This is a genomic window from Micromonospora sp. NPDC126480 (assembly GCF_040302465.1).
In the GTDB taxonomy this organism is placed as follows: domain Bacteria; phylum Actinomycetota; class Actinomycetes; order Mycobacteriales; family Micromonosporaceae; genus Micromonospora.
On record NZ_JBEORU010000007.1, the window covers coordinates 1 to 55,568 of the forward strand.

Sequence of the window (55,568 nt, forward strand, 5' to 3'; positions counted from 1 at the left end):
TTCTTGCTCGACACAAGTTGATCTACCAGGAGTCCCGTTCCCACTATCCAGCAGGGGTTGACCCGCCGATCACAGCCCTAACGCAACGGCGTTGACGCACAAGTAGTGGCCTCCACGCGAGCCGGAAACCACTACTTCGGCGATCGAGCGCGATCATGGCCGGGCGACGCGGGCGACGCGGGCGACGCCGGGCGACGCGGGCGGCGCGGGGCGGTGCGTCAGCCGTGTCGGGGCGGTGTGGTGGGATGGGAGCGATGAGCGAGGAGACGAAGGACGAGCGGCCCAGCTACGAGCAGGCCCGCGCCGAGCTGGCGTCGGTGGTCGAGCGGCTGGAGGCGGGCGGCACCACGCTGGAGGAGTCGCTGGCGCTCTGGGAGCGCGGCGAGGAGCTGGCCGGGATCTGCCAGGCGTGGCTCGACGGCGCCCGCGCCCGCCTCGACGCCGCCCGTCGGGACTCCGCCGACTCCTGACGCCGCCGGCCCGCCCACGTAACCACCGGCCCGCTCGCGTGACCGCTGGGCCACCGGAGCTGGCGGGGCGGCCGGAGCCGCCCCGCCGCCACGCTCAGTCGAACAGGTTGTAGAACTCGGCGGGCGCTTCCACCACCTGCTCCGCCGACGGCTTCTGGGCCGGAGTGGCGTTGCCGTAGTCGGCGTACGTGATCCGGATCTCCTGGGCCGCCGACTGCCCGGCCGCCGGGATCTGGACCACCAGCTCACTCAGCCGGCCCTGCGGGTCCAGCTTCGCGGTGAACGGCACCGACCGGGCCTGCGGGCCCAGCGCGGTGATCACCGCGGGGTCGAGCGAGCCGGCATCCGCCGCCTTCGACACGTCGAGCGTGCCGGCGTACGTGCCGTCGCCGGTCCGGCGTGCCTCGGTGATGCCCTGGGTGAGGACGGCGCTGCCGGCCGGGTCGACCTGGTCGAAGTCGAAGGCCAGGTTCCGGTTCCCCTGGATGCGGGTCTGGTCGAGGTGCTGGTACTTGCCGAGGTTGAGATTCTGCCGGCCGGGCACGCTGTCGGCGGCACGGCCACCCAGGTCAAGCTTCACCCAGCTGTCCGGCTTGATGTGGATGAGGTCGAGCGTCATCGACAGGTCATCGGTCGGGCGGCCGAGCGACACCTTCATCTGAGCGCTCTGGCTCGGCTCGTGGACCTGTCCCTCGGCGGTGGAGCCGCCGCCGGACATGGTGAACCGGAAGTTGCCGTTGCTGATCTCGCGCGTCGAGTCCAGGAGCGCCTGCTTGGCGTCCCCGGCGTTTCCGGCGTTCCCGGTGGCCGGAGCGGACCCGGACGCGCTCGTGGACGGGGTGGCGGACGAGCCGGCCGGCGTGGTTCCGTCGGCGTTGCAGGCGGCGAGACCGGGTACGAACAACGCGGCGGCCACCAGGCCGGCGCTGAGGCGTCGAACAGTCATTCGTGTCTCCCAGGTGGGTCACCCGGCGCGCCCCGCGGCGGCCGGTACCGGGCGGCGCACGCCACCACCGGCCGCGCCGCGCGAGCCACGTCCGGCTGCGGGAGCCGGCCGGGCCGCACCCCTGTCTGTTCCCTGCCGCCGTCTCCCACAATCACCGGCCCGGTCCGGATCCCTCGGACGGTGGACCGACCGGGAGAACGCGGCGAGGGGCGGCCGGAGCCGAGATCACCCGCGCGGCGACGCAGGGGGACCGATCAGCGCAGTGCCCCGGCCAGCGCCCGCAACTCGTTGTCCCGCGCGTCGCCGACCACGATCACCGTCCGGTCCGGTTCGAGCAGCACCAGCGCCTGCTCGTTGCCCCGGGCGGTGTACCGCTGCCAGGCGCGTCCGCCGAGGTCGGTCTGGCCCTGCGGCTGCCCCTGGTCGGTCAACTCGGTGGGCAGCAGCCGCTCCGGCGGCACGCTGCTCTGCACCACCTGGGCTCCCCGGCCCTCGGGGGTCACGTAGCCCAGCCGCAGGGTCGCTCCGCCCTCGACCGTCCGGAAGTCGGCCCGCACCGTGCGCCACCCCTCGCCCAGACCGTCCGGCTGGCTCACCGGAAAGGCGCTCGCCGCCCGCGCGGCGTCCAGCGCGGGCGCCGGGTCGACGACCGACGGCTGGTCGCCGCCCAGGACGCCCCGGTAGAAGGCGAGCAGCAGGGCGATGGGGATCAGCAGCACGAGCAGCGAGATCGCCATGTCCTTCGGCGAGCGGTCCGACCGGGCCGCGTCCACCGCGGCGGGCGGCGCCGGAAGCTCCCCGGTCTCCGCCGCCCCGACCGGGCCGCCGGGCTCGACCAGGGCCGGCTCCCCGGACGGTACGGGTCGGCCCGGCTCCCCCGGGGGTGCGGGGTCGACCGGCGGCCGGCCCTCCGGCGGGGTGGTCTCGGCGGGTACGCGGTCGGCAGGCTGTGCGGGTTCCACCACGACATCTTCGCAGCCGCCCGACGAGACGTATTCAACCCATCGCCGCCCCGCCACCACGCACGGTCGGCGATCGTGTGAGGATCAGCGACAAAGCCGGCAGCGGCGACGCCGCGCCCTGCCGGGCCACCCCGCATCGTCGCGAGGAGGAGCCGTCATGACGAACACCAGGACGCGGACCCCACAGGACCTCGACCGCAACCTCGCCCTCGACCTGGTCCGGGTGACCGAGGCCGCAGCGATGGCCGCCGGCCGCTGGGTCGGCCGGGGCGACAAGGAGGGCGGCGACGGCGCCGCCGTCGACGCGATGCGCAAGCTGATCAACTCGATCCCCATGCGGGGCGTCGTGGTCATCGGCGAAGGCGAGAAGGACAACGCGCCGATGCTCTTCAACGGCGAGGAGGTCGGTGACGGCACCGGTCCCGAGGTCGACGTCGCGGTCGACCCGATCGACGGCACCACCCTGATGAGCAAGGGCATGCCGAACGCGCTGGCGGTGCTGGCCGTCGCCGAGCGCGGGGCGATGTTCGACCCGAGCGCCGTGTTCTACATGGAGAAGCTGGCGGTCGGCCCGGCGTACGCGGACGTCGTGGACATCAACGCGGGCGTGGCCGAGAACCTGCGGCGCATCGCGAAGGTGAAGGGCACCGACGTCTCCGAGGTCACGGTGTGCGTGCTGGACCGGTCCCGGCACGACGACCTGGTCGGGCAGATCCGGCGTACCGGGGCGGGCATCCGCTTCATCTCCGACGGCGACATCGCGGGCGCCATCGCCGCCGCCCGGGGCGAGTCCGACGTCGACGTGCTGATGGGCATCGGCGGCACGCCCGAGGGGATCACCGCCGCCTGCGCCCTCAAGTGCATGGGCGGCGTGATGCAGGCGAAGCTCTGGCCGCGTGACGACGAGGAGCGGGAGAAGGCCCTCGCCGCCGGCCACGACCTGGACCGGGTGCTCAGCACCGACGACCTGGTGACCGGGGACAACTGCTTCTTCGTCGCCACCGGGGTCACCTCCGGTGACCTGCTGCGGGGCGTGCGGTACAAGGCCGGCGGGGCGTACACCCAGTCGATCGTCATGCGCTCCAAGAGCGGCACCATCCGGGTGATCGACTCGTACCACCGGCTGGAGAAGCTGGCGCTCTACTCGGCGGTGGACTTCGACGGCCGCCCCCTCGCCGAGCAGGAGTGAGCTCCGCCGGGACGATGGCCCGGCCGACCCCGTCGGCGACCCACCGGCTCACCGGTGTGGTCCTCGCGACCGCCTCGGGCGTCGCCGTGGCCGTGCAGTCCCGGATCAACGGCGAGTTGGGCGTACGCCTGGCCGACGGGATCGCCGCCGCGGTGGTCTCGTTCGGCGGCGGTCTGCTGGTGCTGCTGGTGCTGGTCCCCGCCACCCCGCGCGGACGGCGGGGACTCGCCGCCCTGCGGCGCGCGCTCGCGGCCGGCACGCTGCGCCCCTGGCAGTGCCTCGGCGGGGTCTGCGGCGCCTTCCTCGTGGCGACCCAGGGCCTCACCATCGGCACCCTCGGCGTCGCCGTCTTCACGGTGGCCGTGGTCGCCGGCCAGTCGGGCAGCAGCCTCGCGGTCGACCGGGCCGGCATCGGACCGACCGGGCGCCAACCGCTTACCGCCCGGCGCCTGGCCGGTGCGGCCCTCACCGTGGTCGCCGTGGTGCTGGCGGTCGGCGACCGGCTCGGCGACCCGGAAGCGCTGGCGCTGGCCCTGCTCCCGCTGCTCGCCGGAGTGGCCATCGCCTGGCAACAGGCCGTCAACGGGCTGGTCGGGCGGGCGACCGGCAGCCCGCTGACCGCGACGCTCGTCAACTTCACGGTGGGCACGCTGGCCCTGCTTGTCGTGTTCGCGGTCGACCTCGCGGTACGCGGGTTGCCCGCCGGTTCGCCGCCGGCCGAGCCGTGGCTCTACCTGGGCGGGCTGATCGGAATCGTCTTCATCGCGGTCGCCGCCGCCATCGTGCGGTTCACCGGCGTCCTGCTGCTCGGCCTGGCCAGCATCGCCGGGCAGGTGGTCGGTGCCGTCCTGCTGGACCTGGTCCTGCCGACCGCCGCGTCCCACCCGGACGCGACCACGCTGCTCGGCGCGGCACTGACGCTGATCGCCGTCCTCGTCGCCGCCCGCCGGTAAGGAAGGGCCCCTTGTTAACGCCTGGGGTAGTAAAAGGGTCCCTTCCTAACACGTCACCGCTCGCCCGACGGCGACGGCGGACCGGACGGCACCGACGGGTACGGCGGGTCCGCGGGCGGGGTGAGCGCGGGATCCGCCAGCCGGGCCGCCCGGCGGGCCAGCCAGAGGCCCGGCAGGGTCGCCAGCACCGCCAACGTGACCGCCATCCACGTACGGGGCGGCACGGCGTAAAGCCAGCCGGTGAGCGGCAGGCCGGCGAGCACCACGGTGACCAGGACGGCGCGGAACATCTCACTCCACCAGCCGTCCCAGCCCCGCTGCCGGCCGTCCGGGCCCCGCTTGCGGATCCCGGCGACGAGGAGCATTCCGCTGACGATCAGCGCAGCGAGCGGCAGCACAAAGATCACCACCACCCCCGGCACGCTCAGATCGTCGGTCCGGTCCCACGCCAGGGCGAGCATGCCGGCCATCGCCGTCCCGGCCAGCGCCGCCGTCACCCCCCACACCCAGCTACCGCCGGAGCGGCGAACCGCGAGGTGCACGGCCACGACCAGCACCCCGCTGCCCAGGGTCAGTGCCAGGGCCAGGGCGAGCAGGACGTCGGTGCCGCGCTCGGTCGGGTCGCTCCCACCGAGCTCGGGCGGCGCGCCCCCGTGCCGTCCCGGGAACTCGTCGTGGGTTTCGAGGCCGAACCAGCCGGCGCGCTCCCACCGGCCGTCCGGATGCCGGATCGCGAAACCGTCCCGGCCGTTGGCGACGATCACGCTGTGCCCGCCGTCGGTGGCGAACACGACCGGATCGCGCGAGGAGAAGTGCCGGTCCGGGTCCCCGGGGTCGGGGTACCGGCGGGCGAGCGGCTCCCGCTGCGCATCCGAGATCTCCCACGCCGTCCGCCAGGACCGCCCTTTGTCGTCGCTCTCCTCCACCCGGAGGTGGCCGGCCACCACCCGGTAGCAGCGGTCACCCTCCGGGGTGCACCGGGGCGGCTCCGCGTCGTTCAGGCGCGCCGTCTCGCTCTTGTCGGCGAGACGCCAGGAGCCGGCTCCGGCATCGCCGACCCACCACCGCCCCGCGGCGGGCGTCTCCGGCCAGCTGTCGCAACATCCGGCGTCGATCGAGATGGCCGGCCGGCCGTCCAGCGCCGACGCTCCCAGCGCGTACGGGTAGTGGACGGCACTCGTGGCGGCGACCGCCAGCATCGCCGACGGGAGCAGGACGACGAGCCGGACGACCCGCACCGCCCGCACCCCTACCGGCCGACGGTGGGCCCGCGTCCAACTCCACCAGGCCAGCCCGAGCGCCGGCAGGGTGAGCAGGTCGGTCGGGTCCGCCCGGACCAGGGACGGGCCGGCGAGCGCGGTCCACGCCGCGGAGGCCACCTCGGCGGCGTACCCACTTGCTTTGACCAGCGCGAAGCCGGCACCCACCGACACCAGCCCGACCGCGGCGGCGGCCCGCACCGGCAGGCGCGGCGCCAGCAGCGTGAGCAGCACCGCGACCAGGGGCGGTGCGAGCACCAGGCCGGCGACGTCGCTGAGCTTGCCGGTCACCGGGCCGGGGATCGCCGGCTTCAGCAGGTGATCGTTGACGACGAGGACCACCAGCGCGAGCACCGTCGCCGGGTGGCCCAGCCAGGCCAGCGCCGCCGACGCCCCGTCGCGCGCACGAGCATCCATCGTCGTACGGTCGCAGCGCCGGATCTCGATGCGGCCACGACCCGGCGAAGATCAGGTCCCGTCGGAGGAGTGCCCCGGGAACAGGTGCGCCGTCGGGTCGATGGCCACGGCCGCGTTGTTGACGGCCGTGGCGGCCTCCCCGAAGCCGGTCGCGATCAACCGGACCTTGCCCGGGTACTCGGTGATGTCCCCGGCGGCGAAGACCCGCGGCAGGTTGGTCCCCATCGTGCTGTCGACGACGATGTGCCGGCGGTCCAGGCGCAGCCCCCACTCGGCCAGGGGGCCGAGGTCGGCGGTGAAGCCGAGCGCCGCGACGACCGTGTCGACCGGCAGCAGCTCGGCCGCGCCGCCCCGTACGGTGATCTCGGCGCCGGTCACCGTGGCGTCGCCGTGCAGCTTCGTCACCTCGGCGTTCACGATCACCCGCACGGGCAGGGCCAGGACACGGGCGACGGTGGCGGCGTGCGCCCGGAACTTCTCCCGCCGGTGCACCAGGGTCACCGAGCGGGCCAGCGGCTGGAGCGTGAGGGCCCAGTCGAAGGCGGAATCGCCGCCGCCGACGATGAGGACGTCCCGGCCGGCCAGCTCGGCCGGCTGCGGTACGAAGTAGACGATGCCCGCGCCGACGAAGTGGTCCGCGACCGGCAGCGGGCGGGGCGTGAAGCTGCCCAGCCCGCCGGTGATCAGCACGGCCCCGCAGGCCAGTTGCTCGCCCCCGGCGAGGCCGAGCAGCGGCCGGCCGTCGGCGTACGAGAGCTTCTCCGCCCGGGTGCCGAGCAGGTAGAGCGGGTCGAAGGGGGCGGCCTGGGCGACCAGGTTGGCGACCAGGTCCCGGCCTTTGATCGAGGGGAACCCGGCGACGTCGTGGATCAGCTTCTCCGGGTACATCGCCGTGATCTGGCCGCCGGGTTCGGGCAGCGCGTCCACCACCGCCACCGAGAGCCCTCGGAATCCGGCGTAGTACGCCGCGAAGAGGCCGGTGGGGCCGGCCCCGATCACCGCGACATCGACCTCGCGCATGGGCGTACCGTCGCTTTCCGCTCACGGATCAACGGGTGCTGATTCCCGACGGTAGAGGCGACGGCGCGGCCGGGCAAGGACGTCCCACGGATCACGGTCGTGGGGTCGGCCCAGGTCAGGGGAGGGAGAGCGTCGACTCCGAGTGGTACGGGCCGCCGACGTCGGGCCGGCGCCGGCGGAAGATGATCGCGGCGACGATCCCACCCAGCAGCCCGAAGAGGTGGCCCTGCCAGGAGATCTGCTCGTCGGTCGGGAGGATGCCGACGAGCTGCCAGCCGTAGAGCAGGCCGACGAGCAGGAAGACCGCGAAGTTCCACCAGCTCCGCTCGACGATCCCCCGGGTGAGCAGGATCCCCAGGTAGCCGAAGATGACGCCGCTCGCGCCGACCACCACCGAGTTGGGTGAGCCGGTGAAGAAGACGCCGAGACCGCTGACCAGCACGATGATCAGCGTGGACCAGAGGAAGCGGCGGGCACCCGCCGCGAGCACGAAGGTGCCGAGCAGGATCAGCGGGATGCTGTTGCTGTAGAGGTGGTCGAAGCCGTGGTGCAGGAACGGCGAGAAGAAGATCCCGTCGAGGCCCTCGATCCGTTTCGGGATGATGCCGGCGGTCGGGTCGAGCGCGAGCGCCAGACCCTGGTCGGCGGCCTCGATGAGGAACAGGAACGGCACCACCGCGCACATGGCGACGAAGGCCCGGCCGAGCGCCGCGTAGAACGCTTCGGTGCCGAACCGGTTGGGGTCGCCGCTTCCCGGCAGGAGGCTCACCTGTCAACAGCTATCAGGTGACGGCGAATGCCGCCACCCGGGCGGGGACCCGGGGGCCGACACGGCGGCGGCGGGGTGTGATCGAGCACACCCCGCCGCCGACCGTCGATCAGTACCAGCCCACGTCCTGGGAGTGCGCCCAGGCCTTGCACGGGGTGCCGTACCGGCCCTTGATGTAGCCGAGGCCCCACTTGATCTGGGTGGCCGGGTTGGTCTGCCAGTCGTCGGCGACCGAACCCATCTTGCTGCCGGGCAGGGCCTGCGGGATCCCGTACGCGCCCGACGAGGAGTTGCGGGCCTTGTGGTTCCAGCCGCTCTCCTTCGTCCAGAGCTTGTCCAGGCAGGGGAACTGGTCGATCTCGAAGCCCGCGTCGATCATCAACGCGCAGCCGGTCTCCCGGTTGCCGCTGTACTCCTCGCAGGACGACGGGATCGGTCCGTCGTACGGCTTGCTCTCCTTGGCGGCCGTCGCCTCGGCGGCCTTGGCGGCCGCCTCGCGGGCCTTCTTGCGCGACGCCGCGGCGGCCTCGGCCCGGCGCTTACGCTCGGCGGCGGCCTCGGCGGCCGCGGCGGCTCGCAGCTTCGCCTGGTACTCGGCCGCCCGCTCCTTCGCGGAGTGCACCGGCCGGACCTGCTGCCCGGCCTGCTCGACCGCGACGCCGACCTGCGCGTGCTGGCCCTGATCCCGGTCGTCGCCAAGGTAGAAGCCGCCGGCGACGCCCACGGAGAGCAGCGCGACAGCGGCCGTACGGGCACCCAACCGGCTCCACAGCCGACTCACGAAGTGTCCCTTCGTCGGGGGCAAGGACACGGCGCGGTGCGCACCCGGGGTGGGTGGTAGCCGCGCCGTGAGCGCCCCGACCACGGGGGTCGCCACCGGCGCACCCGGTGTCGCCGGCGCCGTCCTCCGAACTGGGACGAACGATCACCGGCGATCTTCTTGGTGCGCGAGCGCTCGTGGGACACGATCGCGCACAGTGAGGCTGATGGGAAATGGTGGAGGGCAATTGTGATCTGCACCACACCTAGAATATGTATCCATCGGGTGAAAACGGGCGTCAGATGGCATTGTCCTCAAGAAGATCCGTCACCATCGCGGCGATCGGCGACCGCTCCGACCGGGTGAGCGTCACGTGCGCGAAGAGCGGATGGCCCTTCAACGCCTCGATCACCGCCGTCACGCCGTCATGCCGCCCGACCCGGAGGTTGTCCCGCTGCGCCACGTCATGGGTGAGCACGACGCGCGAACCCTGACCGATCCGGGACAGCACGGTCAGCAGCACGCCACGCTCCAGCGACTGCGCCTCGTCGACGATGACGAAGGCGTCGTGCAGGCTGCGCCCCCGGATGTGGGTCAGCGGCAGCACCTCGAGCAGACCGCGGGAGGTGACCTCCTCGAGGACGTTCTCGTGGATCACCGCGCCGAGGGTGTCGAACACCGCCTGCGCCCAGGGCGACATCTTCTCCGACTCGGACCCGGGCAGGTAGCCCAGTTCCTGCCCACCGACGGCGTACAGGGGGCGGAACACGACGACCTTCCGGTGCCGGCGACGCTCCATCACCGCCTCCAGCCCGGCGCAGAGCGCCAGGGCGGACTTGCCGGTGCCCGCCCGGCCACCGAGCGAGACGATGCCCACGGTGTCGTCCAGCAGCAGGTCGAGGGCGATCCGCTGCTCGGCGGAGCGGCCGTGCACGCCGAACGCCTCACGGTCGCCCCGCACCAGCCGGACGGTCTTGTCGGGCAGGACGCGGCCGAGCGCCGAGCCCCGGGTCGAGTGCAGCACCAGACCGGTGTGGCAGGGCAGGCCGGCGGCGGCGTCCACGTCCAGCGTCTCACCGGCGTACAGCCGGCCGATCTGCTCCTCGCTCAGGTCGAGCTCGGACATGCCGGTCCAGGTCGGGTCGGTGGCCTGACCGTGCCGGTACTCGTCGGCCCGCAGGCCCACGGAGGCCGCCTTGACCCGCAGCGGCATGTCCTTGCTGACGAGCGTGACCTCCCGGCCCTCGGCGGCGAGGTTCAGGGCCACCGAGAGGATCCGGGCGTCGTTCGACTCGGTGCGGAAGCCGGGCGGCAGCACCCCGTCGTCGGTGTGGTTCAGCTCGACGCGCAGCGTGCCACCGTGGTCGTTGGCGGGCACCGGCCGGTCCAGCCGGCCGTGCCGCACCCGCAGCTCGTCCAGGAGCCGCAGCGACTGGCGCGCGAACCAGCCCAGCTCCGGATGGTGTCGCTTGCCTTCGAGCTCGGAGATGACCACCAGCGGGAGCACCACCTCGTGCTCGGCGAACCGGTGGAACGCCGCCGGGTCGGCGAGGAGCACCGACGTGTCCAGGACGAACGCCTGGCCGGCTGGTCGGGGCTCCTCGGCGCCGGGGGACGAGGCCGCCGCGCGGCGGCTCCGGCTGGTGCGGCGGGTCGTGGCAGTCGCGGCCGGGGTTTGATCGGCACCGGCGGGCGTACGGCGAGTCGTCACAGGCCTGCTCCGGCGGATGGGCACCCGCCACCCGCGTTCCGCCTCCTCCGGTGCCCGGGGGACACGGGGTCGGATGCGGGCCCCGTGCGCGAGGTCGCAGACCGGGCTTGCCGGCTGGCCCGGGACAACCCCGTGCCATGCCTAGACGCTAGCGGCGCCGGCCCCTCCCGGCTAGAGGGCGGACGTGGATCTTCCACGTCCGGGGTACGTGACCGGTGGCCGGGCGTGGCGGCGGGCCGGCCGGGATGCATACCCCCTGCGCGCATCCCGGCCGGCGGGACCAACGTCACCGGTCTGACCTGGCCCCGACGGTGCGTGTCCGCCGCGGACGACGCACCGCGCCATCACGTACCGGCCGGCGGGTCTCGGGTCCCCGCCGGCCGGGCTCAACCGGTCCGCCGCACCAGCGCGCCGGTCGGCTGCCGTCCGGTGACCGGGGCGGCGGCGGAACCGGTGTACGTGGTGCCGGGGCGGACCACCGTGCCGGTGACCCGGGTACGGCTCGCGGCACCCGCCGGGGGCGGGCCGGCGAGTGCGGAGGCGATCGCCGCCTGAGCGTCCCGGCGGCGCCGGTTCCAGGCCCCACGGTCACCGTCGAAGTAGCCCTGCCGGTAGCCGAAGCGGTAGCCGATCCGGTAGCTGAGCTGACCGTGCAGGCGGCCGGCGGCGTAGCTGGTGGCGGCCAGGACGAGGACGAGGAAGACGGCGAGGAATGGACTCATCCGGCCGCTCCGGACCGCCGTGCGTGTGTGCTCATCGTTCCTCCGGCTCGACCGGGGTGGGATCGACGACGAGGAGCCGGTCGAGGTCCTCCGTGCTGACCTCCTCGACCAGCTCGACGCTGATCCGGCACCCGTCCAGGACGACCTCGGCCACCGAGGCACGGCGGATCTCGCCGCCTGCGTCGTAGACGCGGACGCTGAGCTCGGGGCAGCCGAGATGGGTACGCCAGGCGTTCCACTCCGCCCGGTCACCGACACTGAGGGAGAGGTAACGGCAGCCGCGGGCCAGATAGAGGCGCCATGGCGCGCTCAGTCCGGCGGCGACGCCGTCGGCGATCAGGGCGAAGGCCTGCGCCCGGGTGGCGAGTTCGGTCACCGCGTCCCCCTCGTGCCGGAGATGTCACGCATATGAGCACTCATCGTCTCCTGCACGTGACACACCGTAGAGTGTCCCATGGACGTGACAGTATCAGCTTTTCGTCTGATTACCCCCGCACCTAAGTTTATCTATTCTGCCCAGGTGACACCCCTCAGAAGCGGACCCGGATCGTTTACCGGGAATGTGAAACGGCCGTCACGTTCGCGTGACAGCCGCGTGCCAGGCCGTCCGGCGGCGGCCGGATGGTCGTACGGTCACCAGGTGACCGAGACGGCCAACGCACGGAAGATCGCCTTCGCCACCTTCGTCCGCCGCGCGCTCGACGAGGCACGGGCCACCCGGGCGTGGAGCGGCACCGAGGTCTCCCGACGCACCGGAGTCTCCAGGCAGACGATCAACCGGTGGGTCCGTGGCGACTGGGCCAGCGACCCGGAGGCCGAGCGCGTCGTGGCGTTCTGCGAGGGCCTGGGTCTCAACCCGGCGGCCGCGTTCGCGGCGCTGGGCTGGGACCGGCGGACCACGCCGCGCAGCGCTCCGAACCCACCGCCGATGGATCCGGACGTGGAGGCGCTGCTGCGCCGGCTGGTGGACCCCAACGTGTCGGACGCGGAGAAGTTCCACATCCGCGAAACCATCCGCTATCTCGCATACCGCCCGACTCTCCCGGTCGATGTCCGAAAGCGAGGTAAACAAGCCGGGTAGTTCCTCAGATGGCGAAAGAACGGCAGGTCAGACTCATTCGTTTCGCTCCCGGGCTCGGATCGGCACGCTAGCGTCCGTATTCGTACTGCTTGGGCTCGTCGTCGGCGGGGGGACGGGACAAGGCCGAACCCAGCCCTGCGGGACAGAAGGAGGGGTCTGTCCATGACCCTGAAGTGGTTGGCAGTCATGGTCGCCACCGTGTCCTTGACACTGTGCGTGACCGGGAACGCGGTGACCCTGGTGGTGAACGGCGGGCAGCTTCCGGTGCTCGTCAACCTCCTCGCCCTCACCGCCGCCGGCACCGCAATCATCCTGGCCGTGCTCGCCGATCTGCACGACCGGCTCAACGACCGGGTCAGCGCGCTCACCGAGTTCCTGGTGGCCCGGCTCAACGAGATCGAGACCAGCGCCGGCGACCGGAACAGCGGATTCGTGGAGGGGTACCTGCTCAGCCACGGCCAGGAGGCCGCCGTCGTTCCGTTCGGGCGCCGGGGACGGGGAGCTGCCGAACGCTGAGCGCGACTGGCCGGCCCGCGGGTCGCACCGTCTCGAGGCCGGGTGGAGGGGTTCCGCACGGCCGGGAATGAGCCACTCCACCCGGGGTACGCTGTCGCGCGTGCCGCCGTTGAATCTGGGCAAGCAGCAGCCGAAGACCCCGTTGAACGCCGACCTGGCCTGGCGCGCGACCGCCGCCCGGGCGGCCGGAACAGTCCTCTTCTTCGACTTCGACGGCACCCTCGCGCCGGTCGACGACGATCCGACGGCGGTGCAGCCCGCGCCGAAGGTGCTCGCCGCCATCGAGGCGCTCGCCCCCGTCGTCCGCCGGATCGCGATCGTCTCCGCGCGCCCGGTCGAGTTCCTCCGCGACCACCTCGGCGGGCTCGCCGGCATCGATCTCTACGGCCTGTACGGCCTGGAACACAGCCACTCCGGCGGTGAGACCGTCACCGAGCCGGCGGCGCTGCCCTGGGTGCCGACCATGGCGGACCTCGCCGACCAGGCCCGCGCCGAGCTGCCCGCGGGCACGCTTGTGGAGTACAAGCGGCTCTCGGTGGCGCTGCACTGGCGGACCGCGCCGCAACTCGGCCCGGCGATCGAGGAATGGGGCCGGGCCCGCGCCGAGCAGCTCGGCCTGCGGGTCCAGGCCGGGCGGATGGTGCTGGAGCTGAAGCCCCCGGTCGACCGGGACAAGGGCATGGTCATCGACGAGGTGGTCCGGGACGCGGAGGGCGCCTGGTACTTCGGCGACGACGTCTCGGACATCAAGGCCTTCGCGGCCCTTCGGGCCCGGGCGGACGCGGATCCGCACTTCTTCGGCGTCTGCGTCGCCGTCGCCAACCCGGAGACCGGCCAGGAGGTCGCCGACGCCGCCGACCTCACGATCGATTCGCCGGCCGCGCTCGGCGACTTCCTCACCGACGCGGCCCGCCGGCTCACCTGACACCGACGCCGCCGTGGCGGCCGGCGTCAGGCGCCGTAGCGGCGCTGCCGGTTGGCGTACGAGCGCAGCGCGCGGAGGAAGTCGACCCGACGGAAATCCGGCCAGTTGAGTTCGCAGAAGTAGAACTCGGAGTGCGCGGACTGCCAGAGCATGAAGCCGGACATCCGCTGCTCGCCGCTGGTGCGGATGATCAGGTCGGGGTCGGGCAGGCCGCGGGTGTAGAGGTGCTCCGCGATGTCGTCGACGTCGAGCACCTCGGCCAGCTGCTCGATCGTGGTGCCGGCCTTGGCGTGCTCGTGCAGCAGCGAGCGCACCGCGTCGATGATCTCCCGGCGCCCGCCGTACCCCACCGCGATGTTGACCTGTGCGCCGCCGGCACGATCGCGCGTGCGCTCCTCGGCCGCCTTCAGCGCCGCCGCGTGATGCGCCGGCAGGACGTCGAGCGCGCCGACCATGCGCAGCCGCCAGGGGTTGCCCTCCTCGGCCAGCTCGGTGGTCAGGTCCTCGATGATCTGCAGCAACGGGTTGAGCTGCGCCGCCGGGCGCGACAGGTTGTCGGTGGAGAGCAGCCAGAGCGTCACGTGCCCCACGCCGGCCGCGTCGCACCAGCGCAGCAACTCCTTGATCCGCTCGGCGCCGACGCGATGGCCGTCGTTCGGGTCGACGAAACCCATCTCCCTGGCCCACCTGCGGTTGCCGTCGCACATCACGCCGACGTGCCGGGGCACCGGCTTGCCGGCCAGTTTCGCCGTGAGCCGGCGCTCGTACACCGAATAGACAAGGTTCCGCAGAGTCATCACCTGTCAGGGTAGCGACCGGGGCGAGGCCTCAGGGCCCCGGATACCGTTCCCGCGTGGCGAGACCGCGGGCGATCATCGCCAGCGTACGGGCGTCGAGCCGGCCGTCGCCGAGTCCCAGCTCGACCACCGTCCGGTACACCCGGTCGTCGCGGCTCGCCGCCCGCACCGCCGCGTCGACCACCGGCCGCCGGCGGGCGAGCCAGGCCGCGACCGAGCTGTGCCGCAGGTGTACGCCGAGCCGGCGGCGCAGCGCCTCGGCGTACCGCCGGCCGGCGTGCTGCGGGGCGCGGGCCGCCGCCGCACCGGCCAGCGCACCGGACACCAGCGCGTAGAAGATCCCCTCACCGGTGAACGGGTTGATCAGCGAGAGCGCGTCACCGGCCAGCACCATCCGCCCGCGCCCCGGGACCGGGCGGTGCGTGGACAGCGGCAGATGGTGCGCCCGAAGATCGGTCACCGTGGCGGGATCGGTCCCGGGCAGCAGCGCGCCCAGCCGCTCGACGAGATGCGCCCGGGTCAGCGGCTCGCCGCGCAGCACCTCCCCGTACCCGACGTTCGCCCGACCGTCCCCGATCGGGAACGACCACGCGTACGCCGGCCAGCGCGGCGCCGACGTGACGATGAGTTGCTCCGGCGGGCCGGGCAGCGCCGGCGCGTACCCCCGGATGGCCAGAGCCAGATGACGGTCCGGGTTCGGGAGGTGTCCCAGCGCGCGGCGCACCAGCGAACCGGCACCGTCGGCGCCCACCACGGCCCGCCCCGCGATCCGCCCGTCGAGCACGACTCGGCCCGTGCGCACCTCGACCCGGCGGACCGTGTGCCGGCACAGCTGGGCGCCGGCCGCGACCGCCGCCGCCACCAGCCGGGCGTCGAAGACGCTCCGGGGCACGGTGTACGCCGGGCGGGGCAGCCGCCGCGCCACGGCACCACCGCCCGGACCGACCAGGCGCAGAGCGGGCAGCGGGGCGTAGCCCGCCACCGCATCCGGTACGCCCAGCTCGCCGAGGACATCCAGCGCGTGCGCGGCGATGCCGTCCCCGCAGGCCTTGTCCCGCGGAAAGGCGGACCGGTCCACCAGGAGCACCCGGGCGCCCGCCCGGCGGGCGGCGATGGCGGCGGCCGACCCGGCCGGCCCCGCACCGACCACCACCACGTCGAACTCGTCGTCTCCGGGTTCTCCACCCACCCGGCCGCCGCCTGCGCCTTCGCTGTCCACCGCACCGGCTGTCACGCCCCACTCCTCTCCGCCGCCGCATCCGCCGTCCCGTCCGGCCCCGGACCCCGGACCCCGCCCAGCCGACGACGTCACGGCGGAACGGACACCACTCTCCCGCCGCCTTTGCTCTGCTTCAACGGACGCAACGGAACGGAGCGCGATGTGTTGCGTTGGTTGAAGCAGAGCAAAGGGCGCGATCGGGTCGGTCGCGGCCGGGTCACCGGCTGTCGCGGTCCGCCCGGCTGTCGCGGTCCGCCCGGCTGGCGCGCCCCACGGCGTACAGCGCCAGCAGCGCCGCCGCGACCAGCGCGCCGCCGTCGCGGACCAGCCCGTCGACACCCAGCAGCCACCAGCACAGCGGCAGGTCCACGGCGAGGACGCCGAACGTGACGACAACCAACGCGGTACGGGCCCAGCGCCGGCCGCGCAGCAGGAACGCCGTGCAGAACAGCACCGCGTAGCTGGTGACGATCCCGGCGCCGACCCACAGCAGCACGGCGGGGATCGCCGCCAGCCGGCCGTCGAGGATCGCGCCACCGGCCACCAGGGCGGGGACGAGCATCAGCGGGCTGTAGGTGAACGCCGCCACCCGTGCGGTGAGCAGCCAACCGTTGGCCTCCGGCCGGCGCGGCGGCACCTCCCGCCAGGACACGCCGGTCCGGTCGATGACCAGCCGGGACCGGTGCCGCACCAGGTGCCCGGCCAGCGCCGGCGAGCGGTACAGCAGCCACACCACCGCCGCGCAGAGCACCGTGAGCAGCGCGAAACCGAGCAGCCCGGGCAGTGGGGGGACGCCCTGCCTGGGCACGATCAGACGGCCCACGGCCAGGACGGTCGTCACCGCGAGGATCAGCCCGAGCGGGCGGGCGACCGTCCGCCCCCGCCGGACGTGACCGATCAGCAGCAGGAAGCCGAGCGAGCGCAGCAGCGCCCAACCGGTACGGACGGCGAGACCGACGCCGCGCTCCGGGGCGTACCAGAAATGGAGGAGCTCGACGACGACGGTCGCCGCCGCGGTCACGGCAAGCAGCGTGGTGAGCGCCCGGACGGCGGACGGCCGCCGGACCTCGGTGGTCTCGGCGGCCGTCCTCATGGGATCAGCTGGTGCCCCGCCGGGGCGGGACCCACACCTACTTCTTCTGCGGCTCGGCGTCGAGCCGGGCCCGCAGCGCGTCCAGCTCGGCCCAGAGGACGCCGGGCAGCTTGTCACCGAACTTCTCGAACCACTCGGTGACCAGCGGCAGCTCGTTGCGCCACTCGTCCGCGTCGACCTTCAGCGCGATCCGGACGTCCTCCGGGGTCATGTCCAGGCCCTCGACGTCAAGCGCGTCCTGGGCGGGGACCATGCCGATCGGGGTCTCGACGGCCTCGGCGCGGCCCTCGATCCGCTCGATGATCCACTTCAGGACCCGCGAGTTCTCGCCGAAGCCCGGCCAGAGGAAGTTGCCCTCGGCGTCCTTGCGGAACCAGTTGACGTAGTAGATCCGCGGCAGCTTCGACTCGTCACCGTCGGCGCCCTTGCCCATCTCGATCCAGTGCCGGAAGTAGTCGCCGCCGTGGTAGCCGATGAAGGGCAGCATGGCCATCGGGTCGCGGCGCACCACACCGACCGCTCCGGAGGCGGCAGCGGTGGTCTCCGAGGAGAGCGTCGCACCCATGTAGACACCGTGCACCCAGTCGCGCGCCTCGGTGACCAGCGGGATGGTGTCGCGGCGGCGGCCACCGAACAGGATCGCGTCGATCGGCACGCCGTTCGGGTCGTAGTAGTCCTCGGCGAGGATCGGGCACTGGGTGATCGGGGTGCAGAAGCGGCTGTTCGCGTGGGAGGAGAGGCTGTCGCTCTCCGGCGTCCAGTCGTTGCCCTTCCAGTCGATCAGGTGCGCCGGAGGCTCGCCCATGCCCTCCCACCAGATGTCCCCGTCATCGGTCAGGGCCACGTTCGTGAAGATGGAGTTGCCGCGGTCCAGCGTCCGCATCGCGTTGGCGTTGGTCTTCCAGTCGGTGCCGGGCGCCACGCCGAACAGGCCGTACTCCGGGTTGACGGCGTAGAGGCGACCGTCCGGGCCGAACCGCATCCAGGCGATGTCGTCCCCGATGGTCTCGACCTTCCAGCCCGGGATCGTCGGCTCCAGCATGGCGAGGTTGGTCTTGCCGCAGGCCGACGGGAAGGCGCCGGCGATGTGGTAGACCTTGCCCTCCGGCGAGGTGATCTTGAGGATCAGCATGTGCTCGGCGAGCCAGCCCTCGTCCCGGCCCATCACGCTGGCGATACGCAGCGAGTAGCACTTCTTGCCGAGCAGCGAGTTGCCGCCGTAGCCGGAGCCGAAGGACCAGATCTCCCGGGTCTCCGGGAAGTGCGAGATGTACTTCGTCTCGTTGCACGGCCACGCGACGTCCTGCTGCCCCGGTGCGAGCGGCGCGCCGATCGAGTGCAGCGCGTGCACGAAGTCCGCGTCGTCGCCCATCGCCGCCAGGACCTTCGCGCCCATCCGGGTCATGATGCGCATGGAGGCGACCACGTACGGGCTGTCCGTGATCTCCACACCGAACATGGGGTTCTCGGCCTCGACCGGCCCCATGCAGAAGGGAATGACGTACATGGTGCGACCGCGCATGGAGCCGCGGTACAACTCCGTCATCGTCCGCTTCATCTCCGCCGGCGCCATCCAGTTGTTGGTGGGACCGGCGTCCGCCTCGTCGACGGAGCAGATGAAGGTGCGCTCCTCGACCCGGGCGACGTCCGTCGGGTCCGTCCGCGCGTAGAACGAGTTGGGCTTCTTCTCCGGGTTGAGCCGGATCAGTGTGCCGGCCTCGACGAGCTCGTCGGTGAGGCGGCGCCACTCCTCGTCGGACCCGTCAACCCACACGACCCGGTCGGGGGTGGTCAGTTCCGCGACCTCACGGACCCAGGCGAGCAGTTTGGGGTGGGACGTCGGGGCCTGATCGATACCCCGAACAGTGGCCGGAGCAACCATGACACATCTCCTTGTGGTCGACGCTGACCGGTCTATGGGATGCACGAGTCTTGACGGCGCCTATGCGTCGTCTTCGTGGAAACCTGGGATTGGCCTCAGCGTAAACCGGCTTGCGTCGCCAGTCAGTGGGACTGGTTGTGAAGAACTGCACAAGGTACGGCCACGCTGCGGCATCACGAGCTGATACCCGCTTTCACGCGCAGTTTCACGCAAATCCTGCGGTGAACCTCCGAGCACGGTCCCTCGCCGTCCGATCCCGAGAGTCGACCACCGAGCTTCGCCGAACCCGCTCCAGACCCTCGCCGGCGCGGTTACGCTCCGTTCATCCACGCCGTCAGCATCAGCCTCGCTCGCCGTTGCTACCGGTACGGCGTGCCCGCAGCCGGTACGCTCGCGAGGTGGCCGCGACGATGATCGGGGAGCCCGGCTCCCGGCAGACCCGACCGGGTCTGCTCCGCTCCCTGCTCGACCGGTTCGGTCATCTCGTCCGGGAGCTGAGCAAGTTCGCCACCGTGGGCGGGATCGCCTTCATCATCGACTTCGCGTTCTTCAACTTCCTGACCGCCGCGCAGGGCGTCGAGCAGGTGACCGCCAAGACCATCTCCACGGTGGTGGCCGCGACCTTCGCCTTCCTCGGGAACCGGTTCTGGACGTGGCGGCACCGCCGGGGCGCCAATCCCGCCCGCGAGTACGCGCTGTTCTTCTTCTTCAACGGGGTCGGCCTCGGCATCACGGTGGCGGTCCTGGCGATCAGCCGGTACGGGCTCGGCCGGATCTGGCCGGAGATCTTCCAGACTCCCCTGGCGGACAACATCGCCAGCTACGTCGTCGGCACCGGCCTGGCGACGCTCTTCCGGTTCTGGTCCTATCGACGGTTCGTCTTCGTGGCAGCGGGAACTCCGAGTGTTCCGGAAGTGAAGCACGACCGACACGGGGCGTGACCTACCGCCCATCCCGTCCGGCCGGGACCTTCCGGCCCCGTCCACTGCCCTAAGGTGTTCCGCATGCGTCTTGTCCGTCTCCTGCCCGAGCGCTGGCAGAAGTTCGTCCACGAGGCGTTCAAATTCGGCATCGTCGGGGGCGTCAACACCGTCATCAATTACGCGGTGTTCAATGCCCTGGCACTCACCGTTTTCCGCGACGGGCAGCTGAAGGCAACGGTCATTGCCACAATCGTGGCGACGATCACGTCGTATCTGATGAATCGTCACTGGACGTACCGCGATCGGCCGAAATCGGCGATGCGACGCGAATACGCCCTGTTCTTCCTTTTCAACGGTGCGGGCCTGCTCATCGAGTTGGGCGTGCTGGCCGTCGCCAAGTACGGCTTCGGGGTGACCAGCCTCCTCGCCCTGAACCTCGCGAAGACCCTGGGTGTCGGGCTCGCCACGCTGTTCCGTTTCTGGTCCTACCGGACGTTCGTCTTCCAGCCGGCCCCCGCCCACGCGACGGACACCTGGCCCACCGTCCCCCGCGACGAGTGGGACACGATGGCCGAGATGGACCCGGTGGCCGAGCTCGCGGAATCCATCTCCGAGCTGGAAGAGGCCGCGCCACCACCGGGTACCGACCGTACGCGCGCCACCCCGTTCCAGGGCCGCATGGTGCCGCTCGACGCCGGGCTCACCCTCGACCGGGAACTGGAGGCCGAGCTCGCCGCCGAGCTACAAGCCAGCACCCGACGCACCCGCCGGTCCTGACGGCGCGGCCGGGTCACCCGGACGGGTGAGGCGACCGCGGGACTCAGCCCGGTTCGCGTAGCGGCTTCCCGTTCTGGACGTCGGCGACGATGTCGCGCATCTCGGCGTCACCCAGCGAATGCCGGTCGTGGTGGGCCTCCACCAGCTCGTAGAGGGTGGTTTGGACGCGCTCGACCTGCGGGACGTCGTGCAGCACCGACTGGCCCCGCTCCCCCGCGGACTCGATCGTGAGGGTGCCACAGCCGAAGAGCCGCTCGACGAAACGCTGGTTCATCGCGTGGTCGTTGACCCGGGTGAGCGGGATGTCCCGTCGGTCCCGCGAGAGCACGCCCTGCTGGATGAGCACCCGTTCGTCGGTGAACAGGTAGTGGGTGGTCCGCCAGACCAGGAACGGCCAGAACGCGAACCAGAGCACCCCTACCAGCGCCAGCCCACCGACCACCGCCAGGGCGACCGACCCGCCACCGCCCGACGGAAGCAGGACCACGGCCGCCACCACCGCGGCGACGGCGAGCACCAGCACCGCGACCGGCCGTACCAGGGCCTTCCAGTGCGGGTGCAGGTGCAGCACGACGCGCTCGTCCTCGGTGAGCACGTCCTCAGGAAACGCCACGACCACCTCCGGGAGAAAAGGACGGGCAGACGTTATCCGTTCCGGAGGCCCGGAGTAATTAGCCGCACGGCCCTGCCGTCCTCCGCTTCCGCGATCTTGCACTTCTGGCCCTCGGTTCGCGGCATTCGCAGCCTTTGTCGGGGCACAAAGTGCAAGATCGCGGAGAGGGCGGTCAGCGGAGGTGGAGGATGTCGGCGGCGGAGAGGTGGTAAGTGGTTTCCCTGGTGGTCACGATCAGGTGGCCGTCGGGGTCCACGCCCGTCGCGGTGCCGGTCAGCTCGCCGCCGCCGGGCAGGAGCGCCCGGACCTGCCGGCCGACCGTCGCGCACCTCGTCAGGTAGGCGTCGCGCAGGCCGCTGTCGACGGCGCTGCCGCCGGCGGCCCGCCAGCGGGCGTACCAGTCGGCCAGCGACCGGAGCAGGGCTCGCACCAGCGGATCCCGGTCGGTGGCCGCGGCGCCCGCCAGCTGCAGCGAGGTGGCCGGCAGGCCGGTCGGGTTCTGGGGCAGCTCGTCGGCGCGCAGGGTCACGTTCAGGCCGATGCCGAGGACGATCCCGGGGGGCGTCGCCGGCGTCGCTTGCGGCACCCCCTCGGCGAGGATCCCGCCGCACTTCGCCTCGTCGACGAGCAGGTCGTTCGGCCACTTCAAAGTGGCCTCCAACTCGGCGAGCCGGGTCACCGCCTCCACCAGCGCCACGCCGGCGAGCAGCGGCAGCCACCCGTACGCCGACTGGGGCGCCGGCGGCCAGCCACGGTCGGCGACCGCCTCCCCCGGCCGGAGCAGGACGCTTGTCGCGATCCCGGCTCGGGCCGGCGACTGCCAGGCCCGGCCCCGCCGTCCCCGGCCCGCGGTCTGCCGTTCGGCGATCACCACCAGCCCCTCCGGTTCGCCGGAGCGGGCGTACCCGGCAACGTCGGCGTTTGTCGAGCCGGTCTCGGTGCGCAGCTCCAGCCGGGCCCACGGGCCGTGCGGCGCGACCAGAGCACGCCGCAGCCGCGTCGCCGACAGCGGCGGACGGTCCAGATCCGTGTACGGCGAGCCCGGCATCCCGCCAGCCTACGGGTCGGCGGGCGACGCGGTGATGAGGCGTACTGCACAGCCGCGCCGGCCTGAACCATCGTTATATTCCCTGGGTGACTACCGAGACCGGGATCAACATCCACAGCACCGCGGGCAAGCTGGCGGACCTGGAGCGTCGGGTCGACGAGGCGGTGCACGCCGGGTCGGCGCGCGCCGTGGAGAAGCAGCACGCGAGGGGCAAGAGGACCGCGCGGGAGCGGATCGAGCTGCTGCTCGACGAGGGCTCCTTCGTCGAGCTGGACGAGCTGGCCCGGCACCGGTCCACCAACTTCGGGCTGGAGCGCACCCGCCCGTACGGTGACGGCGTCATCACCGGCTACGGCACGATCGACGGCCGGCAGGTCTGCGTCTTCGCACAGGACTTCACGGTCTTCGGCGGCTCCCTCGGCGAGGTGTTCGGCGAGAAGATCGTCAAGGTGATGGACCTGGCCATGAAGATCGGCTGCCCCGTCATCGGCATCAACGACTCCGGCGGCGCCCGGATCCAGGAGGGCGTGGCCTCGCTCGGCCTCTACGGCGAGATCTTCTTCCGCAACGTACGCGCCTCCGGGGTGATCCCGCAGATCTCGCTCATCATGGGCCCGTGCGCGGGCGGCGCCGTCTACTCGCCGGCGGTCACCGACTTCACCGTGATGGTCGACCAGACCTCCCACATGTTCATCACCGGTCCGGACGTCATCAAGACCGTCACCGGCGAGGACGTCGCCATGGAGGACCTGGGCGGTGCCCGCACCCACAACGCCCGCAGCGGCAACGCGCACTACCTCGCCAGCGACGAGGAGGACGCGATCGAGTACGTCAAGGCGCTGCTGTCGTACCTGCCGTCGAACAACCTGGACGAGCCGGTGGTCTACGACGCACCCGTCGACCTCGACGTCTCCGACTCCGACCGGGAGCTGGACACCCTGATTCCCGACTCGGCCAACCAGCCGTACGACATGCACCGGGTCATCGAGCACGTCCTCGACGACGGCGAGTTCCTCGAGGTCCAGCCGCTGTACGCGCAGAACCTCATCATCGGCTACGGCCGCGTCGAGGGCCGCCCGGTCGGCGTGGTCGCCAACCAGCCGATGCACTTCGCCGGCACCCTGGACATCGCCGCCAGCGAGAAGGCGGCCCGGTTCGTGCGCACCTGCGACGCGTTCAACATCCCCGTGCTGACCTTCGTGGACGTCCCCGGCTTCCTGCCCGGCACCGGCCAGGAGTGGGACGGCATCATCCGTCGCGGTGCGAAGCTCATCTACGCGTACGCCGAGGCCACCGTCCCGAAGGTCACCGTCATCACCCGCAAGGCCTACGGCGGGGCGTACGACGTCATGGGCTCCAAGCACCTCGGCGCGGACCTGAACTTCGCCTGGCCGACCGCGCAGATCGCGGTGATGGGCGCCCAGGGCGCGGTGAACATCCTCTACCGGCAGGAGCTGGCCGCCGCCGAGGACCCGGCGGCGCGGCGCGCCGAGCTGATCACCGAGTACGAGGACACGCTCGCCAACCCGTACATCGCCGCCGAGCGCGGGTACGTCGACTCGGTGATCCCGCCGCACGAGACCCGGGCGCAGATCGTCCGGGCCCTGCGGGTGCTGCGCACGAAGCGCGAGACCCTCCCGCCGAAGAAGCACGGCAACATCCCGCTCTAGGTGCAAGGAAGGGCCCCTTGTTAACGCCTGCGGTAGAGGAGGGGCCCCTTCTTAACACCTGATGTCGCCGGGTCAGCAGGGCGGGTTGGCGGCGACGCACATGCGACGGGCCGCCGTTTCGGCGATCCGGACCAGTTCCGCATCGCCGACCGTGTCCGCGCTGAGCACCGTCACCAGGTCGCCCACCCGCAACACGACCCGCTGCTCGGGTGCCGTCGGTCCACCGAAGACCTCGCCGGTCGCCGAGTCCCGCAGCGGTGAGACCGAGTGGCGCAGCAGCATCGCCTCGTCACCGGCGAAGTCCACCCGCAGCGTCTCCCAGCGGTGCGTGCTCTCGACCGTGAGGGCCGTGCCGTCGTACTCGGCCGACCGCACCTCACGCCACTCCCGGCAATCGGCGAGCCGCTTGCGTACCTGCTGGAAGAACCGGGTCGCCTCGTCGCCCGGCAGCCGGTACAGGTCCTGGGTGACCAGGACGTCCGCGGGTCGCCGGTCGCCGCCGTCCGCCCTGCGCAGCAGCGTCACCGACCGACTCACCCAGGCCGTCGTCTCCGGGCCCGCGCTGCACCGGTCGAGCCCGAGGCCGACGTCGACCCGTTCGCCCAGCCCGGGCTCACCGAGCTGAAGGAGCCCGGACCCACCGGTCCCTAGACCGGTCCGTGCGGCCAGGTCCGACTGCTGTACGAGCGCCTCGTGCGGAACCTCGACCCGGCGCGCGGCCCGGCCCGTCGCGGTGGCCCGGGCCGGCGCCGGGCTGCTCGTCGCTGCGGTGACCGGGGCCGGCGCCGGGGTGCTCGCCGCGGTGACCGGCACCCGTACCGGGGCGCTCGCTGCGGCCGGCTCCGACGCGGACCCGTACCCGCGGTCGGCCACCGCGACGGCCGCCGCCGAGAGCGTCGTCAGCACGGCGACGCCGGCGAGCAGGGCGGTCCGGCGGCTGCGGCGACGCGCCCGGGCCCGGATGTCCGCCGGCTCCGCCCAGCGGACGGCCCCCAGGTCGCGCCGCATCCGTTCGACGAAGGTCAGCTCGTCACGCATCCGCGGCCTCCTCCAGATCGGCGACGGCGAGCAGGTCGGCCAGCGCGGCCCGGCCGCGGGAGAGCCGGGCCTTGACGGTGCCGACCGGCGCGTCGGTCTCCCGGGCGACCTCCGCGACGGGCATCCCGACCAGGTAGTGCAGCGCGATCGCGATCCGCTGCGCCTCGGGCAGCCGGCGCAGGGCCTCCACCACCTCGACGGTCTCGATGCCCGGGCCGGGCACGCTCTCGACCGCGCCGTGCCGCAGGTACGCGCGGGCACGGCTGCGCAGGCTGCGCCACCGGCTGACCGCGATCCGGCTCGCCACCACCCGCACCCACGCCTCCGGGTCGTCGTACCCGCTCACCGCCGGCCAGCGCTGCCACGCCCGGACGTACGCCTCCTGCACGGCATCCTGCGCCTCGGCGAGGTCACCGGTGAGCACGTAGACGAACCCGAGCAGCCGCTGCCGGCTGCCGCGGTAGAAATCGTCGAACCCGTCGACGTCCGGCACCTGCGCTACCTCCCCGTGGCGGTCGCAGGGAACACGCATCAGCGGGCGTCCCGGGTTGCCGGCGACTCCAGCTTTCCGCGATATCCGGCCCAAGTCCGGCGGCACGTCAGCCGGTCAGGCCGGCGGCACGTCAGCCGGTCAGGCCGGCGTCGGTCAGGATCGGGCCGGCCAGCAGAACTCCACCCACCACCAGCACGGCCAGGTTGACCAGCGCGAACACCGAGACCCAGAAGAACGCGGGGAACGGCGTGATCCCGGCGAGCTGGTCGGCGTCGGAGGCGGGCATCCGGCCCCGGGCGCGCAGCCGTTGCAGCTCGACCACCGGCCGGACGCCGCCGAGCAGCAGGAACCACACCCCGGTGTACGCGAACGCCGCCTGCACCTGCGGTGACGCGTACCAGGAGACGGCGAGCACGATCCCGCCGGTGACCAGCAGTGACAGCACCCCGAACACGTTGCGGATCATGACCAGCATGGCCAGCAGCAGCGCCACGGCGACCCACAGCAGCAGGGTGATCCGGTTGCCGCCGAGGATCCACGCACCGGCCAGACCGACCAGCGGCGGGGCGACGTAACCGGCGAGCAGGGTGAGGACCATGCCGGGCCCGGAGGGCCGGCCGGCCGACAGGGTCAGGCCGGAGGTGTCCGAGTGCAGCCGGATCCCGTGCAGCCGGCGGCCGGTCAGCACGGCCGCCAGGGCGTGCCCGCCTTCGTGGGCGATGGTCACCGCGTTGCGGGCGATCCGCCACGGCAGCCGGGTGGACACCACCGCCAGGGCGGCCAGGCCGGTCAGCAGCACCAGCAGTGGGGGTGGGTCCGGTTGCGCCCCGAACAACGTGTCCCAGAACCCGGTCAGCCCGTCGATCGCCACCATGGGCGGGGAGCCTACCTCGCTCGTCGCATGTCGCCTCGGTGGCGACCGCTGACGTCAGGCCCGGCGCCGCGCCGCCACCGGCAGGGTCACCGCGTCAGCTCTCGTCAGGGAGCCGCGGCGGGACAGCCGCCAGAACACCGCCCCGGCGACGGTGACGGTGACGACGGTGAGCAGCGCGACCAGGATCGACAGGCCGGCGCCGGCGAGGAGCAGGACGACGTCACCGAGGGCGACGAGCATCCACAGTGCCACCCGGGGGCGGGTGTCCTTCCGTCGGTAGCTCATCTCCTACCTCCTTCCGTCGTGGGCAGTCAGATACCCCGTACGGCGGAAGGTCATGCGGATCAATCCTGACGGTCGGGACGGAAACCCTTCATGATCAGGTCGAAGTTCGGCAGGTTCGCCGCCCAGTCCTTCTCGGCGACCTCCCAGCGCAGCGCGTAGCCACGATTGCGGGCGGTCGCGAAGCCCCGGTTGCGGACATGGATCCGGGTGTTGTCCCGGGTCTCCAGCCACTCCCAGTCGGCGCACGTCAGACCGTAGTCACACCGCTTGATACTCAGGAACTCGTAGTCGCGGACGTAGTTCTTCCGGGCCGGCTCGAGCTGCCTCCAGTCCCGCTCCGCGTCCGGCTTCGGGCTGTCGGTCCACTGGACGAGCAGTTCGCGAACCCCGTTCGGCTCGTCGAAGACGACCGTGTTGGCTCCGGCGTTCCGGCGTACCCAGCCCTCGGGAAGCGGCAGCGCGAACCCGGCCGGATCCTCGTGCAGCTTCCAGTTGGCGGGCAGGGCGTCCGCCGACGGGGTCACCGGCGCGGCGCTGCTCGGGGCGGCGCTGCTCGGGGCCGTGCTCGGCGGGGCCGACGTCGGCGCCGCGGCCGAGGAGGGGGCGGCGCCGGTCGGGCCGACAGCCGGGGTGTCACCACCGTCGCCGTCGGCGAGCAGCGGCACGGCGATGGCGAGACCGAGCAGCAGCACGGCCACCACCGCACCGATCAGCAGGTTCCGGCGGGTGGTGTCGCGCTTCGTACCGTCGGAGGGCGGCTGGACCGGCGCGCGCCCGGCGGGCGCCGGGCGCGGCAGGACGGACGTCGCAGCCGGCTCGACCTTCGTGTCGTCGGGCTGCGGCCGGGGCGCAGCCGTCGGCGTCGCGTCCACCTTTTCCGGCCGGTCGGCGTCCGTCGGGGCCGGCCGGTCGACCTTCGCGGTCGGGGCCGTGTCCGACGTCACCTTCGCCGGGACCTCCGGGGCCGCCGCCGCGGGACCGGGCGCCGGCTCGGGGGTACGCGGAGCCGGCGGGGTCGCCGGCTTGTCGGACTGCCGCTCCGCCGGTCGCGGCGCGGGCACCACCGGTGTACGCGGTACGCGCGGACCGTTCGGCCCCGGCCGCCGTACGCCGTCGAGCAGCGGGATGGTCCGCGTGCGCTTGCCGCTGGCCCGGCGCAGCAACCGCTCCGCCACGTCCGCGGTGATCCGCTCCTCCGGGTCCTTGCGGAGCAGTCCGTTGAGCACCGGCCGCAGCGGACCGGCGTTCTTCGGCGGCGGCAGCGGCTCGGTGGCCAGCGCGGCGAGGGTGGCGATGGCCGAGGGCCGCGCGTACGGCGACTTGCCCTCCACCGCCGCGTAGAGGGTCGCGCCCAGCGACCAGAGGTCGGCCTCCGGCCCGGCGGTGCCGTCCCGGGCCCGCTCCGGAGCGATGTACGCCGGCGAACCGAGCACCAGGCCGGTGCGGGTCACGTTGGGATCGCCGGGAATGGTGGCGAGACCAAAATCGGTCAGGACCACCCGGCCGTCGCTGCCGAGCAGCACGTTGCCGGGCTTGATGTCGCGGTGCATGACGCCCGCCTTGTGCGCCGCCTTCAAAGCGCCCAGCACGCCGAGGCCGATCTCCACCGCCCGGGCCGGCGACACCGGCCCATCCTCCGCGATGGTGTCCTGGAGGGACTTCGACGGCACGTACTCCATCACGATCCACGGGTCGCCGTCCGTGCGCAGCACGTCGAAGATGCGGACGACGTTGATGTGGTTGAGCCGGGCGATGGCCCGCGCCTCCCGCAGCGAACGCTCCCGCATTTCACGGCGTTCCTCGTTCGTCAGGCTCGGCGGCGGCACCAACTCCTTGATCGCCACGTCCCGGTGCAGCACCTCGTCGCGCGCCTTCCACACCCGACCCATGCCACCCTGACCGAGCGGCGAAATCAGCCGGTATCGGTCAGCGACGAGTTGGGGAAGCGCGTTCGACATCGCTGAGACGGTACCCGGCGGGCGCGACAGTCACACCGTCGGCACGCCACTGTGCGGCGAAGGTCAAATTGCGGCGCGTACCCTGACGGCATGTCTGCCGAAGAGCCCCTCTTCCGGGTCGTCCGCGGCGTGCCGACCGCCGAGGAACTGGCCGCGCTCGTGGGCGCGATCGTGGTCCGGACCCGGCCCGCCGCGGCCCCGGCCCCCGCCCCGGTCTCCGCGTGGGCGCGCAGCGCCCGCCCCGCCGGGACGGCCCTCGCCGCCGGGTCCGGCGCCTGGCGCGCCTCCGGGCTACCGCGCTGACTCCGCCGTACGCGGCTACGCTGCGTCGCCCTCCCGCGTCCGAACTTCATCGGCTTCTCTCGTTGGCGCAGGTCGGTGGCATCGCCGCGGTCGACGTCCGTCCGTTGTGCACCAGGCTGGGGCTGCAACTCCCGCACAGCACCGGCTAACCTCACTCAGGGAAACGGTGCGGTAACGGGTAGGGAGGGACCATGATCCCCGAGGAGGACCGCCCAGCGGCCTGGCTCCGCGGCTACGGCGGCATCGAGGCCGACATCCGCCAGTTGCGTGAGTTCGCCGACAGACTCCAGACCGAGGTCGAGCGCCACTACGCGCCGCACCTGTCGTACATCGCCGAGGACATGACCGCCGCCGTACCGAACCCGGCGGACGCGTTCGTCGAGCTCGTCCAGTTCCTGCGCACACACTGGGAAGCCCAACAGGCGACGGCCGACATGGTCTGGGGCGTCGGTGGCGCGACCGGCCGCCTGGCCGCCGTCGCCGGCACCGTCGCCGACCAGTACGAACACTCCGACGCCTTCTCGTCCGCCCGCGTGGCCGACGTCGAGCGCGCAATCGCCACGCCGACCCCCGCCGTCCCGACCAGTCCGGCCGTGGTGCTCACCGACCCCACGGGGCCGGCCGCAGCGCTCGGCGACACGTCCGGCCTCTCGATGATCACGGCCGAGCCGACCGGGTTGTCGGCCGGACCGGCGGAGACCGGGCCCGGACCGGTGGTGCGGCCGTGAACGAACCCGGCGTCGGCCGGACCGGCGGCCTCACCGACTGGCACCTGATGGACGTAGCGAGCATGTGGGCCTGCCTCAAGGACCAGGACACCACCAACCAGTGGCGGCAGGTCGCCGGCTGGCGCAAGGTCTGCGACCTCGCACAAGCCCACCTCGGTCGCCTCCAGGCGTACCGCCGTGGCCTGGCCGAGGCGTGGCCCCCGGAGACGAACACGGCGTCCCAGGCGTACATCCGTGAGCTGGACGAGCTGATCGACCAGGTGCGACGGACCCACGACGCGGCCGCCGCGAACTACACCGCGCTGGCCGCCGCCACCCAGGCCATCGGAAGCACCCGCGCCACCCTCGAGAAGATCCACGAGGAGTACGCGGTGAAGGTCCAGCAGAAGCGGTCGTACGAGGTGACAGCGGCGGACCCGAAGGCGATCGTCGGGAGCCGGGTCTCCGAGCCGCCGGTCACGGATGCGGATCTGGAACGGCTGAACGTGCAGGCGCGCGGCATCATGTACGGGCTGAGCAGCGAGCTCCAACAAGCCCAGGTGGCTCTCCGCCAACCCCCACCACCTCGGCAGCCCGGCCGTGCCCCCGACTCCGTCGACCCGTACGCAGGGATCAGCTCCAGCCCAATCATCCCTCCGATCATGCCGGTGCCCTTGGCCGCATTTCCGCCTCCGCCATTTGCTAGATCGAAAACAGCAGCCCGTCCTACTCCTAAGCCGCCTGCTTCGCCACTCGGGCCATCGTTGGGTGGCACTGTGGTCACCAGCCCTTCGACGAACAAGCCCAACACCACCGGCACTGGAGCATCTGGTTCAGCCGATTCTAAGATGTCGGGCGCCCTACCAAACTCTTCGAGGACTAGCACAACGAGCAATGCGAGCCGGGATAAGTTCGGACGGTCAATCTCTGATCGACCAACCGGCACTACGCACACTGGGCAACCATCTTCCCCTCGCCCAATGCCTCCGGGAGGGCTCATCGGAGGACTACCGGGTGCCGGTTTAGGCCAGCCGGCCTCCGGCAGCACGCAACCACGCCGCATTAATCCGATTGGGGGGGTAATTGGGGGTGGAGGAGCAGGCACCGCCCCTAGCGGCGGAGCAGGGTCACGACCCGGTGGAGGGCGAGGATTCCCGGGGACCAACGCGCTGCCACCTACCGTTGCGTTTCCCGGTTCCTCAATTGCAAAGGGTCCGGAAGCATCGAACAGCCGATCGCGACCAAGTGAGCAGAGGGACGAGCCTCGCACGTGGGATCCAGACCATCCGTGGGACACCGATCGAGGCGTGGATCCAATTGTCCTACCCCCAAAAAACGATGACCCCATTGATCCCGGCCCTGCAATCGGTTTCGCCAGGTGACACTGTGCGTTGGGCGGATGATGGTAGCCGCTCTGACATTGGCTACACAATTGGGTGGCGGCGGGCTCCTACTGTCCCTGGCACCAGAGGACGCCGAAAGGATCCGTTCTGACCAGTGGCACTTGAGTTACCTAAACGTGGCGGTAGCCCATCAGCATAGCCAAGGCGATGGGGTAATCGTCGCCGTGCCCGACACCGGCGTGGATCCACACCCCGATCTCCGAAATAACTTACTGGCCGGGATTGATCTCGTTAACCGCGGTTCGGGCGACGGACGCCATGATCCTCACAGCCACGGCACCGCGATGGCTGGCATCATCGGCGCCCATGGACGACCTAATCGGCTAGGCGCGCTGGGTATCGCGCCGCGAGCGAAGATTCTCCCGATACGGACGTCGGATGCCACCAATGAAAGCGAGGCAGACCGTCTAGCTGCAGGCATTGAGTACGCTGTGTCCTACGGCGCGGACATTATTAGCATTTCTGGTGGCGGGGCCACCTCATCGCGGCTTTCTCGCGCCATTCGAATTGCACAAACAGCCAACGTCGTAATCGTTGCCGCAGCAGGCAACCGGCCCACGGATCAAGGGGTAATCTTCCCTGCTTCCGCCGAAGGCGTAATTGCCGTAGGCGGCACCGATCACATCGGCAACTATGCGTCGATAGCCGTCGCCGGACCGCAAATCGACGTCGTCGCGCCGGCAGTCGACGTCTATACCACGAGCATAGAGGGAAAGTATCGCCGAAGCACCGGGACCTCGAACTCGACGGCGATAGTCGCGGGGATGGCAGCCTTAGTCAGGGCCAGATACCCGCACCTAACAGCGGAGCAAGTTGGGAAGCGACTCACTTCCACTGCCATTGACAAAGGGCCGCCTGGCCGCGATGACCAGTACGGCTACGGCGTGATCGACATCGTAGCCGCGCTGACCGCAGACCTGCCTCCGCTCGGCTTCGAAGCCACTACACCTGACGGCTCCCCCCCGTCGCCAGGGTCTAGTCAGTCGCAATCCAAGAACGAGAGCGCTGCGACAACACGGGGCCTCGTCACGCTAGGTGTAATCGTGGTGGCCGGAGCCGCATGGGCCATCGCAAGAGGTCGACGACGCAGCGACGATCCGCCTCCGCGTATAAGTCGATAAAGCGACTGCCCGAGCAAGTGCTCGGGCAGTGAGCGTCACTTAACCGATCCTGGCCGGGCCACCCAGGCTGCCGGCTGTCCGGTCACCCTGGCTATCTGGTCGAAGTCGCGGTCGTAGTGCAGCAGCGACAGGCCATGGTATTCGGCAGTGGCTGCGACGAGCAGGTCGACTGCTCCGGCGCAACGATGCGCCCCGCGTTCTGTCAAATCCTGCTGTATCTCTGCGGCTCTCTCGTAGACACGTTCGGGCATGAGGACCCACCCGAAGACCATCCGGAGCTGCTGTTGCAGTTGCTGGCGGTCGGCGAGCGAGCGCGCTGTGTACATGAACTCGAGTTCAGTGAGGGGACACACGGCTAGCAGACCGGCGGTAAGGGGCGACTCCCAGCGGGACCTCAACTCAGCGCTCCGGAGAAGTCGCACCAAGGCGCTGGTGTCGACGAGGTAGTCAGCGAGCTTCACGACCGGTACGACGACTTGTCGAGCAGTTCATCGAAGTCACCGGCCTCGCCGCGCCGGGCGAGTTCGGCCAGTGCCTTGGCCCGTCGGAGCCGCGATGCTCCCTCTCGCAGGGCGACGTTCACGGTGTCCTTCTTGGTCTTGGTGCCGAACGCTTCGGCCGCATCAGCGAGGGCTTCATCGTCGACGTCTACGAGGATCTTGGACATGATCACCCCTATATACGCTAGACGGCATCAGTATATCCGCTGTCCGAGTGCCACCGCGCCGGCAACGCCACCTTGGCCTACGGTGTGCGAGCCGTACCGGTAGCGTCGGCTTCGTGTCCGAATCTCTGCCGCTCCGTCTCGTACTCGCCTCGGCGAGCCCTGCCCGACGCAAGACTCTCCAGGCCGCCGGCATCGAGCCGGACGTGCTTGTCAGTGGCGTGGACGAGTCCTTGGTCGTGACGGACCGGGCGGACGAGTTGTGCCTGGAGCTGGCGCGTCTCAAGGCACAGGCCGTCCTGACCCGGCTTCGGCCCGCCGACGACCAGCGCACGCTGGTGATCGGGTGTGACTCGGTTCTGGAGTTCGACGGCCAGGTCTTCGGCAAGCCGGTGGACGGTGCGGATGCGGTGCGCCGGTGGGAACGGATGCGGGGGCGTAGCGGCATCCTGCACAGCGGGCACTGCCTCGTCGATGTCGAGGCGGGGCGCCGGGCTGAGGCGGTCGGCTCGACGATTGTGCATTTCGCCGACGTCAGCGACGAAGAGCTGGCGGCGTACGTGGCCACGGGCGAACCGCTGGCGGTGGCCGGCGCGTTCACGATCGACGGGCTGGGTGGGCCGTTCGTCGAGCGCATCGAGGGTGACCCGGGCACCGTGGTGGGCCTGTCACTGCCGTTGCTGCGCCACCTCCTGGCCGAGCTCGGTCTGCGGATCACCGACCTGTGGACGAAGGTCGCGCCGGGCAACCAGACCGTCGAGCCGCTCACCTGACCGCCGTCCCCACCAGGACGAGCGCCGCCTCGACCAGGACGACCGCCGTCCCGACCAGCATGACCGCCGCCTCAAGCAGGAGGAGCAGAGCGTGACCACGAAGTCGATTCCCCTCACGCCCGAGCTGCACGCGTACCTCGTCGCTCATGGCCGCCCTCCCGACGGCGTCATGCGCGACCTGATCGAGGAGACCCGCGCGGCGCTGCCGCGTGACGCGCGCATGCAGGTGGCACCGGAGCAGGCTGCGTTCCTGACCTTCCTGACCCAGCTGCTGGGCGTGCGGCACGCGGTGGAGGTCGGCACGTTCACCGGGCTCTCTTCGCTGGCGATCGCCGGGGCCTGGCCGCCGGCGGACGGCTGACCTGCTTCGACATCTCCGAGGAGTACACCGGGGTCGCCCGTCGGTACTGGGCCCGCGCCGGGGTGGACGACCGGATCGAGCTGCGGATCGGGCCGGCCGGCGACACGTTGCGCGAGCTGCCGTACGAGCGCCACATCGACTTCGCCTTCATCGACGCGGACAAGACGGGGTACCCGGTCTACTGGTCGGAGCTGGTCCCCCGGATGCGGCCGGGTGGCGTGATCGCGGTCGACAACGTGCTGCGCGGCGGCCGGGTGATCGCGCCCGGGGACGCGGACGACCGCGCCATCGCCGCCTTCAACGACGAGGTTCTGGCCGACGTACGGGTGGAGGCCGTGATGCTGCCGATCGCCGACGGTCTCACCCTCGCGCGGGTCCACTGACTCTGTTGTTAACAAGGGGCCCCTTCTCTACCGCAGGCGTTAACAAGGGCCCCTTCCTTTCACCTCCACCGCACGGCTCCGCGCCCGCGACCGGGGCGCGCCGGACAGTGCGGCATCCCACACTGAGCGATCGTTAGGGGCCGTCAGAGTGGCCGATACACTCCCGGTCAACGACCTCCCGGGAGGAGCCTTCAAGGTGCGCAAGGTACTCATCGCCAACCGCGGCGAGATCGCCGTCCGCGTCATCCGCGCCTGCCGCGACGCCGGCCTGAGCAGTGTCGCCGTCTACGCCGACTCGGACCGGGACGCCCTGCACGCCACCCTCGCCGACGAGGCGTACGCGCTGGGCGGTGACACCGCGGCCGACAGCTACCTGCGCATCGACAAGCTGATCGACGTCGCCGGGAAGTCCGGGGCCGACGCGGTGCACCCCGGCTACGGCTTCCTCTCCGAGAACGCCGACTTCGCCCAGGCGGTCATCGACGCCGGCCTGACCTGGATCGGCCCGACCCCGCAGGCGATCCGTGACCTGGGCGACAAGGTGACCGCGCGGCACATCGCGCAGCGCGCCGGGGCACCCCTGGTGCCCGGCACGCCGGACCCGGTCGGCAACGCCGACGAGGTGATGGCCTTCGCCGTCGACCACGGCCTGCCGGTCGCCATCAAGGCCGCCTTCGGCGGCGGCGGGCGCGGCCTCAAGGTGGCCCGCACCATGGAGGAGATCCCGCACCTGTTCGAGTCGGCCACCCGGGAGGCGGTCGCCGCGTTCGGCCGGGGCGAGTGCTTCGTCGAGCGGTACCTCGACAAGCCCCGGCACGTCGAGGCCCAGGTCCTCGCCGACCAGCACGGCAACGTGGTGGTCGTCGGCACCCGCGACTGCTCGCTGCAGCGCCGCCACCAGAAACTGGTCGAGGAGGCCCCGGCGCCGTTCCTCACCGACGACCAGCGGCGGCAGATCCACGAGTCCGCCAAGGCGATCTGCCGGGAGGCCGGCTACCACGGTGCCGGCACGGTCGAGTACCTGGTCGGCGTCGACGGCACGATCTCGTTCCTGGAGGTCAACACCCGCCTCCAGGTGGAGCACCCGGTCACCGAGGAGACCGCCGGCGTCGACCTGGTCCGCGAGCAGTTCCGCATCGCGGACGGCGAGAAGCTGCGCTTCACCGAGGACCCGACGCCGCGCGGGCACTCCATCGAGTTCCGGATCAACGGTGAGGACCCGGGCCGCAACTTCCTGCCCGCCCCGGGGACGATCACCGCGCTGCGCCTGCCGACCGGTCCCGGCGTGCGGGTCGACACCGGCATCTCCGCCGGTGACGTGATCGGCGGCAACTTCGACTCGCTGCTCGCCAAGGTGATCATCAGCGGTGAGACGCGTACCGAGGCGATCGAGCGGGCCCGCCGCGCGCTGGACGAGATGGTCGTCGACGGCATGGCCACGGCCCTGCCGTTCCACCGCCTGGTGGTCCGCGACGAGGCGTTCACCGCGGAGCCGTTCACCGTGCACACCAGGTGGATCGAGACCGAGTTCGACAACACGGTCCCGGCCTTCACCGCTCCCGCCGGCGCCGTCGAGGGCCCGGCCGAGCGCGAGACCGTCGTGGTCGAGGTGGGCGGAAAGCGGCTCGAGGTCTCCCTCCCGGCCGGCCTCGGCGGGGGTACGACCACCGCGTCGCCGGCGGCGAAGAAGCCCTCCCGCAGGGGTGGTGGGGGCAAGGCCGGCGCCGCGGTCAGCGGAGACGCCCTCGCCTCACCGATGCAGGGCACGATCGTCAAGATCGCGGTCGCGGACGGGGACACGGTGGCCGAGGGCGACCTGGTCGTGGTGCTGGAGGCGATGAAGATGGAGCAGCCGCTGCACGCGCACAAGGCGGGTACGGTGAGCGGCCTCTCCGCCGAGGTGGGTGCGGTCATCACGGCCGGCGCCGCGATCTGCACCATCTCCTGAGGCGCCACCTACCCGCGCCACGTGTTAAGAAGGGTCCCTTTCACCACCGCAGGCGTTAACAAGGGGCCCTTCCTTACCGCAGGGCTTCGGCGGCGACGGCTCGGACGGCGTCGGTCAGCGCCGTGAGTACGGTCGACTCCAGTCGCCAGTGCTGCCAGTACAGCGGGACGTCCAGGTAGCGCCCGGGGGCGAGGTCGACGCAGTGTCCGGCGGCCAGGTCGGCGCCGGCGATCTGCTCGGGCACCAGCCCCCAGCCGAGTCCGCGCCGGATCGCCTCGCTGAACGCCGGCACGGACGGGAGGTAGTGCACCGGTGGGTCCAGCTCCCGGCCGGTGACCATCCGCAGGAAGCGGTGCTGCGACCGGTCCTTGCGGTCGAACACCATCGCCGGCGCCTCGGCCGTCGCGGCGGGTGTGACCCCGTCGGGGAACCACCGCTCGGCGTACGCGGGAGTTGCCAGCGCCAGGTAGCGCATCGAGCCGAGCCGCTGCACCCGGCAGCCCTGCACCGGCTCCCGCTGGGCCGTCACGGCCGCCGTCACGGAACCGTCGCGGAGCAGCTCCGCCGTGTGGTCCTGGTCGTCCTGCCGGATGTCGAAGGACAGGTCGAGCCGTTCCGGCACCCGGGCCAGCGCGGCGGGGAACCAGGTGCCGAGGGAGTCGGCGTTCACCACCACCGCCAGCCGGATCCGGCCCCGACCGGTCAGCGGGCCACGCGCCTCGGCCAGCGCCTCCCGCTCGAGCAGCGCGAGCTGGCCGGCGAGGCGCAGCAGCGGCTCGCCGGCACCGGTCGGCCGGCAGGGTCGGTGCCGCTGGACCAGGACCTGACCGACCGTCTCCTCCAGGGTCTTGATCCGCTGGCTGACCGCGGACGGCGTGACGTGCAGCAGCCGGGCGGCGGCGTCGAAGCTGCCCTCGGCGACCACTGCGGCGAGGGTACGGAGCTGGACGGCGTCTAGCATAAGAAAATCTTACGGATCGTCAGAATCTTTAGTTGGATCGCAGGAACGACCGCCCGTAGCGTCGAGGGGTGCTCACCTCTGCCCTCGCCGGGTTCTCACTCGCCATCGCCCTGATCGTCGCCATCGGAGCCCAGAACGCGTTCGTACTCCGCCAGGGGCTGAGGCGGGAGCACGTCGTACCGGTGGTGCTCACCTGTGCCGCGTCCGACGCGCTGCTGATCGGCGCCGGCATCGCCGGGATGGGCGCCCTGGTGGCGGACCGGCCCGCGCTGCTCGCCGCCGTGCGCTGGGGCGGTGCCGCCTTCCTGCTCTGCTACGCGGCGCTCGCCGCCCGGCGCGCGGTACGTCCCGGCGCCCTCCGGCCGACCGACCGGCCGCCGGCCCGCCTGCGGACCACCCTTCTGGCCTGTCTCGCCTTCACCTATCTCAACCCGCACGTCTACCTGGACACGGTGCTGCTGGTCGGTGGGGTCGCCCAGCAGCACCCCCACCGCTGGGTGTTCGGCGTGGGCGCGGCCACCGCCAGCGTCGTGTGGTTCACGGCGCTGGGCGCGGGCGCGTACCGGCTCGGGCCGCTGCTCGCGCGTACCGCCGTCTGGCGGGTCCTCGACGGCGTGATCGCGCTGGTGATGGCCGCGCTGGCGGCGGCGCTGGTGCTGGCGTAGCTCTCCGCACCGCCTCCGGCGACGGCCCCTGTTAACAAGGGGCCCTTCTACTACCGCAGGCGTTAAGAAGGGGCCCTTCCTTGCCCTCCGGCGGCGGGGGGCACGGCGGACGGTCATGATGGCCGGGTGCGGTTCCTACACGGCGCGGTCCCCGCGCACGACCTGACCTACAACGACGTCTTCATGGCGCCGGCCCGCTCGGAGGTCGCGTCCCGGCTCGACGTCGACCTCGCGAGCAACGACGGGACCGGTACCACCATCCCGATCGTGGTGTCGAACATGACCGCGGTAGCCGGCCGGCGGATGGCTGAGACCGTCGCCCGGCGCGGTGCGATCGCCGTCATCCCCCAGGACATCCCGATCGAGGTGGTCGCGAACGTCGTGGCCTGGGTCAAGCAGCGGCACCTGGTGCACGACACCCCGATCACGCTCGGCCCGACCGACACCGTCGGCGACGCCATCCACCTGCTGCCCAAGCGGGCGCACGGCGCGGTGATCGTGATCGACGACGCCGGCCGCCCGGTGGGCGTGGTGACGGAGGCGGACACCGTCGGGGTGGACCGGTTCGCCCAGCTGCGCCACGTGATGTCGACCGAGCTGCACACCGTGCCGGCGGACGCCGACCCGCGTACCGGCTTCGACCGGCTCTCCGCCGGCCGCCGCCGGCTGGCGCCCGTCGTCGACGCGCAGGGCCGGTTGATCGGAGTGCTCACCCGGCAGGGCGCGCTGCGCGCCACTCTGTACAAGCCGGCGGTCGACGACCGTGGCCGGCTGCGCATCGCCGCGGCGGTCGGCATCAACGGGGACGTCACCGGCAAGGCCCGGGCCCTGCTGGAGGCCGGGGTGGACACGCTTGTCGTGGACACCGCGCACGGCCACCAGGAGCGGATGATCTCCGCGCTGCGGGCGGTGCGCGCGCTCGACCCGTCCGTTCCGGTCGCGGCCGGCAACGTGGTCACCGCCGAGGGGGTACGCGACCTCGTCGAGGCGGGCGCCGACATCGTCAAGGTCGGTGTGGGACCGGGGGCGATGTGCACCACGCGGATGATGACCGGGGTGGGGCGGCCGCAGTTCTCGGCGGTGCTGGACTGCGCGGCGGCGGCGCGGGCGCTGGGCCGGCACGTGTGGGCCGACGGCGGGGTCCGGCACCCGCGTGACGTCGCGCTCGCGCTGGCCGCCGGCGCCTCGAACGTCATGATCGGCTCGTGGTTCGCCGGCACCTACGAGTCGCCGGGCGACCTCTACGTCGAGGCGGACGGCCGGCGCTACAAGGAGAGCTTCGGCATGGCCTCGGCCCGCGCGGTCAGCGCCCGGACCGCCGACGACTCGGCGTACGACCGGGCCCGGAAGGCGATCTTCGAGGAGGGCATCTCGACGGCGCGCATGTACCTGGACCCGGACCGACCGGGTGTGGAGGATCTCATCGACGAGATCATCTCGGGGGTTCGCAGCGCCTTCACCTACGCCGGGGCGCACAACATCGCCGAGTTCCACGAGCGGGCGCTGGTGGGTGTGCAGAGCACGGCTGGCTACACCGAGGGGATGCCCCTGCCGACGAGCTGGTGACCGTCCTAGCCGGCCGGGGTCGTCGCCGGCTCCGGCTCGGGCGCCGGGTCGACAGGCCGGGGGTGGTCCCGCGGCAGCCGGGCGCAGGCGATCAGGCCGGTCAGCAGGAAGCCGGCGGCGGCGAAGGCCGCGTACCGGGTGGCTTCGGAGAAGGCGGCCTTCGCCTCCTCGGCGATCGGGGCGGTACGCGGGTCGGCGGCGAGCCCGCCGATGGCCGCGCCGGCACTCTCCCGGACCGCGGTGACGACCTGCTCGCGTTGGGCGGGGTCGAGGTCGGTCCGGTCGGCGAGCCGGTCGCCGAGGAGGCCGCCGAGCCCGGCGAAGAGGACCGTGCCGAGCACGGCGATGCCCAGTGCCGAGCCGACCTGGCGCGCGGTGCTCTGCACGCCGGAGCCCTGGCCGCTCTGCCGGACCGGCACCTCGCGCAGGGACACCCCGGTGAGCTGGGCGGTGGCCAGGCCGACACCGACGCCGTAGACGAAGAGGAATCCGAGCGGCGCCCACCAGCGGGTGTCGGGGGCGACGACGAGGCCCAGGCCGGCGATGCCGGCGAGTTCCGCCGCGACGCCGAGCTGCACCACCCGGGCGGCGCCCCACCGCCCGACGAGGGGCGCACCGAGACCGCTGGCCAGGAAACTGCCGACGGCGAGCGGCAGCAGGGCCAGGCCGGTGTCGAAGGCGCTGTAGCCGAGGACGTTCTGGTACCAGAGCGGCAGGGCGAAGAGCAGGCCGAACTCGCCCAGGCTGACGATCGCCGCGGCGGTGACGCCATTGCGGAACGAGCCGATCCGGAACAGCGACAGGTCGAGCAGGGCCGGCCGGCCGGCGCGGTTACGGCGCAGCTGGTGGGCGACGAGGACGGCGAGGGCGGCCAGGCCGGCCAGCCCGGCGACGGGCACCGGCGAGATCCCGGCGGTCCAGTCCAGACCGAGCAGGCTGAATGGTTTCTCCCGCTGCCACCAGCCGTAGGTCCGCCCCTCGATGAGCGCGAAGACGACCCCGGTCATGCCGGCGACCGAGAGCAGGGGCCCCAACCAGTCGAGACCGCGCTCGGCGCGTCCGTCGCGGGACTCGCGGACCAGTGCCAGCGTGGCCGCCGCCACCAGCACACCGACCGGGATGTTGATGCCGAACGCCCAGCGCCAGGAGAGCTCGGTGGTCAGCCAGCCGCCGAGCAGTGGACCCAACGCGGCGGCACCTCCGATGGTGGAGCCCCAGACCGCGAAGGCGACGGCCTTCTCCCGGCCGGTGAAGGTGGCGTTGAGCAGGGACAGCGAGGTGGGCAGCATCATCGCGCCGCCGAGCCCCTGGAGGACCCGTGCGCCGATCAGCGCCTCGCCGGATCCGGCCACCGCGGCGAGCACACTGGCGCCGACGAAGACCGCCACGCCGGCGACGAACATCCGCCGCCGCCCCGCGCGGTCCGCGAACCGGCCGGCGACCAGCAGCAGGGACGCGAAGACCAGGGTGTACGCCTCCTGGACCCACTGTGCGTCGGTGGCGGTGATGCCGAGGTCCCGGATGATCGCGGGAACCGCGACGTTGACGATCGTGACGTCCACGATGATCGTCGCCACCCCGAGACTGAGGGCGAGGAGCCCCCACCAGCGGGCGCGTCCCTGGTCCGGCATACCGTCTCCGATCGCTAGTTTCTCTAGCTACATGGGATGCTAGTTTTTGCCGGTGGACCAGGTCTCGTCAACCTCCGAGAGGCGCGGCGCGCGCCGCGGCCCGTACAGCGAGGCCCCGTCGACGAGCGAGACCGCCCGCGCGCTGCGCGAGGTGATCCGGGCCGCGGGCGACACCCGCGGTGCCCTGGCCCGCCGTCTGGGGATCGGGGCGACCGACGCCGCCGCCATCGATCACCTGGTCTCCAGCCCGGACGCGCTCGGCCCGGTGGAGTTGGGCAACCGGCTCGGCATCCGGTCGGCCTCGGCCACCACCCTGGTGGACCGGCTGGTGCGCGCCGGCCACGTCGAGCGGGCGCCCCATCCGCAGGACCGGCGCCGGGTGGCGCTCCAGGTCACCGACCGGGCGTACGACGAGGTTCTGGAGGCGCTGCGGCCGATGCTGGCCGGCGTGGAGCGGGCGGTCGCCCGGCTCACGCCGGAGCAGGCGGCGGCGACCGCCGGCTTCCTGCGGGAGGTGGCGGCGGTGATGCGGGAGTACGTGGCGACCGCACCGGACGACTCCACGACGGGCGGCCGGCCGCCCCGCTGACGTGACGAGACCCGCCGTGACCGCAGCTCAGCGCGGGCCGAAGAGGCGGTGGATGACGCCACGCGCCGCCGTCCCCGGGTCGTCGCCGACCTCCGCCGGCAGGGCGCCGGCGTTCCAGAGCGTGGCGAAGCCGTGCACGATCGACCAGGCGGCGAGGGCGTCCCCGGCGGCGTCGCCCGCCGTGCCGTGGCCCGGCGGGAGGTCCGCGACTCCGGCGCGCAGGGCCGCCCCCGACCGTTCCCGCGCGGCCGCCACCTCCGGCGCGTCCGCCCGGTAGAGATCGGGGCGGAACATCACCTCGAAGTGCGCCCGGTGCCGCACGGCGAAGTCCACGTAGGCCACTCCGGCCTCCACCAGACCTCCGTCGGCGGCGTGCAGCGCCTCGGCGAGCAGGTCGAAGCCCTCGACCGCGAGCGCGGTGAGCAGGCCGGCCTTGTCGCCGAAGTGATGAGCGGGCGCGGCGTGTGACACCCCGGCCCGACGCGCGAGGTCCCGCAGGCTCAGCGCGGCCGGGCCGGACTCCTCGATCACCTCTGCGGCGGCGGCGAGCAGTACCCGACGCAGGTCCCCGTGATGGTAGCCACGTGTGCCAGTCATCGGCCGATCGTATCTTTGCATTGACAAGATGCCGTCGGCGGGGGCAATCTTGACACCAGCAAGATTCGCCGTGAGGAGATAACGATGGTCCCGCTGATCGCACTGCTCGCCGGCGCCGGGTTGGCCCGGCTGGCCGGCCTGGCCGGAGTGGCCGCGCTCGACGGCTGGCAGCCCGCACTGCGGGTGGGGCTGGCGCTGATGTTCGTCCTGACCGGTCTGGCCCACTTCGCTCCGCGACGCCGGGCCGACCTCGTGGCGATGGTGCCGCCCAGGCTGCCCCGGCCCGAGTTCCTGGTGACAGTCACCGGGGTGCTCGAACTGCTCGGCGCGGTGGCGCTGCTCGTCCCGGCCACCGCCCGGTGGGCCGCCGCCGCGCTGGCGGTGCTCCTGCTGGCCATGTTCCCCGCGAACGTGTCGGCGGCCCGGCGGAAGCTCACCCTCGCCGGCCGCCCGGTCACGCCACTCGGTGCCCGGACCGCCCTGCAGGTGGTGTTCCTCGCCGCGGCCGCCGCCGTCTGGGTCGCCCCCTGACGGGCCGCCCGTCGGTGGACCCGGAGCGCCCGCGCCACCGGGTCCACCGACGCCAGGTGTCAGACCGCCGGACAGCGGGTGCCGGGCGCGGGCACCGTCAGGTCCACGAGGTACCGGTCGACCACCGCTACGGTGCAGGCACTGCGCTCGTACGTGCCGTGCCCCCAACCGTCGTACGTGACCAGTCGACCGTGGCGGCCCAACTGCTCGGCGACGTTCACCGCCCAGGCGTAGCCGGTGCGGGGATCGTGTCGCGCGTTGAGCAGCAGCACCGGCGTACGGGTGTGCACACGCAGCCGATGCGGCGGGTTCCGCACCGGGGCCGGCCAGCCGAGGCAGGTGTGCACGGCGAGCAGCCCGGCGCCGTACCGGACGTCCGGAGCGGCGGCTGCCGCCGTGCGGACCAGCGCGGCGTACTCGTCGTGGTCGCGCACTTCGACGGGCCAGTCGGCGCAGAAGGCGGCCACCGACAGCGGCAGGTCCACCGCCGGGGGCGAGGCGCCCGCCGCCATGCCCTGCACCGCCGCCGCCAGCTCCGGCCAGCGCGGACGGGCGAGCAGCCCGAGCGCCACCGCCGTCACGTCGAACGCGGTCCGCGGCGCGTACGCACCGCGGTCCGCGCGGGCCAGCACCCCCGCCCAGACCGCCCGCACATCGCTGCCGTGCAGGGCGCACCCGGTCGAACGGTCGCACCAGCTGACGAACTCGTCGAACGCGTCCTGGAGCGCGACGGCCTGCGTCCGGACGAAGGAAGGTACGTCGAGGCTGTGGTCGAACACGCCCTCCAGCACGACGGCCCGCGCCCGGTGCGGGTACCGCTCGGCGTACTGCTGACCCAGCAGCGTGCCGTAGGAGCTGCCGTGGAAGCTCAGCCGCCGCTCGCCCAGGGCACGGCGCAACGCCTCCAGGTCACGCACCGTGCTCAAGGTGTCGGCGTGATCGAAGACCGGGCTGGTCGGGCGGCACCGGTCCCACAGCGCCCGGTTGTACGCCACCACGGCGTCGAAGTCGGCCTGACCGGAGAGCGGCACCGGCGGTCTGCGCAGGGCCGGATCCGGCGCGCAGACCGGCGCGGCGGTGCGGGCGACCGTACGTGGATCGAGGCTGACCAGGTCGAACCGGTCGAGCAGCTCCTCGCTGAACCGGTCCCCCCGGCGGATCCGTTCGACGCCCGAGTCACCCGGACCACCCGGGCCGAAGACCAGCGTGCCCACCCGCCGGTCGGGCACCCGGGCCGCCCGGCGCGCCACGGCGAGTTCGAAGGTGGCCCCGCGCGGTTGCGACCAGTCCACCGGCAGACGCAGCCGGGCGCACCGCACGAGCGGGTCGGGCGGCACGTTCGGCAGGTCGTCGGGACACGCGCCCCAGGCAAGGCCGGACGGGCGGGGGTCGGCTCGGGCCGGCGGCGCCACGCCGGCCAGCAGAACGACCAGTACGAGGGCAAGGGCCGAACAGCGACGGAACACGGTTCCTCCTGAAGTGTCGACGTCCGTCCATGCTCGGCAGGCCCGGCGGCGGGAAGAACCGGGAGAAGCCCCCACGCGGCCCTGAACCGGCACCCCGGCCGCATCCGCTGGGACCCTAGGGGGGAAATTAGTTTGGCCCCTGACTATCAGGTGGCTAACCTAATCCCATGAACCTGTTCCGCCTGCACGACGTACCGATCGGGCGTCTGCTCGTGGTGGCCGGGCACCTCACCAGTCAGCGGTGGAACCGGCTCCTCGCCGAGGAGCACGGTCTCACCCAGGCCGGGATGGTCACCCTGATGACCCTGCACGAGCACGGCGAGCTGCCCCACCGCGCCGTGGCCGAGCGGTGCTTCGTCAAGCCGGCCACCCTCACCGGCATCGTCGACACCCTCGAACGGGACGGCCTGGTCGAGCGGCAGCGCGACGACACCGACCGGCGCAGCGTCAAGCTGACGCTCACCGCGGCCGGACGGGCACGGGTCGAGACGCTGCAGGCCGTGCTGCGGTCGGACCGGCCGCTCACGCCCGTCGACGCCGACCCGGCGAAGGCGGCGGTGATCCGCGAGTTCCTGCTGGCGGTCATCGGCGGCGGCCCCGGCGCGACGGCCGACGGGGACCCCACGTGCTGACCCGGCTGCTACGGACGTACCTACGCCCCTACCACCGGCCGCTGGCCGCGGTGGTGGCCCTCCAGTTCGTCGGGACGATCGCCTCGCTGTACCTGCCGAGCCTCAACGCCGACATCATCGACCACGGCATCGCCCGCGGCGACACCGGTTACATCCTGCGTACCGGCGGCTGGATGCTGGCGGTCAGCCTGGTGCAGATCGTCTGCTCGGTGGCCGCCGTCTACCTGGGCGCCCGCATCGCCGGCGGCTACGGCCGGGACGTCCGCGCGGCGGTCTTCGCGCACGTCAACCGGTTCTCCGCCCGCGAGGTCGCCCGGTTCGGCGCTCCGTCCTTGATCACCCGCAACACGAACGACGTGCAGCAGGTGCAGATGCTCGTGCTGATGAGCTGCACGATGCTGGTCGCGGCACCGATCATGAGCGTCGGCGGTGTGGTGATGGCGCTGCGCGAGGACGTCGGCCTCTCCTGGCTGATGCTCGTCAGCGTGCCCCTCCTCGCGGTCTGCCTGGGGCTGGTCATCCGGCGGATGGTGCCCGGGTTCCGGCTCATGCAGACCCGCATCGACACGGTCAACCGTGTCCTCCGCGAGCAGATCACCGGCATCCGCGTGGTCCGCGCGTTCGTCCGCGAGCCGTACGAGACCCGGCGCTTCGCCGCCGCCAACACGGACCTGACCGCGACCGCGCTGCGGACCGGCCGGCTGGCGGCCCTGATCTTCCCGGTGGTGATGCTGGTGCTCAACGTCTCCAGCGTCGCGGTGCTGTGGTTCGGCGCCCAGCGGGTCGACGCCGGAGGGATCGAGGTCGGCTCGCTCACCGCGTTCCTGCAGTACCTGATGCAGATCCTGATGGCCGTCATGATGGCGACCTTCATGCTGATGATGGTGCCGAGGGCGGCGGTCTGCGCCGAACGCGTCATGGAGGTGCTGGACACCGAGTCCTCCGTCGTACCGCCGGCGCGGCCGGTCACCGTGCCGCCGGGCCGGGCCGAGCTGGAGCTGCGCGACGTCCGGTTCCAGTACCCGGGCGCGGCCGAGCCGGTGCTGCGCGACGTGTCGTTCCGGGTGGCGCCGGGCACCACCACCGCGGTGGTCGGCAGCACCGGCGCCGGCAAGAGCACCCTGCTCGCCCTCGTGCCACGCCTGATCGACGTGACCTCGGGCGCGGTGCTTGTCGACGGCGTCGACGTGCGGGACCTCGCCCCCGACGAGCTGTGGCGGCGGATCGGGCTGGTGCCGCAGCGCCCGTACCTGTTCACCGGCACGATCGCGAGCAACCTGCGGCACGGCAACCCGAACGCGAGCGACGCCGAGCTGTGGGAGGCGCTGGAGGTGGCGCAGGCGCGCGACTTCGTCGAGGCGATGCCGGACGGGCTGGACGCGCCGATCGCGCAGGGCGGAACCAACGTCTCCGGCGGGCAGCGACAGCGCCTGGCCATCGCGCGGGCGCTGGTCCGCCGTCCGGAGATCTACCTGTTCGACGACTCGTTCTCGGCTCTCGACCTCGGCACCGACGCCCGGCTGCGGGCGGCGTTGCGGCCGGTCACCGCCGACGCGGCGGTGGTGATCGTGGCCCAGCGGGTCTCCACGGTCGTCGACGCCGATCAGATCGTCGTGTTGGAGGACGGCGGCGTCGTCGGGATCGGCCGGCACGACGAGCTGCTGGAGACGTGTCCCACCTACGCCGAGATCGTCGCGTCCCAGCAGACCACGGGGGTGACGGCGTGAGCGTCGTACAGCAGAAGAAGCCGGCCGGTGACGGGCGGACCCCGCGGCGGCTGCCACCCGGCGGCCAGCGCGGCGGACCGCCGTGGATGGGCGCCGGCATGCCCGCCGAGCGGTCGATGTCCTTCGGGCCGTCGGCCCGGCGGCTGCTGGGCCGGCTGCGCCCGCACCGCGTCCAGCTGGTCGGGGTGCTCGGGCTGGCGGTGCTCGGCGTCGGACTGGCGGTGGTCGGGCCGAAGGTGCTCGGTCACGCCACCGACGTGATCTTCGCCGGGGTGCTGGGCCGGCAGCTCGCGCCCGGCACGACGACGGAGGAGGCCGCGGCGGCGGCCCGCGCGGCGGGCAACGACAGCTTCGCCGACATCATCACCCGGATGGACGTCGTGCCCGGCGCCGGCATCGATCAGGCCGCACTTGCCCGCGTGCTGCTGCTGGCGCTGGGCCTGTACGTCGCGGCGGCCCTGCTCACCTGGTGGCAGGGGTGGCTGCTCACCGGGGTGGTGCAGCGGACGGTCCACCGGCTGCGGGCGGACGTGGAGGCCAAGCTGAACCGGCTGCCGCTGCCGTACTTCGACCGGCAGCCCCGCGGCGAGCTGCTCAGCCGGGTCACCAACGACATCGACAACATCTCGATCAGCCTCCAGCAGACGCTGAGCCAGCTGCTCACCTCGCTGCTCACCGTGGTCGGCGTACTCGCCATGATGGTCTGGATCTCGCCGCTGCTGGCCCTGGTCGCGCTGGTCGCGGTGCCCCTGTCGGTGCTCGTGACGCAACAGATCGCCAAGCGGTCACAGCCGAGGTTCATCGCGCAGTGGCGGCACACCGGCGAGCTCAACGGCCAGGTCGAGGAGGCGTTCACCGGGCACGAACTGGTCAAGGTGTTCGGGCGACAGCGCGAGGTGCAGGCCGCCTTCGCCGCGAAGAACGAGGAGCTGTTCCGGGCCAGCTTCGGCGCGCAGTTCATCTCCGGGATCATCATGCCGGCGATGATGTTCATCGGGAACCTCAGCTACGTGGCGATCGCCGTGGTCGGCGGCCTCCGGGTGGCGTCGGGCACGATGACCCTCGGCGACGTGCAGGCGTTCATCCAGTACTCGCGCCAGTTCACCCAGCCGCTCACCCAGGTTGCCTCGATGGCCAACCTGCTGCAGTCGGGGGTCGCCTCCGCCGAGCGGGTGTTCGCGCTGCTCGACGCCGAGGAGCAGACGCCGGACCCGGCGGTCCCGGCCCGGGTCACCGAGCCGCGCGGCCGGGTCGAGTTCGAGCACGTCGCCTTCCGGTACGCGCCGGACAAGCCGCTGATCGAGGACCTCTCGCTGGTCGCCGAGCCGGGCCAGACGGTGGCGATCGTCGGGCCGACCGGGGCCGGCAAGACCACCCTCGTCAACCTGGTCATGCGCTTCTACGAGCTGGACGCCGGCCGGATCACCCTCGACGGGGTGGACGTCACCCGGCTCACCCGGGACGACCTGCGCGGCCGCGTGGGCATGGTGTTGCAGGACACCTGGCTCTTCGCCGGCACGATCCGGGACAACATCGCGTACGGACGGCCGGACGCCACCGAGGAGGAGATCGTCGCCGCGGCCCGGGCGACGTTCGTGGACCGGTTCGTGCGCAGCCTCCCGGACGGCTACGACACCATGATCGACGAGGAGGGAAGCAACGTCAGCGCCGGCGAGAAGCAGCTCATCACCATCGCCCGCGCGTTCCTGGCCGAGCCGTCCCTGCTGATCCTCGACGAGGCCACCAGCTCGGTGGACACCCGGACGGAGGTGCTGCTCCAGCGGGCGATGGCGGCGCTGCGGTCGGACCGGACCAGCTTCGTCATCGCGCACCGCCTCTCCACCATCCGCGACGCCGACCTGATCCTGATGATGGAGGACGGCCGCATCGTCGAGCAGGGCACCCACGACGAACTGCTGGCGGCGGACGGCGCCTACGCACGCCTGTACCGGTCCCAGTTCACCCGCGGCAGCGCCGCCGAGCCGGAACCGGCGGTCGCCGCGCCGTGACCGGACACCGAACCGACCCGACCGGTCCCCGCCTTGCACGGCGGGGACCGGCCGGCGACCGCTCAGGCGGGCGGCAGGAGGCCCACGGCGCGTGCCCCGACGACCTTCCCGATGAGGGTGAGCGCCTCGGCCGCCGGCATCGGCTCGAGGACGCGCCCGTCACGCAGCCGCAGCGAGATCCGTCCGGCCGCCGCTTCGCGTGGCCCGACCACCGCCGCATACGGGACGCGGGCCCGGGCGGCGTCGCGGACCCGCGCGCCCAGCGAGCCCGCCCGGTCCACCTCGACCCGCAGCCCGGCCGCCCGCGCGGCGGCGGCGAACCCGTCGGCCGCGCCGTCCTGCCCGGCGTCGACCGGCAGGACCACCACCTGCACCGGCGCGTACCAGGCCGGGAAGGCGCCCTCGTGCACCTCGATCAGGTACGCGAACAGCCGCTCCATGCTGCCCACGAGACTCCGGTGCACCATCACCGGACGCCGCCGCGCCCCTCCCGAGTCCACGTAGGACAGGTCGAACCGTTCCGGCTTGTCGAAGTCGAGCTGCACGGTGGAGAGGGTCGACTCCCGGCCGGCCGCGTCGACGACCTGAATGTCGATCTTCGGTCCGTAGAAGGCCGCCTCGCCCGGCCCCTCGGCGTACGGCATCCCGTCGAGCGCCGCGCGGAGCAGCTCCTCGGCCCGCGCCCACTGGGCGTCGTCGCCGACGTACTTCTCCCCCGGGCCGCGCAGCGACAGCCGGAACCCGGCCGGCCGTACGCCCAGCGCGGCGTGCGCCTCGCGGATCAGCCGCAGGACCTCCGCCACCTCCTCGCCGACCTGCTCCAGCGAGCAGAAGTTGTGCCCGTCGTTCAGGGAGATGGCGCGTACCCGGGACAGCCCGCCGAGCACGCCGGAGCGCTCGGCCCGGTACATGCCGCCCAGCTCGGCGACGCGCAGCGGCAGGTCCCGCCAGGACCTGCCGCGCGACCGGTAGACCAGCGCGTGGTGCGGGCAGAGCGCCGGCCGCAGCACGAACTCGTCGTCGGCGGAGAGCCGCATCGGCGGGAACATGTCGTCGGCGAAGTAGCCGAGATGACCGGAGAGCTCGAAGAGTTCCCGCTTGCCCAGCGGAGGGGTGAGGACGTGCTGGTGACCGGACCGGCGTTCGAGGTCGCGGACGTACTCCTCGACGGCGTGCCGGGCCGCGGCCCCGGCCGGCAGCCACAGCGGCAGGCCCGCGCCGGCGAGCGGGTCGGAGGTGAAGAGGCCCAGCTCACGGCCGAGCCTACGGTGGTCGATCATGTCGCGCTCCTGGTTGGGGTACGACCCGGAGGCGCCCGTGCCCGGAACGCCACGAGGCCCCGGGGCGGATCGCCCCGGGGCCTCGTCGACAAACGTGTCAGTGCGGCGCGCCGGGGTCTCCCGGCGTCGTGGTCCGTACCGCACCATGCATGCGGCGAGCGTACGTCCGGCCGCGACCGGCCGGCACCCGGATTTCCGCCGGTCGGTGCACGGAAGGAGGGGCGGGCGGCCGGCACGGGACCTGCCGGCCGCCCGCGGCGGCCGGCTCGTCGAGAACGGGGGACCCGACGGGGCCGCGCGCCGACAACGGTACGCCGACCGACGCCGATCCGGCGACCTCCCCCGCTCCCCCGACTTCCGGGCCGGGCCGTCACCCGCGCACCCCACGGATCGTTGCCGATGGTGGGCCTCCCGTGTCGACGGTCACGACCTGCCAGGGTCGCCCCCGGTGACGCCCGGCGACCCGTCAGGCTCTCCAGCATCCGATCGGCCCGTCCGGCGAGGTGACAGCCGTGCCCGAACTCCTTGACGTCGCGTCACCGACCTGGGCGTACCTCGCGCTGCTCGGCCTGCTGATCGCGGACGCCTTCGTTCCGGTGATCCCGACCCAGGCCATCATGATCACCTCCGGGGCGTTGACCGTCTACGGCGGCCTGAGCCTGCCGGTCACCATCGCGGTCGGGGCGGCCGGCGTCTTCGCCGGCGATCTGACCTGCTACCTGCTCGGCCGGGTGGCGCCCTCCTCGCGGCTCGCGGCGACGCTGCGGGCCGGCCGCCGGGCGAGCCGGCGCGGGGAGCCGGGCGCGGCCCGGCGGGCCGCCGGGCGGTTCACCCGGGGCCTGCGCCGGCCAGGTCCGGTGGTCATCCTGGTCTGCCGCTTCGTACCCGGCGGCCGGATGGCGGCCTGCTTCTCGGCCGGCCGGCGCCGCTACCCGTACCGGCTGTTCCTGCTGTACGAGTCGATGGCCGCCCTGGGCTGGGCGACGTACGGCGCGCTTGTCGGCCACCTCGGCGGCGCCGCCCTGACCGGCTCGGCGTGGCGCCTCGCGCTGATCGCCGCAGCGGCGGCGGCGGGGTTCGCGGCGGCCGGCTGGGCGATGAGCCTGCTGGCTGCCCGCACCACCAGCCCGACCGACGTCCCCGGCGACTGAGCGCGTCCGCCACCCCCTTCCTATAAGCTTGACTTATATTCGAGGTTATGTGGGAGGTCAGGCTGCATCCGGAGGTGGAGACGTGGTTCCTCAAGCTGTGCGCAACGGATCCGCCGAGCGCAGACCTCGTCAGCGAGGCCATCGATCTCCTGGCGGAACACGGACCGGCCCTCGGCCGGCCGCTGGTCGACCGGCTGAAGGGTAGTTCATTCCACAACATGAAGGAGTTGCGACCGGGTTCACAAGGGTCGACCGAGGTCCGAATGATATTTGCCTTCGACCCGCTCCGGGAAGCTGTATTCCTGGTGGCCGGCGACAAGTCCGGCCAGTGGCAGAGGTGGTACGAGGTGGCGATACCGGTGGCTGACGCCCGGTTCGAGGAACATCTCGTCGCGTTGAAGGAAGCAGGACGATGACCGAGTCGCGAGACTGGCGGGACGTCAAGGGGAAGGCCCGGCAAATCGATCCCGACTGGGACGATCCGGACCGCGTGGAACGGCGCAGCCGACTCCGCGAGCGGATGCTGGCCTCGATCAGTGGTGCGCAGCTGGCGGAGATCCGCAAGCAACTCGGAATGACACAGAGTCAACTGGCTGAGGCAGCAGGGCTCTCCCAGGCGCGGATCAGCCAGATCGAGAACGGCGAGCACACCAGCCTGGAGACGCTGCGGGCGTACGTCACCGGACTGGGTGGGCATCTGGATGTCGTCGCCCGAATCGGCAACATCCACCTCAACGTCGCCTGAGCGCGGCGGACAACACCTAGGGGCGGACCCGGGCATCGATCTCGGTGCCCCGCCCGGATCCGCTTCGGGTGGCTGCGGCGGCAGGGTGAGGCATGCCCGGAAGCCGGAACAGCGGACTGCTCGCACTCGGCGGAATCGCCCTGGCGGCGCTGCTCGCCGTGGTCGGCCACCTCGGAGTGGACGGCCTCGATCCCTGGTCGCTGACGATCAGCGACTACGCCGTCTCGGACCGGGGCGGCGCCATCGACGCGGCGATGGTCGTCCTCGCCGTGGCCTCCGCCCTGCTCATCGCGCCCCTGTCCGCCACGCCATCCACGTCGGGCGGCGGGGCACCGAGCGAACCGCGGGCAGGCCTGGTGGGCGTGCTCCTCGTCACCTGGGTCGGCGGGCTGCTGCTGGCCGCGGCCGTACCGACGAACGAGCCGGGACTACCCATGGACACCGCGGCCTACGTCCACCGGTACGCCTCGGTCGCGGCCTTCCTCGCCCTGCCGGTCGCCGGTTGGTCGATCGCCGGCCGCCTGCCGGCCGGTGCCACGAGCCGCTGGCTGCGCAGGCTGGTGATCGCGAGCGTGGCGCTGGCGGCGGCGATGGTCTGGTCCGCCTATCCCGGTGACCGGATGCTGCTCGGCCTGATCGAGCGCCTGCTGATCCTCATCGAGGTCGGGCTGCTCGCCACCGTGGCGCTACAGCTCACCCGCACCGCGCCGGCGGTCTGGAGTGCTGCTGGGACTGAGCGCCGTCACTCCAGCTCGTGCAGCATCAGCTGACGAGCCGCCTCGGTGACCGAGCCGGACAGGGACGGGTAGATCGTGATGGTCTGGGCCAGCTCGTTGACCGTCAGGTTGTTCTCCACCGCCATGGTGATCGGCAGGATCAGCTCGCTCGCCTTGGGGGCGACCACCACGCCGCCGATCACCTGGCCGCTGGCGGGCCGGCAGAAGAGCTTGACGAAGCCGTCGGAGACCTCGTCCATCTTCGCCCGGGCGTTGCCGGCGAGCGGCAGCATGACCTGACGGGCGGGGACCTTGCCGGCGTCCACCTCGTCCTGCGAGACGCCGACCGTGGCCAGCTCGGGGTCGGTGAAGACGTTCGCCGCGACGGTACGCAGCCGCAGCGGGCGGACCGCCTCGCCGAGCGCGTGCCACATGGCGATGCGGCCCTGCATGGCGGCCACGCTGGCCAGTGGCAGCACCCCGGTGCAGTCACCGGCGGCGTAGATGCCGGGCACGTTGGTGCGGGAGACCCGGTCGACCGTGACGTAGCCGCCCCGGGCGAGCGCGACGCCGTACTCGGCGAGGCCGAGGTCGGCCGTGTTGGGAATCGAGCCGACCGCGATCAGGGCGTGTGACCCGTGCACCTTGCGGCCGTCGGAGAGCTCCACCTCGACGCCGTCCCCCATACGGCGGACGGCCTCGGCCCGCGAGTTGTTGAGGATGCTCATGCCCCGGCTGCGGAAGACCCGCTCGATGGCCATCGCGGCGTCGGCGTCCTCGTGGGGCATGACCCGGTCCCGGCTGGAGACGAGGGTGACCTGAATCCCCATGGCCAGGTACGCGCTGGCGAACTCGGCGCCGGTGACACCGGAGCCCACCACGATCAGGTGCTCGGGCAGCTCGGCCAGGTCGTACACCTGCCGCCAGGTCAGGATGCGCTCACCGTCCGGGACGGCGGTGGGGAGCTGGCGCGGGGTCGCGCCGGTGGCGATCAGGACGGTGGAGGCGTCGATCGCGTACTCTGCGCCACCGTCGGCCGGCGTGACGAGCACCCGGTGGGTGTGACCGAGCGTGTCCTCGCCGAGCCGGGCGCTGCCGGCCACGAACGTCACGCCGGCCTTGACGAGCTTGGCGTGGATGTCGGCGGACTGGGCGAGCGCGAGCCGCTTGACCCGCCCGTTGACGGCCGGGGCGTCGACGGTGACCGCCTCCAGGCCGTCCGAGTGGACCCCGAACTCCTCGGTGTCCCGGTACCCGGTCACCACCTGCGAGCTGGCGATGAAGGTCTTCGACGGCACGCAGTCGGACAGCACGCACGCGCCGCCGGCGCCCTCGGCCTCCACGACGGTGACGTCGGCGTCCAACTGCGCGGCGACCAGCGCCGCCTCGTAGCCGGCCGGCCCCCCGCCGATGATCACGATCCGGCTCACCGGGCCGCCCTTTCGTTCGCGGCTGCCGGGCTCCGCTCCGCTGCACTCCTCGCGCTCACCGCGCTCGCCTCCGACCCATGCTCACAGTGACTTTCTTCTCCCGAACGCGTCCGACACGCACCGTCGTATTCTCCCCCACCCGCCGGCCCGGCTATCGTCATCGCCGTGCGTCATTACGCCGCCTACGGCTCGAACCTCGACCCTGCCCGGATGCGGGCCTACTGTCCGCATTCGCCGATGGTGGGCACCGGCTGGTTGGAAGGCTGGCGCCTCACCTTCGCCGGCGAGGGCGTCATCGGCTGGGAGGGGGCGGTCAGCACGGTGGTGGAGTCCCTCGGCGACCGGGTGTTCGTGGCGCTGTACGACATCCACCCGTACGACGCGGCGCAGCTCGACGAGATCGAGGGCGTGACCGCCGGCACCTACCGGAAGCTGCACGTCCGGGTCTCGACCCTGGACGGCGACGTCACGGCGTGGATCTACGTCTTCGACGGCTACGAGGGTGGCCTGCCGACCTCGTGGTACCTGTCGGAGATCGCGAACGCCGCCGAGAAGGCGGGCGCGCCGGACGACTACGTCACGGACCTGCGGTCCCGCCCCACCGGCACCGCGTCCGCGTAGGGCCTGTCGCACGGCCTCCAGTCTGCTACCGGCGGCGGCGGGGCGACCAGCCGGCCCCGCCGCGCGTCGTCAATCACACATCCGCGGCCGGTACGACCAGCTCGTACATGTCGGTCCAGCGCACCTCGCGGAGCCCCACCGACTGGTAGAGGGTGACCGGCACGGTGGGGTTGGCCAGGTCGACACCGAGACCGGCCGACTCCCGGCCTTTCGCGGCGTAGACGGTGAAGGCCCGCCACAGCAGCGCCGCGCCGACTCCCCGCCGTCGGTACGCGGGCAGCACCGACAGGCTGCGTACCCACCCCTCGTTGCGGTCCAGCGCCTGGTCGGAGGATTGCAGCACCCCGGCGGGCGCCCCGTCGACCTCGGCGACGAACCACTCGTCCCAGGTGGTGCCGAACAGGCGGAGCTGGTCACGCCACTGGTCGAAGCCGACCGGCTCGTAGTCCGGCGTGTCCCGGAAGGCGATGTCGAAGATCCGGTAGAACTCCCGCAGCTCGGCTTCGTCGTCGCCGCGCAGCGGGCGGACCGTCACCCCGGGCGGGGGCGGCGGCTCGGCGGGCAGGTGGGCCAGGGAGCGGCTCATCGCGACGTACCGCTTGGCGCGGGTGAAACCGGCCTCGGCCACCTCGACGGCCCAGCCGGTCTCGGGCGCGAAGACCGACACCCGGGCGGTCAGCGCGGGCAGGCCCCGTTCGGCGGCCCGCTCGGCGATCCGGTCGAGCATCCGGGCCAGCAGCGGGGCGCGCAGTTCGGCCCCGCGCTCAGGATCGACGTACACCTCGAGGAACTCCCGGCCCACGCCGGTCGGGTTGTCCACGGTCGCCCAGGCGACAAGCGTCCCCTCGGGGTCGCTGGCCACCCAGGAGTCCCGGGTCGGGTCGGTGAAGGGCGCGGTGAGGGCGGCCTTGACGTCCTCGTCGTCGAAGTCGGGGTAGCCGACCGCGAAGACGTCGGCGGCGTGCACGACGGCGAGGATGGCGGGCACGTCGTCGAGGGTGGGTCGGCGGGCGGTCCAGCCGGCGGGAAGCGTCACGGCGCCGATCCTGACAGCCCGCCGCGGAGACCGCCGCCGATTTTTCGCGGCTGGTGATCGACTCGGCGTCGTCCTCACGGCCGGCGCAGGCGGGCGCGGACGGTGGCCAGCAGGTCCACCAGTTCGGTGCCGTCGGCCCGGCCGAGCGCCGTGAACGCCGGGGCGGTCAACCGGTCGGTCAC

The 55,568-nt window shown here is 72.2% G+C and carries 56 protein-coding genes and 2 pseudogenes (1 of these 58 running past the window's edge); 27 read left to right on the forward strand and 31 right to left on the reverse strand.

Annotation, left to right across the window (positions count from 1 at the left end; genetic code table 11):
- The first annotated feature begins 254 nt into the window (after positions 1 to 254).
- Positions 255 to 470: an exodeoxyribonuclease VII small subunit gene (locus ABTW87_RS08595; protein ID WP_350649878.1), complete on the forward strand. Its 216-nt coding sequence runs from the start codon at positions 255 to 257 to the stop codon at positions 468 to 470.
- 94 nt (positions 471 to 564) lie between these two features.
- Here the strand turns inward: ABTW87_RS08595 and ABTW87_RS08600 are convergent, their stop codons facing one another.
- Positions 565 to 1,416: a hypothetical protein gene (locus ABTW87_RS08600; RefSeq protein ID WP_350649880.1), complete on the reverse strand. Its 852-nt coding sequence runs from the start codon at positions 1,414 to 1,416 to the stop codon at positions 565 to 567.
- A 254-nt stretch (positions 1,417 to 1,670) separates the two neighbouring features.
- Entirely contained in the window at positions 1,671 to 2,378 is a 708-nt protein-coding gene (locus ABTW87_RS08605; RefSeq protein WP_350649882.1) for a DUF4245 domain-containing protein, read from the reverse strand.
- A gap of 157 nt (positions 2,379 to 2,535) precedes the next feature.
- Between ABTW87_RS08605 and glpX the strand changes: the two genes are divergently transcribed.
- Both glpX and ABTW87_RS08615 read left to right on the forward strand, forming a co-directional pair.
- On the forward strand, positions 2,536 to 3,567 hold the full coding sequence (gene glpX, locus ABTW87_RS08610; protein ID WP_350649884.1) for a class II fructose-bisphosphatase: 1,032 nt from the start codon (positions 2,536 to 2,538) through the stop codon (positions 3,565 to 3,567).
- Positions 3,568 to 3,581: 14 nt separating this feature from the next.
- On the forward strand, positions 3,582 to 4,520 hold the full coding sequence (locus tag ABTW87_RS08615) for a DMT family transporter (RefSeq protein WP_350650279.1): 939 nt from the start codon (positions 3,582 to 3,584) through the stop codon (positions 4,518 to 4,520).
- Positions 4,521 to 4,573: 53 nt separating this feature from the next.
- Here ABTW87_RS08615 and ABTW87_RS08620 read toward each other — a convergent pair whose 3' ends face one another.
- The 7 genes from ABTW87_RS08620 to ABTW87_RS08650 all read right to left on the reverse strand — a co-directional run bounded on the left by ABTW87_RS08620 (position 4,574) and on the right by ABTW87_RS08650 (position 11,554).
- Complete coding sequence (locus ABTW87_RS08620) at positions 4,574 to 6,196, reverse strand: hypothetical protein (protein ID WP_350649886.1); 1,623 nt, start codon at positions 6,194 to 6,196, stop codon at positions 4,574 to 4,576.
- Between the two features lie 51 nt (positions 6,197 to 6,247).
- A complete protein-coding gene (locus ABTW87_RS08625; protein ID WP_350649888.1) occupies positions 6,248 to 7,216 on the reverse strand; it encodes an NAD(P)/FAD-dependent oxidoreductase in 969 nt (322 codons plus the stop codon).
- 115 nt (positions 7,217 to 7,331) lie between these two features.
- Positions 7,332 to 7,985, reverse strand: a complete 654-nt coding sequence (locus ABTW87_RS08630; protein ID WP_350649890.1) for a rhomboid family intramembrane serine protease — start codon at positions 7,983 to 7,985, stop codon at positions 7,332 to 7,334.
- Between the two features lie 109 nt (positions 7,986 to 8,094).
- The gene (locus ABTW87_RS08635) at positions 8,095 to 8,766 is read right to left on the reverse strand and encodes an aggregation-promoting factor C-terminal-like domain-containing protein (RefSeq protein ID WP_350649892.1); all 672 of its coding nucleotides are present in this window, start codon (positions 8,764 to 8,766) and stop codon (positions 8,095 to 8,097) included.
- Between the two features lie 277 nt (positions 8,767 to 9,043).
- The gene (gene phoH2 / locus ABTW87_RS08640) at positions 9,044 to 10,456 is read right to left on the reverse strand and encodes an RNA 5'-3' helicase PhoH2 (protein ID WP_350649894.1); all 1,413 of its coding nucleotides are present in this window, start codon (positions 10,454 to 10,456) and stop codon (positions 9,044 to 9,046) included.
- A 386-nt stretch (positions 10,457 to 10,842) separates the two neighbouring features.
- Positions 10,843 to 11,178 carry a hypothetical protein gene (locus ABTW87_RS08645; RefSeq protein ID WP_350649896.1) on the reverse strand — a complete coding sequence of 112 codons (336 nt, stop codon included), beginning with the start codon at positions 11,176 to 11,178 and terminating at the stop codon, positions 10,843 to 10,845.
- 31 nt (positions 11,179 to 11,209) lie between these two features.
- Positions 11,210 to 11,554, reverse strand: a complete 345-nt coding sequence (locus ABTW87_RS08650; RefSeq protein ID WP_350649898.1) for a hypothetical protein — start codon at positions 11,552 to 11,554, stop codon at positions 11,210 to 11,212.
- A 264-nt stretch (positions 11,555 to 11,818) separates the two neighbouring features.
- On the opposite strand from ABTW87_RS08650, the gene ABTW87_RS08655 reads away from it, so the two are divergent.
- The 3 genes from ABTW87_RS08655 (at position 11,819) to otsB (ending at position 13,700) form a co-directional block, all read left to right on the forward strand.
- Positions 11,819 to 12,259 (forward strand): XRE family transcriptional regulator, encoded by a 441-nt coding sequence (locus ABTW87_RS08655; RefSeq protein ID WP_350649900.1) that lies wholly within the window; start codon positions 11,819 to 11,821, stop codon positions 12,257 to 12,259.
- A gap of 162 nt (positions 12,260 to 12,421) precedes the next feature.
- Positions 12,422 to 12,775, forward strand: a complete 354-nt coding sequence (locus ABTW87_RS08660) for a hypothetical protein (RefSeq protein WP_350649902.1) — start codon at positions 12,422 to 12,424, stop codon at positions 12,773 to 12,775.
- A gap of 100 nt (positions 12,776 to 12,875) precedes the next feature.
- Entirely contained in the window at positions 12,876 to 13,700 is an 825-nt protein-coding gene (gene otsB, locus ABTW87_RS08665; protein ID WP_350649904.1) for a trehalose-phosphatase, read from the forward strand.
- A 26-nt stretch (positions 13,701 to 13,726) separates the two neighbouring features.
- Here the strand turns inward: otsB and ABTW87_RS08670 are convergent, their stop codons facing one another.
- The 4 genes from ABTW87_RS08670 to ABTW87_RS08685 form a co-directional block, all read right to left on the reverse strand.
- Positions 13,727 to 14,497, reverse strand: a complete 771-nt coding sequence (locus ABTW87_RS08670; RefSeq protein ID WP_350649906.1) for an isoprenyl transferase — start codon at positions 14,495 to 14,497, stop codon at positions 13,727 to 13,729.
- Between the two features lie 31 nt (positions 14,498 to 14,528).
- A complete protein-coding gene (locus tag ABTW87_RS08675) occupies positions 14,529 to 15,686 on the reverse strand; it encodes a geranylgeranyl reductase family protein (RefSeq protein ID WP_350650281.1) in 1,158 nt (385 codons plus the stop codon).
- Positions 15,687 to 15,933: 247 nt separating this feature from the next.
- On the reverse strand, positions 15,934 to 16,809 hold the full coding sequence (locus tag ABTW87_RS08680) for a hypothetical protein (RefSeq protein ID WP_350649908.1): 876 nt from the start codon (positions 16,807 to 16,809) through the stop codon (positions 15,934 to 15,936).
- 37 nt (positions 16,810 to 16,846) lie between these two features.
- A complete protein-coding gene (locus ABTW87_RS08685) occupies positions 16,847 to 18,691 on the reverse strand; it encodes a phosphoenolpyruvate carboxykinase (GTP) (protein WP_350649910.1) in 1,845 nt (614 codons plus the stop codon).
- Positions 18,692 to 18,828: 137 nt separating this feature from the next.
- Here ABTW87_RS08685 and ABTW87_RS08690 point away from each other — a divergent pair, with 137 nt between their 5' ends.
- Positions 18,829 to 19,632, forward strand: coding sequence for a GtrA family protein (locus ABTW87_RS08690; protein WP_502891551.1), 804 nt, complete (start codon positions 18,829 to 18,831; stop codon positions 19,630 to 19,632).
- A gap of 63 nt (positions 19,633 to 19,695) precedes the next feature.
- Complete coding sequence (locus tag ABTW87_RS08695) at positions 19,696 to 20,391, forward strand: GtrA family protein (RefSeq protein ID WP_350650285.1); 696 nt, start codon at positions 19,696 to 19,698, stop codon at positions 20,389 to 20,391.
- 43 nt (positions 20,392 to 20,434) lie between these two features.
- Here ABTW87_RS08695 and ABTW87_RS08700 read toward each other — a convergent pair whose 3' ends face one another.
- Complete coding sequence (locus tag ABTW87_RS08700) at positions 20,435 to 21,004, reverse strand: PH domain-containing protein (protein ID WP_350649912.1); 570 nt, start codon at positions 21,002 to 21,004, stop codon at positions 20,435 to 20,437.
- A 172-nt stretch (positions 21,005 to 21,176) separates the two neighbouring features.
- On the reverse strand, positions 21,177 to 22,052 hold the full coding sequence (locus ABTW87_RS08705; RefSeq protein WP_350649914.1) for a biotin--[acetyl-CoA-carboxylase] ligase: 876 nt from the start codon (positions 22,050 to 22,052) through the stop codon (positions 21,177 to 21,179).
- Between the two features lie 86 nt (positions 22,053 to 22,138).
- Between ABTW87_RS08705 and ABTW87_RS08710 the strand changes: the two genes are divergently transcribed.
- A complete protein-coding gene (locus tag ABTW87_RS08710) occupies positions 22,139 to 23,722 on the forward strand; it encodes an acyl-CoA carboxylase subunit beta (protein WP_350649916.1) in 1,584 nt (527 codons plus the stop codon).
- Positions 23,723 to 23,794: 72 nt separating this feature from the next.
- Here ABTW87_RS08710 and ABTW87_RS08715 read toward each other — a convergent pair whose 3' ends face one another.
- From ABTW87_RS08715 to ABTW87_RS08735, 5 genes are all read right to left on the reverse strand, one after another.
- A complete protein-coding gene (locus tag ABTW87_RS08715; protein ID WP_350649918.1) occupies positions 23,795 to 24,760 on the reverse strand; it encodes a hypothetical protein in 966 nt (321 codons plus the stop codon).
- Positions 24,753 to 25,253, reverse strand: coding sequence for a SigE family RNA polymerase sigma factor (locus tag ABTW87_RS08720; protein WP_350649920.1), 501 nt, complete (start codon positions 25,251 to 25,253; stop codon positions 24,753 to 24,755). The genes ABTW87_RS08715 and ABTW87_RS08720 overlap by 8 nt, the downstream gene beginning before the upstream one ends.
- A 130-nt stretch (positions 25,254 to 25,383) precedes the next feature.
- Positions 25,384 to 26,127 (reverse strand): M50 family metallopeptidase, encoded by a 744-nt coding sequence (locus ABTW87_RS08725; protein WP_350649922.1) that lies wholly within the window; start codon positions 26,125 to 26,127, stop codon positions 25,384 to 25,386.
- Positions 26,128 to 26,181: 54 nt separating this feature from the next.
- Positions 26,182 to 26,412, reverse strand: coding sequence for a hypothetical protein (locus tag ABTW87_RS08730; protein ID WP_350649924.1), 231 nt, complete (start codon positions 26,410 to 26,412; stop codon positions 26,182 to 26,184).
- Between the two features lie 59 nt (positions 26,413 to 26,471).
- The gene (locus tag ABTW87_RS08735; RefSeq protein WP_350649926.1) at positions 26,472 to 28,370 is read right to left on the reverse strand and encodes a serine/threonine-protein kinase; all 1,899 of its coding nucleotides are present in this window, start codon (positions 28,368 to 28,370) and stop codon (positions 26,472 to 26,474) included.
- Between the two features lie 90 nt (positions 28,371 to 28,460).
- Here ABTW87_RS08735 and ABTW87_RS08740 point away from each other — a divergent pair, with 90 nt between their 5' ends.
- Both ABTW87_RS08740 and ABTW87_RS08745 read left to right on the forward strand, forming a co-directional pair.
- Entirely contained in the window at positions 28,461 to 28,673 is a 213-nt protein-coding gene (locus ABTW87_RS08740) for an acyl-CoA carboxylase subunit epsilon (RefSeq protein WP_350649928.1), read from the forward strand.
- Between the two features lie 191 nt (positions 28,674 to 28,864).
- Positions 28,865 to 29,302: pseudogene (locus ABTW87_RS08745) on the forward strand (hypothetical protein); the annotation flags it as partial.
- A 391-nt stretch (positions 29,303 to 29,693) separates the two neighbouring features.
- Here ABTW87_RS08745 and ABTW87_RS08750 read toward each other — a convergent pair.
- Positions 29,694 to 29,861, reverse strand: a complete 168-nt coding sequence (locus tag ABTW87_RS08750) for a hypothetical protein (RefSeq protein ID WP_350649932.1) — start codon at positions 29,859 to 29,861, stop codon at positions 29,694 to 29,696.
- A 921-nt stretch (positions 29,862 to 30,782) separates the two neighbouring features.
- Here ABTW87_RS08750 and ABTW87_RS08755 point away from each other — a divergent pair.
- A complete protein-coding gene (locus ABTW87_RS08755) occupies positions 30,783 to 31,904 on the forward strand; it encodes a S8 family serine peptidase (protein WP_350650287.1) in 1,122 nt (373 codons plus the stop codon).
- Between the two features lie 35 nt (positions 31,905 to 31,939).
- Here ABTW87_RS08755 and ABTW87_RS08760 read toward each other — a convergent pair whose 3' ends face one another.
- Positions 31,940 to 32,365 carry a PIN domain nuclease gene (locus ABTW87_RS08760; protein WP_350649934.1) on the reverse strand — a complete coding sequence of 142 codons (426 nt, stop codon included), beginning with the start codon at positions 32,363 to 32,365 and terminating at the stop codon, positions 31,940 to 31,942.
- On the reverse strand, positions 32,362 to 32,571 hold the full coding sequence (locus tag ABTW87_RS08765; RefSeq protein ID WP_350650289.1) for a type II toxin-antitoxin system VapB family antitoxin: 210 nt from the start codon (positions 32,569 to 32,571) through the stop codon (positions 32,362 to 32,364). The genes ABTW87_RS08760 and ABTW87_RS08765 overlap by 4 nt, the downstream gene beginning before the upstream one ends.
- Before the next feature lie 113 nt (positions 32,572 to 32,684).
- Between ABTW87_RS08765 and ABTW87_RS08770 the strand changes: the two genes are divergently transcribed.
- From ABTW87_RS08770 to ABTW87_RS08780, 3 genes and pseudogenes are all read left to right on the forward strand, one after another.
- Positions 32,685 to 33,341, forward strand: a complete 657-nt coding sequence (locus tag ABTW87_RS08770) for a Maf family protein (RefSeq protein ID WP_350649936.1) — start codon at positions 32,685 to 32,687, stop codon at positions 33,339 to 33,341.
- 91 nt (positions 33,342 to 33,432) lie between these two features.
- Positions 33,433 to 34,085 (forward strand): annotated as a pseudogene (locus ABTW87_RS08775) (O-methyltransferase).
- A gap of 196 nt (positions 34,086 to 34,281) precedes the next feature.
- Positions 34,282 to 36,033, forward strand: coding sequence for an acetyl/propionyl/methylcrotonyl-CoA carboxylase subunit alpha (locus tag ABTW87_RS08780; RefSeq protein WP_350649938.1), 1,752 nt, complete (start codon positions 34,282 to 34,284; stop codon positions 36,031 to 36,033).
- Between the two features lie 73 nt (positions 36,034 to 36,106).
- On the opposite strand, the gene ABTW87_RS08785 is transcribed toward ABTW87_RS08780, so the two are convergent.
- On the reverse strand, positions 36,107 to 36,994 hold the full coding sequence (locus ABTW87_RS08785; RefSeq protein WP_350649940.1) for a LysR family transcriptional regulator ArgP: 888 nt from the start codon (positions 36,992 to 36,994) through the stop codon (positions 36,107 to 36,109).
- A 68-nt stretch (positions 36,995 to 37,062) separates the two neighbouring features.
- Between ABTW87_RS08785 and ABTW87_RS08790 the strand changes: the two genes are divergently transcribed.
- Positions 37,063 to 37,659 (forward strand): LysE/ArgO family amino acid transporter, encoded by a 597-nt coding sequence (locus ABTW87_RS08790; RefSeq protein ID WP_350649942.1) that lies wholly within the window; start codon positions 37,063 to 37,065, stop codon positions 37,657 to 37,659.
- Positions 37,660 to 37,785: 126 nt separating this feature from the next.
- A complete protein-coding gene (locus ABTW87_RS08795) occupies positions 37,786 to 39,225 on the forward strand; it encodes a GuaB1 family IMP dehydrogenase-related protein (protein ID WP_350649944.1) in 1,440 nt (479 codons plus the stop codon).
- 5 nt (positions 39,226 to 39,230) lie between these two features.
- On the opposite strand, the gene ABTW87_RS08800 is transcribed toward ABTW87_RS08795, so the two are convergent.
- A complete protein-coding gene (locus ABTW87_RS08800; protein ID WP_350649946.1) occupies positions 39,231 to 40,856 on the reverse strand; it encodes an MFS transporter in 1,626 nt (541 codons plus the stop codon).
- A 52-nt stretch (positions 40,857 to 40,908) separates the two neighbouring features.
- On the opposite strand from ABTW87_RS08800, the gene ABTW87_RS08805 reads away from it, so the two are divergent.
- A complete protein-coding gene (locus tag ABTW87_RS08805) occupies positions 40,909 to 41,445 on the forward strand; it encodes a MarR family winged helix-turn-helix transcriptional regulator (RefSeq protein ID WP_350649948.1) in 537 nt (178 codons plus the stop codon).
- 27 nt (positions 41,446 to 41,472) lie between these two features.
- Here the strand turns inward: ABTW87_RS08805 and ABTW87_RS08810 are convergent, their stop codons facing one another.
- Positions 41,473 to 42,042: a TetR/AcrR family transcriptional regulator gene (locus ABTW87_RS08810; protein WP_350649950.1), complete on the reverse strand. Its 570-nt coding sequence runs from the start codon at positions 42,040 to 42,042 to the stop codon at positions 41,473 to 41,475.
- Positions 42,043 to 42,126: 84 nt separating this feature from the next.
- Between ABTW87_RS08810 and ABTW87_RS08815 the strand changes: the two genes are divergently transcribed.
- Positions 42,127 to 42,573, forward strand: coding sequence for a DoxX family protein (locus ABTW87_RS08815; protein WP_350649952.1), 447 nt, complete (start codon positions 42,127 to 42,129; stop codon positions 42,571 to 42,573).
- A gap of 59 nt (positions 42,574 to 42,632) precedes the next feature.
- Here ABTW87_RS08815 and ABTW87_RS08820 read toward each other — a convergent pair whose 3' ends face one another.
- The gene (locus ABTW87_RS08820) at positions 42,633 to 44,039 is read right to left on the reverse strand and encodes an alpha/beta fold hydrolase (protein WP_350649954.1); all 1,407 of its coding nucleotides are present in this window, start codon (positions 44,037 to 44,039) and stop codon (positions 42,633 to 42,635) included.
- Positions 44,040 to 44,206: 167 nt separating this feature from the next.
- Here ABTW87_RS08820 and ABTW87_RS08825 point away from each other — a divergent pair, with 167 nt between their 5' ends.
- From ABTW87_RS08825 to ABTW87_RS08835, 3 genes are all read left to right on the forward strand, one after another.
- Complete coding sequence (locus tag ABTW87_RS08825) at positions 44,207 to 44,671, forward strand: MarR family winged helix-turn-helix transcriptional regulator (RefSeq protein WP_350649956.1); 465 nt, start codon at positions 44,207 to 44,209, stop codon at positions 44,669 to 44,671.
- On the forward strand, positions 44,665 to 46,398 hold the full coding sequence (locus ABTW87_RS08830; RefSeq protein ID WP_350649958.1) for an ABC transporter ATP-binding protein: 1,734 nt from the start codon (positions 44,665 to 44,667) through the stop codon (positions 46,396 to 46,398). The genes ABTW87_RS08825 and ABTW87_RS08830 overlap by 7 nt, the downstream gene beginning before the upstream one ends.
- A 98-nt stretch (positions 46,399 to 46,496) precedes the next feature.
- Positions 46,497 to 48,407: an ABC transporter ATP-binding protein gene (locus tag ABTW87_RS08835; RefSeq protein ID WP_502891555.1), complete on the forward strand. Its 1,911-nt coding sequence runs from the start codon at positions 46,497 to 46,499 to the stop codon at positions 48,405 to 48,407.
- 62 nt (positions 48,408 to 48,469) lie between these two features.
- On the opposite strand, the gene thrS is transcribed toward ABTW87_RS08835, so the two are convergent.
- The gene (thrS, locus tag ABTW87_RS08840) at positions 48,470 to 49,687 is read right to left on the reverse strand and encodes a threonine--tRNA ligase (protein ID WP_350649960.1); all 1,218 of its coding nucleotides are present in this window, start codon (positions 49,685 to 49,687) and stop codon (positions 48,470 to 48,472) included.
- A 512-nt stretch (positions 49,688 to 50,199) separates the two neighbouring features.
- Between thrS and ABTW87_RS08845 the strand changes: the two genes are divergently transcribed.
- From ABTW87_RS08845 to ABTW87_RS08860, 4 genes are all read left to right on the forward strand, one after another.
- A complete protein-coding gene (locus ABTW87_RS08845; RefSeq protein ID WP_350649962.1) occupies positions 50,200 to 50,838 on the forward strand; it encodes a DedA family protein in 639 nt (212 codons plus the stop codon).
- A gap of 47 nt (positions 50,839 to 50,885) precedes the next feature.
- Positions 50,886 to 51,254: a type II toxin-antitoxin system RelE/ParE family toxin gene (locus ABTW87_RS08850; RefSeq protein WP_350649964.1), complete on the forward strand. Its 369-nt coding sequence runs from the start codon at positions 50,886 to 50,888 to the stop codon at positions 51,252 to 51,254.
- Positions 51,251 to 51,583 (forward strand): helix-turn-helix domain-containing protein, encoded by a 333-nt coding sequence (locus ABTW87_RS08855; protein WP_350649966.1) that lies wholly within the window; start codon positions 51,251 to 51,253, stop codon positions 51,581 to 51,583. Before ABTW87_RS08850 ends, ABTW87_RS08855 begins: the two co-directional genes overlap by 4 nt.
- Before the next feature lie 92 nt (positions 51,584 to 51,675).
- Positions 51,676 to 52,353, forward strand: a complete 678-nt coding sequence (locus tag ABTW87_RS08860) for a DUF998 domain-containing protein (RefSeq protein ID WP_350649968.1) — start codon at positions 51,676 to 51,678, stop codon at positions 52,351 to 52,353.
- On the opposite strand, the gene ABTW87_RS08865 is transcribed toward ABTW87_RS08860, so the two are convergent.
- Positions 52,326 to 53,729 (reverse strand): NAD(P)H-quinone dehydrogenase, encoded by a 1,404-nt coding sequence (locus ABTW87_RS08865; protein WP_350649970.1) that lies wholly within the window; start codon positions 53,727 to 53,729, stop codon positions 52,326 to 52,328. The two genes, ABTW87_RS08860 and ABTW87_RS08865, sit on opposite strands and share 28 nt — an antisense overlap.
- A 165-nt stretch (positions 53,730 to 53,894) precedes the next feature.
- Here ABTW87_RS08865 and ABTW87_RS08870 point away from each other — a divergent pair, with 165 nt between their 5' ends.
- Complete coding sequence (locus ABTW87_RS08870; protein ID WP_350649972.1) at positions 53,895 to 54,350, forward strand: gamma-glutamylcyclotransferase; 456 nt, start codon at positions 53,895 to 53,897, stop codon at positions 54,348 to 54,350.
- Positions 54,351 to 54,423: 73 nt separating this feature from the next.
- Here ABTW87_RS08870 and ABTW87_RS08875 read toward each other — a convergent pair whose 3' ends face one another.
- Positions 54,424 to 55,386 (reverse strand): GNAT family N-acetyltransferase, encoded by a 963-nt coding sequence (locus tag ABTW87_RS08875; protein WP_350649974.1) that lies wholly within the window; start codon positions 55,384 to 55,386, stop codon positions 54,424 to 54,426.
- A gap of 74 nt (positions 55,387 to 55,460) precedes the next feature.
- Positions 55,461 to 55,568 carry the 3' portion of an SCO6745 family protein gene (locus ABTW87_RS08880; protein WP_350649976.1) on the reverse strand. The gene runs 633 nt beyond the window's last position, so only the last 108 of its 741 coding nucleotides appear in the window; its start codon lies off the right edge, out of view — the gene reads right to left on this strand; its stop codon occupies positions 55,461 to 55,463.

Bases quoted from the DNA above. Each gene is read 5' to 3' on its own strand.
- ABTW87_RS08855 (WP_350649966.1), top strand. From the start codon at position 51,251: ATGACCGAGTCGCGAGACTGGCGGGACGTCAAGGGGAAGGCCCGGCAA.
- ABTW87_RS08810 (WP_350649950.1), bottom strand. From the start codon at position 42,042: ATGACTGGCACACGTGGCTACCATCACGGGGACCTGCGTCGGGTACTG.
- ABTW87_RS08815 (WP_350649952.1), top strand. From the start codon at position 42,127: ATGGTCCCGCTGATCGCACTGCTCGCCGGCGCCGGGTTGGCCCGGCTG.
- ABTW87_RS08825 (WP_350649956.1), top strand. From the start codon at position 44,207: ATGAACCTGTTCCGCCTGCACGACGTACCGATCGGGCGTCTGCTCGTG.
- ABTW87_RS08715 (WP_350649918.1), bottom strand. From the start codon at position 24,760: ATGCGTGACGAGCTGACCTTCGTCGAACGGATGCGGCGCGACCTGGGG.
- ABTW87_RS08670 (WP_350649906.1), bottom strand. From the start codon at position 14,497: ATGACTCTGCGGAACCTTGTCTATTCGGTGTACGAGCGCCGGCTCACG.
- ABTW87_RS08705 (WP_350649914.1), bottom strand. From the start codon at position 22,052: ATGCCGGGCTCGCCGTACACGGATCTGGACCGTCCGCCGCTGTCGGCG.
- ABTW87_RS08765 (WP_350650289.1), bottom strand. From the start codon at position 32,571: ATGTCCAAGATCCTCGTAGACGTCGACGATGAAGCCCTCGCTGATGCG.
- ABTW87_RS08615 (WP_350650279.1), top strand. From the start codon at position 3,582: ATGGCCCGGCCGACCCCGTCGGCGACCCACCGGCTCACCGGTGTGGTC.
- glpX (WP_350649884.1), top strand. From the start codon at position 2,536: ATGACGAACACCAGGACGCGGACCCCACAGGACCTCGACCGCAACCTC.
- ABTW87_RS08680 (WP_350649908.1), bottom strand. From the start codon at position 16,809: ATGAGGACGGCCGCCGAGACCACCGAGGTCCGGCGGCCGTCCGCCGTC.
- ABTW87_RS08860 (WP_350649968.1), top strand. From the start codon at position 51,676: ATGCCCGGAAGCCGGAACAGCGGACTGCTCGCACTCGGCGGAATCGCC.
- ABTW87_RS08835 (WP_502891555.1), top strand. From the start codon at position 46,497: ATGCCCGCCGAGCGGTCGATGTCCTTCGGGCCGTCGGCCCGGCGGCTG.
- ABTW87_RS08695 (WP_350650285.1), top strand. From the start codon at position 19,696: ATGCGTCTTGTCCGTCTCCTGCCCGAGCGCTGGCAGAAGTTCGTCCAC.
- ABTW87_RS08685 (WP_350649910.1), bottom strand. From the start codon at position 18,691: ATGGTTGCTCCGGCCACTGTTCGGGGTATCGATCAGGCCCCGACGTCC.
- ABTW87_RS08800 (WP_350649946.1), bottom strand. From the start codon at position 40,856: ATGCCGGACCAGGGACGCGCCCGCTGGTGGGGGCTCCTCGCCCTCAGT.
- ABTW87_RS08755 (WP_350650287.1), top strand. From the start codon at position 30,783: ATGGTAGCCGCTCTGACATTGGCTACACAATTGGGTGGCGGCGGGCTC.
- ABTW87_RS08735 (WP_350649926.1), bottom strand. From the start codon at position 28,370: ATGTCGAACGCGCTTCCCCAACTCGTCGCTGACCGATACCGGCTGATT.
- thrS (WP_350649960.1), bottom strand. From the start codon at position 49,687: ATGATCGACCACCGTAGGCTCGGCCGTGAGCTGGGCCTCTTCACCTCC.
- ABTW87_RS08850 (WP_350649964.1), top strand. From the start codon at position 50,886: ATGTGGGAGGTCAGGCTGCATCCGGAGGTGGAGACGTGGTTCCTCAAG.
- ABTW87_RS08740 (WP_350649928.1), top strand. From the start codon at position 28,461: ATGTCTGCCGAAGAGCCCCTCTTCCGGGTCGTCCGCGGCGTGCCGACC.
- ABTW87_RS08730 (WP_350649924.1), bottom strand. From the start codon at position 26,412: ATGAGCTACCGACGGAAGGACACCCGCCCCCGGGTGGCACTGTGGATG.
- ABTW87_RS08725 (WP_350649922.1), bottom strand. From the start codon at position 26,127: ATGGTGGCGATCGACGGGCTGACCGGGTTCTGGGACACGTTGTTCGGG.
- ABTW87_RS08625 (WP_350649888.1), bottom strand. From the start codon at position 7,216: ATGCGCGAGGTCGATGTCGCGGTGATCGGGGCCGGCCCCACCGGCCTC.
- ABTW87_RS08660 (WP_350649902.1), top strand. From the start codon at position 12,422: ATGACCCTGAAGTGGTTGGCAGTCATGGTCGCCACCGTGTCCTTGACA.
- ABTW87_RS08595 (WP_350649878.1), top strand. From the start codon at position 255: ATGAGCGAGGAGACGAAGGACGAGCGGCCCAGCTACGAGCAGGCCCGC.
- ABTW87_RS08645 (WP_350649896.1), bottom strand. From the start codon at position 11,178: ATGAGTCCATTCCTCGCCGTCTTCCTCGTCCTCGTCCTGGCCGCCACC.
- ABTW87_RS08600 (WP_350649880.1), bottom strand. From the start codon at position 1,416: ATGACTGTTCGACGCCTCAGCGCCGGCCTGGTGGCCGCCGCGTTGTTC.
- ABTW87_RS08785 (WP_350649940.1), bottom strand. From the start codon at position 36,994: ATGCTAGACGCCGTCCAGCTCCGTACCCTCGCCGCAGTGGTCGCCGAG.
- ABTW87_RS08620 (WP_350649886.1), bottom strand. From the start codon at position 6,196: ATGGATGCTCGTGCGCGCGACGGGGCGTCGGCGGCGCTGGCCTGGCTG.